The organism is Pseudomonas sp. B14(2017), assembly GCF_002113255.1.
Taxonomy (GTDB): Bacteria; Pseudomonadota; Gammaproteobacteria; order Pseudomonadales; family Pseudomonadaceae; genus Aquipseudomonas; species Aquipseudomonas putida_Z.
On sequence record NZ_NEJY01000023.1, the window covers coordinates 1 to 56,673 of the forward strand.

47 protein-coding genes, 6 tRNA genes, 1 rRNA gene and 2 pseudogenes (1 of these 56 only partly in view) are annotated in these 56,673 nt (G+C 61.3%); 35 read left to right on the forward strand and 21 right to left on the reverse strand.

What is annotated here, in order from left to right; all coding sequences use genetic code 11:
- The first annotated feature begins 181 nt into the window (after positions 1 to 181).
- From rrf to CAG34_RS22545, 4 genes are all read left to right on the forward strand, one after another.
- Positions 182 to 297, forward strand: a 5S ribosomal RNA gene (rrf, locus tag CAG34_RS22530).
- Positions 298 to 639: 342 nt separating this feature from the next.
- Positions 640 to 1,299: a paraquat-inducible protein A gene (locus CAG34_RS22535; RefSeq protein ID WP_025337591.1), complete on the forward strand. Its 660-nt coding sequence runs from the start codon at positions 640 to 642 to the stop codon at positions 1,297 to 1,299.
- The gene (locus CAG34_RS22540; protein WP_015268842.1) at positions 1,286 to 1,909 is read left to right on the forward strand and encodes a paraquat-inducible protein A; all 624 of its coding nucleotides are present in this window, start codon (positions 1,286 to 1,288) and stop codon (positions 1,907 to 1,909) included. Before CAG34_RS22535 ends, CAG34_RS22540 begins: the two co-directional genes overlap by 14 nt.
- Entirely contained in the window at positions 1,902 to 4,202 is a 2,301-nt protein-coding gene (locus tag CAG34_RS22545; RefSeq protein WP_015268843.1) for a PqiB family protein, read from the forward strand. The genes CAG34_RS22540 and CAG34_RS22545 overlap by 8 nt, the downstream gene beginning before the upstream one ends.
- A gap of 254 nt (positions 4,203 to 4,456) precedes the next feature.
- On the opposite strand, the gene rpsT is transcribed toward CAG34_RS22545, so the two are convergent.
- Positions 4,457 to 4,735, reverse strand: a complete 279-nt coding sequence (gene rpsT / locus CAG34_RS22550) for a 30S ribosomal protein S20 (protein ID WP_003247625.1) — start codon at positions 4,733 to 4,735, stop codon at positions 4,457 to 4,459.
- Positions 4,736 to 4,985: 250 nt separating this feature from the next.
- Here rpsT and murJ point away from each other — a divergent pair, with 250 nt between their 5' ends.
- The 6 genes from murJ to ispH all read left to right on the forward strand — a co-directional run bounded on the left by murJ (position 4,986) and on the right by ispH (position 12,321).
- Positions 4,986 to 6,524, forward strand: a complete 1,539-nt coding sequence (gene murJ, locus CAG34_RS22555) for a murein biosynthesis integral membrane protein MurJ (RefSeq protein ID WP_085592498.1) — start codon at positions 4,986 to 4,988, stop codon at positions 6,522 to 6,524.
- Positions 6,525 to 6,642: 118 nt separating this feature from the next.
- Positions 6,643 to 7,593 (forward strand): bifunctional riboflavin kinase/FAD synthetase, encoded by a 951-nt coding sequence (gene ribF / locus CAG34_RS22560; RefSeq protein WP_025337594.1) that lies wholly within the window; start codon positions 6,643 to 6,645, stop codon positions 7,591 to 7,593.
- Complete coding sequence (gene ileS / locus CAG34_RS22565) at positions 7,590 to 10,421, forward strand: isoleucine--tRNA ligase (RefSeq protein ID WP_085592500.1); 2,832 nt, start codon at positions 7,590 to 7,592, stop codon at positions 10,419 to 10,421. The genes ribF and ileS overlap by 4 nt, the downstream gene beginning before the upstream one ends.
- Positions 10,414 to 10,929 (forward strand): signal peptidase II, encoded by a 516-nt coding sequence (lspA, locus tag CAG34_RS22570; protein ID WP_025337596.1) that lies wholly within the window; start codon positions 10,414 to 10,416, stop codon positions 10,927 to 10,929. Before ileS ends, lspA begins: the two co-directional genes overlap by 8 nt.
- Positions 10,922 to 11,359: an FKBP-type peptidyl-prolyl cis-trans isomerase gene (gene fkpB, locus CAG34_RS22575; protein ID WP_003258215.1), complete on the forward strand. Its 438-nt coding sequence runs from the start codon at positions 10,922 to 10,924 to the stop codon at positions 11,357 to 11,359. Before lspA ends, fkpB begins: the two co-directional genes overlap by 8 nt.
- A 14-nt stretch (positions 11,360 to 11,373) precedes the next feature.
- On the forward strand, positions 11,374 to 12,321 hold the full coding sequence (ispH, locus tag CAG34_RS22580) for a 4-hydroxy-3-methylbut-2-enyl diphosphate reductase (RefSeq protein ID WP_025337597.1): 948 nt from the start codon (positions 11,374 to 11,376) through the stop codon (positions 12,319 to 12,321).
- Between the two features lie 133 nt (positions 12,322 to 12,454).
- On the opposite strand, the gene CAG34_RS22585 is transcribed toward ispH, so the two are convergent.
- Positions 12,455 to 12,970 carry a GspH/FimT family protein gene (locus CAG34_RS22585; protein WP_085592502.1) on the reverse strand — a complete coding sequence of 172 codons (516 nt, stop codon included), beginning with the start codon at positions 12,968 to 12,970 and terminating at the stop codon, positions 12,455 to 12,457.
- A gap of 109 nt (positions 12,971 to 13,079) precedes the next feature.
- Here CAG34_RS22585 and CAG34_RS22590 point away from each other — a divergent pair, with 109 nt between their 5' ends.
- The 5 genes from CAG34_RS22590 to thiO are packed head-to-tail and all read left to right on the forward strand — an operon-like array spanning position 13,080 to position 15,907.
- Positions 13,080 to 13,262, forward strand: a complete 183-nt coding sequence (locus tag CAG34_RS22590) for a prepilin-type N-terminal cleavage/methylation domain-containing protein (protein ID WP_085592504.1) — start codon at positions 13,080 to 13,082, stop codon at positions 13,260 to 13,262.
- On the forward strand, positions 13,259 to 13,903 hold the full coding sequence (locus tag CAG34_RS22595) for a PilW family protein (protein ID WP_085592506.1): 645 nt from the start codon (positions 13,259 to 13,261) through the stop codon (positions 13,901 to 13,903). Before CAG34_RS22590 ends, CAG34_RS22595 begins: the two co-directional genes overlap by 4 nt.
- Positions 13,900 to 14,364, forward strand: a complete 465-nt coding sequence (locus tag CAG34_RS22600; RefSeq protein ID WP_085592508.1) for a hypothetical protein — start codon at positions 13,900 to 13,902, stop codon at positions 14,362 to 14,364. The genes CAG34_RS22595 and CAG34_RS22600 overlap by 4 nt, the downstream gene beginning before the upstream one ends.
- Position 14,365: 1 nt before the next feature.
- Positions 14,366 to 14,755, forward strand: a complete 390-nt coding sequence (locus tag CAG34_RS22605) for a type IV pilin protein (RefSeq protein ID WP_013970758.1) — start codon at positions 14,366 to 14,368, stop codon at positions 14,753 to 14,755.
- Positions 14,756 to 14,809: 54 nt separating this feature from the next.
- Positions 14,810 to 15,907 carry a glycine oxidase ThiO gene (gene thiO, locus CAG34_RS22610; protein ID WP_085592510.1) on the forward strand — a complete coding sequence of 366 codons (1,098 nt, stop codon included), beginning with the start codon at positions 14,810 to 14,812 and terminating at the stop codon, positions 15,905 to 15,907.
- 516 nt (positions 15,908 to 16,423) lie between these two features.
- On the opposite strand, the gene CAG34_RS22615 is transcribed toward thiO, so the two are convergent.
- The 10 genes from CAG34_RS22615 to CAG34_RS22660 form a co-directional block, all read right to left on the reverse strand.
- Positions 16,424 to 17,833: an amidase gene (locus tag CAG34_RS22615; RefSeq protein ID WP_085592512.1), complete on the reverse strand. Its 1,410-nt coding sequence runs from the start codon at positions 17,831 to 17,833 to the stop codon at positions 16,424 to 16,426.
- Between the two features lies 1 nt (position 17,834).
- A complete protein-coding gene (locus CAG34_RS22620; protein WP_085592515.1) occupies positions 17,835 to 19,112 on the reverse strand; it encodes a Zn-dependent hydrolase in 1,278 nt (425 codons plus the stop codon).
- 152 nt (positions 19,113 to 19,264) lie between these two features.
- The gene (locus CAG34_RS22625) at positions 19,265 to 19,960 is read right to left on the reverse strand and encodes an ABC transporter ATP-binding protein (RefSeq protein WP_047934069.1); all 696 of its coding nucleotides are present in this window, start codon (positions 19,958 to 19,960) and stop codon (positions 19,265 to 19,267) included.
- Positions 19,960 to 20,712 carry an ABC transporter ATP-binding protein gene (locus CAG34_RS22630; RefSeq protein ID WP_039614950.1) on the reverse strand — a complete coding sequence of 251 codons (753 nt, stop codon included), beginning with the start codon at positions 20,710 to 20,712 and terminating at the stop codon, positions 19,960 to 19,962. Before CAG34_RS22630 ends, CAG34_RS22625 begins: the two co-directional genes overlap by 1 nt.
- A complete protein-coding gene (locus CAG34_RS22635) occupies positions 20,712 to 21,731 on the reverse strand; it encodes a branched-chain amino acid ABC transporter permease (protein WP_039614951.1) in 1,020 nt (339 codons plus the stop codon). Before CAG34_RS22635 ends, CAG34_RS22630 begins: the two co-directional genes overlap by 1 nt.
- A gap of 1 nt (position 21,732) precedes the next feature.
- Positions 21,733 to 22,593 carry a branched-chain amino acid ABC transporter permease gene (locus tag CAG34_RS22640; protein ID WP_039614952.1) on the reverse strand — a complete coding sequence of 287 codons (861 nt, stop codon included), beginning with the start codon at positions 22,591 to 22,593 and terminating at the stop codon, positions 21,733 to 21,735.
- Between the two features lie 65 nt (positions 22,594 to 22,658).
- Positions 22,659 to 23,861 carry an ABC transporter substrate-binding protein gene (locus CAG34_RS22645; RefSeq protein ID WP_085592517.1) on the reverse strand — a complete coding sequence of 401 codons (1,203 nt, stop codon included), beginning with the start codon at positions 23,859 to 23,861 and terminating at the stop codon, positions 22,659 to 22,661.
- Positions 23,862 to 23,951: 90 nt separating this feature from the next.
- Positions 23,952 to 24,716 (reverse strand): FadR/GntR family transcriptional regulator, encoded by a 765-nt coding sequence (locus tag CAG34_RS22650; protein ID WP_047934916.1) that lies wholly within the window; start codon positions 24,714 to 24,716, stop codon positions 23,952 to 23,954.
- A 226-nt stretch (positions 24,717 to 24,942) separates the two neighbouring features.
- The gene (locus CAG34_RS22655; RefSeq protein WP_085592519.1) at positions 24,943 to 25,173 is read right to left on the reverse strand and encodes a PP0621 family protein; all 231 of its coding nucleotides are present in this window, start codon (positions 25,171 to 25,173) and stop codon (positions 24,943 to 24,945) included.
- 94 nt (positions 25,174 to 25,267) lie between these two features.
- Complete coding sequence (locus tag CAG34_RS22660; protein ID WP_025337604.1) at positions 25,268 to 26,287, reverse strand: outer membrane protein assembly factor BamD; 1,020 nt, start codon at positions 26,285 to 26,287, stop codon at positions 25,268 to 25,270.
- 147 nt (positions 26,288 to 26,434) lie between these two features.
- Here CAG34_RS22660 and rluD point away from each other — a divergent pair, with 147 nt between their 5' ends.
- From rluD to CAG34_RS22700, 8 genes are all read left to right on the forward strand, one after another.
- A complete protein-coding gene (gene rluD, locus CAG34_RS22665; RefSeq protein WP_025337605.1) occupies positions 26,435 to 27,397 on the forward strand; it encodes a 23S rRNA pseudouridine(1911/1915/1917) synthase RluD in 963 nt (320 codons plus the stop codon).
- The gene (gene pgeF, locus CAG34_RS22670; protein ID WP_085592521.1) at positions 27,394 to 28,134 is read left to right on the forward strand and encodes a peptidoglycan editing factor PgeF; all 741 of its coding nucleotides are present in this window, start codon (positions 27,394 to 27,396) and stop codon (positions 28,132 to 28,134) included. Before rluD ends, pgeF begins: the two co-directional genes overlap by 4 nt.
- 250 nt (positions 28,135 to 28,384) lie before the next feature.
- Positions 28,385 to 30,949 carry an ATP-dependent chaperone ClpB gene (gene clpB / locus CAG34_RS22675; RefSeq protein WP_025337607.1) on the forward strand — a complete coding sequence of 855 codons (2,565 nt, stop codon included), beginning with the start codon at positions 28,385 to 28,387 and terminating at the stop codon, positions 30,947 to 30,949.
- Between the two features lie 386 nt (positions 30,950 to 31,335).
- Positions 31,336 to 31,411 (forward strand) — tRNA-Asn (locus tag CAG34_RS22680).
- A 4-nt stretch (positions 31,412 to 31,415) separates the two neighbouring features.
- A tRNA-Pro gene (locus CAG34_RS22685) sits at positions 31,416 to 31,492 on the forward strand.
- Between the two features lie 6 nt (positions 31,493 to 31,498).
- Positions 31,499 to 31,574: transfer RNA gene (locus CAG34_RS22690), tRNA-Lys, on the forward strand.
- A gap of 47 nt (positions 31,575 to 31,621) precedes the next feature.
- Positions 31,622 to 31,698, forward strand: a tRNA-Pro gene (locus CAG34_RS22695).
- A 5-nt stretch (positions 31,699 to 31,703) separates the two neighbouring features.
- A tRNA-Lys gene (locus tag CAG34_RS22700) sits at positions 31,704 to 31,779 on the forward strand.
- Between the two features lie 229 nt (positions 31,780 to 32,008).
- Here CAG34_RS22700 and CAG34_RS22705 read toward each other — a convergent pair.
- From CAG34_RS22705 to CAG34_RS22715, 3 genes are all read right to left on the reverse strand, one after another.
- Positions 32,009 to 33,304 (reverse strand): NAD(P)/FAD-dependent oxidoreductase, encoded by a 1,296-nt coding sequence (locus CAG34_RS22705; RefSeq protein WP_025337608.1) that lies wholly within the window; start codon positions 33,302 to 33,304, stop codon positions 32,009 to 32,011.
- 84 nt (positions 33,305 to 33,388) lie between these two features.
- Positions 33,389 to 33,562, reverse strand: coding sequence for a DUF3094 family protein (locus tag CAG34_RS22710; RefSeq protein WP_013970765.1), 174 nt, complete (start codon positions 33,560 to 33,562; stop codon positions 33,389 to 33,391).
- A gap of 133 nt (positions 33,563 to 33,695) precedes the next feature.
- Positions 33,696 to 34,325, reverse strand: a complete 630-nt coding sequence (locus tag CAG34_RS22715; protein WP_013970766.1) for a DUF1780 domain-containing protein — start codon at positions 34,323 to 34,325, stop codon at positions 33,696 to 33,698.
- A 133-nt stretch (positions 34,326 to 34,458) separates the two neighbouring features.
- Between CAG34_RS22715 and CAG34_RS22720 the strand changes: the two genes are divergently transcribed.
- Entirely contained in the window at positions 34,459 to 35,166 is a 708-nt protein-coding gene (locus CAG34_RS22720) for an energy-coupling factor ABC transporter permease (protein WP_085592523.1), read from the forward strand.
- A 135-nt stretch (positions 35,167 to 35,301) separates the two neighbouring features.
- Here the strand turns inward: CAG34_RS22720 and yacG are convergent, their stop codons facing one another.
- Genes yacG through CAG34_RS22740 form a run of 4 tightly spaced genes read right to left on the reverse strand, consistent with a single transcriptional unit; the run spans position 35,302 to position 38,199 of the window.
- The gene (gene yacG / locus CAG34_RS22725; protein ID WP_003260624.1) at positions 35,302 to 35,502 is read right to left on the reverse strand and encodes a DNA gyrase inhibitor YacG; all 201 of its coding nucleotides are present in this window, start codon (positions 35,500 to 35,502) and stop codon (positions 35,302 to 35,304) included.
- Positions 35,499 to 36,122, reverse strand: coding sequence for a dephospho-CoA kinase (gene coaE / locus CAG34_RS22730; protein ID WP_075043664.1), 624 nt, complete (start codon positions 36,120 to 36,122; stop codon positions 35,499 to 35,501). Before coaE ends, yacG begins: the two co-directional genes overlap by 4 nt.
- Positions 36,122 to 36,988, reverse strand: coding sequence for an A24 family peptidase (locus tag CAG34_RS22735; RefSeq protein ID WP_085592525.1), 867 nt, complete (start codon positions 36,986 to 36,988; stop codon positions 36,122 to 36,124). Before CAG34_RS22735 ends, coaE begins: the two co-directional genes overlap by 1 nt.
- Before the next feature lie 2 nt (positions 36,989 to 36,990).
- A complete protein-coding gene (locus CAG34_RS22740; protein ID WP_085592528.1) occupies positions 36,991 to 38,199 on the reverse strand; it encodes a type II secretion system F family protein in 1,209 nt (402 codons plus the stop codon).
- A 216-nt stretch (positions 38,200 to 38,415) separates the two neighbouring features.
- Here CAG34_RS22740 and CAG34_RS22745 point away from each other — a divergent pair, with 216 nt between their 5' ends.
- The 4 genes and pseudogenes from CAG34_RS22745 to CAG34_RS29285 form a co-directional block, all read left to right on the forward strand.
- A complete protein-coding gene (locus tag CAG34_RS22745) occupies positions 38,416 to 38,826 on the forward strand; it encodes a pilin (RefSeq protein WP_085592530.1) in 411 nt (136 codons plus the stop codon).
- Between the two features lie 71 nt (positions 38,827 to 38,897).
- A tRNA-Thr gene (locus CAG34_RS22750) sits at positions 38,898 to 38,973 on the forward strand.
- Between the two features lie 163 nt (positions 38,974 to 39,136).
- Positions 39,137 to 40,463, forward strand: a pseudogene (locus CAG34_RS22755) (tyrosine-type recombinase/integrase).
- Positions 40,464 to 41,356: 893 nt separating this feature from the next.
- Positions 41,357 to 41,527: pseudogene (locus CAG34_RS29285) on the forward strand (integrase); the annotation flags it as partial.
- 329 nt (positions 41,528 to 41,856) lie between these two features.
- On the opposite strand, the gene CAG34_RS22770 reads toward CAG34_RS29285, so the two are convergent.
- On the reverse strand, positions 41,857 to 42,363 hold the full coding sequence (locus CAG34_RS22770; protein ID WP_143516528.1) for a helix-turn-helix transcriptional regulator: 507 nt from the start codon (positions 42,361 to 42,363) through the stop codon (positions 41,857 to 41,859).
- A 468-nt stretch (positions 42,364 to 42,831) separates the two neighbouring features.
- Here CAG34_RS22770 and CAG34_RS22775 point away from each other — a divergent pair, with 468 nt between their 5' ends.
- The 6 genes from CAG34_RS22775 to CAG34_RS28595 all read left to right on the forward strand — a co-directional run bounded on the left by CAG34_RS22775 (position 42,832) and on the right by CAG34_RS28595 (position 54,605).
- The gene (locus tag CAG34_RS22775; protein WP_085592534.1) at positions 42,832 to 43,908 is read left to right on the forward strand and encodes a YafY family protein; all 1,077 of its coding nucleotides are present in this window, start codon (positions 42,832 to 42,834) and stop codon (positions 43,906 to 43,908) included.
- Positions 43,909 to 43,917: 9 nt separating this feature from the next.
- The gene (locus CAG34_RS22780; protein WP_085592536.1) at positions 43,918 to 45,333 is read left to right on the forward strand and encodes a hypothetical protein; all 1,416 of its coding nucleotides are present in this window, start codon (positions 43,918 to 43,920) and stop codon (positions 45,331 to 45,333) included.
- A gap of 10 nt (positions 45,334 to 45,343) precedes the next feature.
- Positions 45,344 to 48,538: a hypothetical protein gene (locus CAG34_RS22785; RefSeq protein WP_085592538.1), complete on the forward strand. Its 3,195-nt coding sequence runs from the start codon at positions 45,344 to 45,346 to the stop codon at positions 48,536 to 48,538.
- A 270-nt stretch (positions 48,539 to 48,808) separates the two neighbouring features.
- Entirely contained in the window at positions 48,809 to 51,769 is a 2,961-nt protein-coding gene (locus CAG34_RS22790; protein WP_085592540.1) for an ATP-binding domain-containing protein, read from the forward strand.
- A 25-nt stretch (positions 51,770 to 51,794) separates the two neighbouring features.
- Positions 51,795 to 53,651, forward strand: a complete 1,857-nt coding sequence (locus tag CAG34_RS22795; RefSeq protein ID WP_085592542.1) for a DUF262 domain-containing protein — start codon at positions 51,795 to 51,797, stop codon at positions 53,649 to 53,651.
- A 699-nt stretch (positions 53,652 to 54,350) separates the two neighbouring features.
- Positions 54,351 to 54,605, forward strand: a complete 255-nt coding sequence (locus tag CAG34_RS28595; protein ID WP_143516529.1) for a hypothetical protein — start codon at positions 54,351 to 54,353, stop codon at positions 54,603 to 54,605.
- 463 nt (positions 54,606 to 55,068) lie between these two features.
- Here CAG34_RS28595 and CAG34_RS22800 read toward each other — a convergent pair whose 3' ends face one another.
- A complete protein-coding gene (locus CAG34_RS22800) occupies positions 55,069 to 55,839 on the reverse strand; it encodes an NYN domain-containing protein (RefSeq protein WP_085592544.1) in 771 nt (256 codons plus the stop codon).
- 633 nt (positions 55,840 to 56,472) lie between these two features.
- Between CAG34_RS22800 and CAG34_RS22805 the strand changes: the two genes are divergently transcribed.
- Positions 56,473 to 56,673: the 5' portion of a hypothetical protein gene (locus CAG34_RS22805; RefSeq protein WP_015268870.1), read on the forward strand. It continues 27 nt past the right edge of the window; only the first 201 of its 228 coding nucleotides appear in the window; its start codon is at positions 56,473 to 56,475; its stop codon lies off the right edge, out of view.

Below are 56,673 nucleotides of genomic sequence, written 5' to 3' on the forward strand. Positions count from 1 at the left end.
AGGCGTTGAGCTAACCAATACTAATTGCCCGTGAGGCTTGACCATATAACACCCAAGCAATTTGCGCACGAAAGCCAAATTGTGGTGGTGAAGACGAAAGAACCGAAAATTCGCAACATCACAAATATCGCATATCCGAATTCGCTGGGCTGTCCATCTGGACATTCTGGCAACAGAATTTCTTGACGACCATAGAGCATTGGAACCACCTGATCCCATCCCGAACTCAGCAGTGAAACGATGCATCGCCGATGGTAGTGTGGGGTTTCCCCATGTGAGAGTAGGTCATCGTCAAGATTCATTTCGCAAAACCCCTATCTGCACATGCAGGTAGGGGTTTTGTCTTTCTGGCCCTAAAACCCCCAAGCCTCACCTAAATCCTCCGACCTTGTGCGAATCCCCCGGCCTTGTGCGATCCCTGTAGGAGCGGCCTTGTGTCGCGATCGGGCGCGCAGCGGCCGCAATCCAGGCGCCGCGGTTTACCTGTGAGACCCGGGATACAGGCTTTACGGCCGCTTCGCGCCCGATCGCGACACAAGGCCGCTCCTACAAAGGTCGCGCAGGCCCGCTGTTATGTTGCCTCCCACAATTCGAGCCAGAACACTAGAATAGGCCCACGCACCTATTCAGAAGCGCTATATGCCCAATCCTGTCGAACCTGAAACCTTGGCTCAGTTGCCGCTGGACCAGCTTGTCGCCTGCCATGAATGCGACCTGCTGCTGCGCAAGCCCGTGCTCCAGCATGATGAGAAGGCCCAATGCCCGCGCTGCGGCTACGAGCTCTACGCCCATCGGCACAATGTGGTCAACCGCAGCCTGGCCTTGGTACTCACCGCCTTGCTGCTGTTTGTGCCTGCCAATTTCCTGCCGATCATGCAACTGCACCTGCTTGGCCAGACATCGGACGATACCGTCTGGAGCGGCGTGCTGGGCCTGTACAACTCGGAAATGCGCGGCGTGGCCGTGGTGGTGTTCCTGTGCAGCATGGCCATCCCTCTGGCAAAACTGCTCTGTCAGCTGGTCGTGCTGCTGAGCATCCGCCTGAACGTGGGGCGTAGTTTCGGCCTGCTGTTCTACCGCATCTATCACCACTTGCGTGACTGGGGCATGCTCGAGGTCTATTTCATGGGCGTGCTGGTGGCCATCGTCAAGCTGGTGGACCTGGCCGAGCTGACCGTGGGCCTGGGGCTGTTCTGCTTCATCAGCCTGTTATTGATCCAGGTGTGGCTCGAGGTGGTGATGTCACCGCACCAGATCTGGAGTGCGCTATCAGGGGAGGACCTGCATGCGGGCGATTGATGCAGGCATTCTTGTCTGCAATGAGTGTCACGAGCTGAACAGGCAACAGCCAGACAGCACTTCACAAACCTGTACACGCTGCGGTGCCATCGTGCATGCCCGTCGGCCGAACAGCATCGCGCGCACCTGGGCGCTGCTGATTGCCGCGTCGATCCTGTACATCCCGGCCAACATGCTGCCGATCATGACCGTGAGCACCCTGGGCCAAGGCAGCCCCGACACGATCATGTCCGGGGTCATCACCTTGCTCAAGCATGGCATGGTGCCCATTGCTGCCGTGGTGTTCATTGCCAGTATCCTAGTGCCCACGTTCAAGCTGGTGGGCATCGGCTTGCTGTTGTACTCCGTTCAGCGCCGGCAGCCGCTTTCGGCACGGCAACGGATATTGATGTACCGCTTCATCGAATTCATTGGGCGCTGGTCCATGCTCGATATCTTCGTCATCGCCATTCTGGTGGCGGTGGTGAATTTCGGCCGAATAGCCAGTGTCGAAGCCAACCTGGGCGCTGTCGCCTTTGCAACTGTGGTGATTCTGACAATGCTTGCCGCTTTAACTTTCGATCCCCGACTGATTTGGGATAACACGGAGTCGGATGACGACCATGAGTGACCTGCCAACGGCTAAAACCCGCCCAGCCTCGAACTGGTCGGCCATATGGATCCTGCCTTTGATCGCCTTGATGATCGGTGGCTGGCTTGCGTGGCAGGCTTACCGTGATGCCGGTGTGGAAATTGAGGTTCGCTTCGAGTCGGGCGAGGGTATCGTCGCCAACAAGACCGAGGTGATCTACAAGGGCATGCCGGTTGGCAAGGTCAAAAGCCTGGTGCTCGACGCCAAGGGCGAGAACCAGGGGGTGATCGCCACCATCGAGATGAACAAGGCTGCCGAGCCTCACCTGACCAAAGGTACGCGTTTCTGGCTGGTGAAGCCGAGCGTCAGCCTGGCGGGTATTTCCGGCCTTGAAACCCTAGTGTCAGGCAACTACATCGCCGTCAGCCCGGGGGAGGGGGAGCGCACCAAGCGTTTTACCGCCTTGAAGGTGGCACCGCCGCTTTCGGACACCGAGCCGGGCCTGCACCTTACCCTCAAGGCCGAGCGGCTAGGGTCGCTCAACCGTGACAGCCCGGTGTTCTACAAGCAGATCCAGGTTGGCCGGGTCAAAAGCTACCGCCTGTCCGAGGACCAGAGCACCGTCGAGATCAAAGTCTTCATCGAGCCGGCCTATGCCAGCCTGGTGCGCAAGCACACGCGTTTCTGGAATGCCAGTGGCGTCAGCATCGATGCCTCGCTCTCGGGCGTGAAAGTGCGTAGCGAATCGCTGTCGAGCATTGTTGCCGGTGGTATCGCCTTTGCCACGCCGGAACACCGCAAGGACAGCCCTCCCACCGACTCGAACCTTCCGTTCCGTCTGTATGAGGACTTCGATGCGGCCCAGGCCGGCATCCGGGTAAAGGTGAAATTGAGCGATTACGAGGGCCTGCAGGCGGGCCGTACACCAGTCATGTACAAAGGCATCCAGGTGGGCTCGCTGAAAGCCCTGACGATGGCTGACAACCTGGCCAGTGCATCGGCCGAGCTTACGCTGGACCCGTTGGCCGAGGATTATCTGGTCGAGGGGACGCAGTTCTGGGTGGTCAAACCATCGATTTCCCTGGCGGGTATCACCGGCCTGGAGGCGCTGGTCAAGGGTAACTACATCGCCATTCGCCCTGGCGAGAAGGGTGCGCGGCCAGAGCGTGAGTTCGAAGCCCGCGCCAAGGCACCGCCGCTCGACCTCAAGGCACCAGGCTTGCACATGGTGCTGTTCGCCGACACTCTGGGTTCGCTGGAAGTCGGTAGCCCGGTCATGTACCGCCAGGTGAAGGTGGGTAGCGTGCAAAGCTACCAGTTCGCCCGCAACAGCAATCGCATCCTGATCGGTGTGCATATCGAGAAGGAATACGAAAAGCTGGTCAACGGTTCGTCGCGCTTCTGGAATGTCAGTGGTATCACTCTGACGGGCGGCCTGTCGGGCATCAAGATCAAGAGTGAATCACTGCAGACCCTGATGGCTGGTGGTATCGCGTTCGATACGCCACGGCCTGATGTGCCGCTCAAACGACACATCCCACGCTTCCGCCTGCATGACAGCCAGGAGGCGGTCAACCGCGCAGGAACGTTGATCACCATTCGTGTGGACCGTGCCGACGGCCTCAAGCCAGGCACGGCGATTCGCTTCCGCGGCCTGGATGTGGGCAGCATCGAGAGCGTCGACCTGACCGATGACCTGCAGGCGGTGCTTCTGCGGGCGCGCATTACCGAAGCGGCTGACCGTATCGCCCGCGTCGGTACGCAGTTCTGGGTGGTCAAGCCGGCCTTTGGCCTGGTGCGTACGCAGAACCTCGACACCTTGGTGGGCGGGCAGTACCTGGAAGTGCAGCCGGCTGCCAAGGACCGTGGCCCACAGCGCGATTTCATCGCCTTGGCCGACGCCCCGCAGGTGGCAGGGCCTGAAGTCGGCCTGCCGTTGACGCTGAGCGCTCCGCGCCGTGGCTCGATCAAGCCGGGCGTGCCGGTGACCTACCGTGAGGTTGCGGTGGGCAAGGTGACGGGCTTCGAGCTGGGCCAGAGCGCTGACCGTGTGTTGATCCATATCTTGATCGAACCGCGCTATGCGGCCCTGGTGCGTAGCGGTAGTCGCTTCTGGAACAGCAGCGGCTTCGGTTTCGACTGGGGTCTGGTCAAGGGGGTTACGGTGCGTACCGAGTCGGTGGAGACCATGATCGACGGCGGTATCGCCTTTGCCACGCCGGATGGCGAGCAGATGGGCAACCCGGCACGGCCGCAGCAGACGTTCGCCTTGTTCGACAAGGCCGAGGATGAATGGCTGCAGTGGGCGCCGAAGATTCAGATAGCGAAGTAGCACACTGGGCAAACACGGCCCTGCTTTTTGTAGGAGCGGCCTTGTGTCGCGATCGGGCTGCGCAGCAGCCCCTCGGTTTCAGCGTCGATGCTGATATTGCTGGGGCTGCTGCGCAGCCCGATCGCGACACAAGGCCGCTCCTACAAAAGCGGATCGGCGATGTTGCAAAGGTCGCAGCAGCGAGGCGGCGATGTGCACAAATCGCAGGCAACAAAAAACCGACCCTAGGGTCGGTTTTTCGACTAGCAAGTCGCTTAGGCAGCTGCAGCTTCTTTCAGCGCCTTGATGTGGCCATTCAGACGGCCTTTGTGACGAGCAGCCTTGTTCTTGTGGATGATGCCCTTGTCGGCCATACGGTCGATTACAGGCACAGCCAGAACGTAAGCGGCTTGCGCTTTTTCGGCGTCTTTTGCGTCGATGGCCTTGACTACATTCTTGATGTAGGTGCGGACCATGGAACGCAGGCTGGCGTTGTGGCTGCGACGCTTCTCAGCCTGTTTTGCACGTTTCTTGGCGGAAGGTGTGTTGGCCACCGTCGAGCTCCTCGAAAGACTTTAGGTAAATAGCAAACAAAATAGGCCGCGAATCATGCCGATCAGTCGAACGGATGTCAAGGCCACCTGCAAGGTTCCGCCGAGCGGTGCGCCAACAAGAGGGAAATATTCCTTTCTGCTGCGCGACCTGTAAACTCGGGAATTTTTGGCTCCCCTGCGAAGGCGCGGGAGTATCGCACATTCGGACGCTGTCTGGCAGCGTCCTCTGCCCTTGGCGTGAATCTTTTCGATGAACCTGCTCAAATCCCTGGCTGCGGTAAGCTCGATCACCATGATTTCGCGGGTGCTGGGCTTTGTCCGCGACACCATCCTGGCGCGTGTTTTCGGTGCCGGCATCGCCACCGATGCCTTCTTCATCGCCTTCAAGCTGCCCAACCTGCTGCGGCGCATCTTCGCCGAGGGTGCGTTTTCCCAGGCCTTCGTGCCGATCCTGGCCGAATACAAGACCCAGCAAGGCGAGGAGGCGACCCGCACCTTCGTTGCCTATGTCAGTGGCCTGCTGACCCTGGTTCTGGCGCTGGTGACCGCCATTGGCATACTGGCGGCACCGTGGGTGGTGTGGGCGACCGCACCAGGCTTTGTCGACAGTGCCGAAAAATACGAGCTGACCACCGCCCTGTTGCGGGTGACTTTTCCTTATATATTGCTGATCTCGCTGTCGTCCCTGGCCGGGGCGATCCTCAATACCTGGAACCGTTTCTCGGTACCGGCCTTTACCCCGACCCTGCTGAACGTGGCGATGATCGCCTTCGCCGTGCTGCTCACGCCGTATTTCGACCCGCCGATCATGGCCCTGGCCTGGGGCGTTCTGGCGGGCGGCCTGGCGCAGTTGCTGTACCAGCTGCCAGCGCTGAAGAAGATCGGCATGCTCGTGCTGCCACGCCTGAACCTGCGTGATGCCGGTGTGTGGCGGGTGCTCAAGCAGATGCTGCCGGCGATCCTCGGGGTGTCGGTGAGCCAGATCTCGCTGATCATCAACACCATCTTCGCCTCCTTCCTGGTGGCCGGTTCGGTGTCGTGGATGTATTACGCCGACCGCCTCATGGAGCTGCCTTCCGGCGTGCTGGGGGTGGCCCTGGGCACCATATTGCTGCCGACGCTGGCCAAGACCTACGCCAACAAGGACCGCGAGGAATACTCGCGGATCCTCGACTGGGGCCTGCGCCTGTGCTTCATGCTGGTGCTGCCATGCACCCTGGCCCTGGCCATCCTCGCCGAGCCATTGACCGTGGCGCTGTTCCAGTACGGCAAGTTCACCGCCGTCGACGCGGCCATGACCCAGAAGGCGCTGATCGCCTATTCCGTGGGCTTGCTGGCGATCATTCTGGTCAAGGTACTGGCACCGGGCTTCTATGCGCAGCAGAATATCCGTACACCGGTGAAGATCGCGGTATTCACCCTGGTCTGCACCCAACTGTTCAACCTGGCCCTGATCGGCCCGCTCGCGCATGCCGGCCTGGCCCTGGCGATCAGCCTGGGGGCCTGCCTGAACGCCGGCCTGCTGTTCTGGAAGCTGCGCAGCCAACAGCTGTTCCAGCCGCAGCCAGGCTGGGCGATGTTCCTGCTCAAGCTGGTGCTGGCAGTGGGGCTGATGTCGGCGGTGTTGCTGGCCGGCATGCATTACCTGCCGGCCTGGGAGCAGGGCAACATGCTCGAGCGCTTGGTGCGCCTGGGGGCTCTGGTACTGGCGGGCATCGTGACCTATTTCGGCTGCCTGTACCTGTGCGGCTTCCGGCCTCGGCATTTCGCCCGCAAGGCCTTGCACTAAGGCATCGGGCGGGTCAGGCGTCGGTTTTTCGCATTCCACGCCGCCCTTGGGCGCTGCTGCCTGTCACCAGCGCCCGGGTGTGGTTATAATCGGCCACTTTATGAGCAAGAAGCGCGTTATGCAGCTGGTTCGAGGTCTTCACAACCTGCGCCCCGAGCACCGGGGCTGTGTCGCCACCATAGGCAACTTCGACGGGGTTCACCGCGGCCACCAGGCGATCCTGGCGCGCCTGCGCGAGCGCGGCCAGGCCTTGGGCCTGCCGACCTGCGTGGTGATCTTCGAACCGCAACCACGCGAGTACTTCGCCCCCGACACCGCGCCGGCCCGCCTGGCCCGCCTGCGTGACAAGATCGAGCTGCTGGCGGCCGAGGGTATCGACCGGGTGCTGTGCCTGGCATTCAACCAGCGCCTGAGCAAGCTCAGTGCCGATGCCTTCGTCAAGGCCATCCTGGTCGACGGCCTGGGTGTACGCCACCTCGAAGTGGGCGATGACTTCCGCTTCGGCTGCGACCGCGCCGGCGACTTCGCCTTCCTGGTCGAGGCCGGCAAGCAGTACGGCTTCACCGTCGAGGCTGCCAACACGGTGATCCAGGACGGCCTGCGGGTCAGCAGCACCGAAGTGCGCAAGGCCCTGTCCGAAGGCAACTTCGAGCTGGCCGAGCACCTGTTGGGCCGCCCGTACCGCATCAGCGGCCGCGTGTTGCATGGCCAGAAGCTGGCCCGCCAGCTCGGCACACCTACCGCCAACATCCAGCTCAAGCGCCGCCGCGTGCCGCTGTCCGGGGTCTACCTGGCCAGCATCGAAATCGACGGCAAGGCCTGGCCGGGTGTCGGCAATATCGGCGTGCGCCCCACCGTTGCCGGTGACGGGCGCCCGCACCTGGAGATTCATCTGCTGGACTATGCCGGCGACCTTTACGGCCGGCGCCTGACGGTGGAGTTCCACCACAAGCTGCGTGAAGAGCAGCGATTCGCCTCCCTGGAGGCGCTGAAGTCGGCGATCGATGCGGATATCGCCGCCGCACGTGCACATTGGCACGCTCAACCGTTAACGAAGAGCCTGAAATGACCGACTACAAAGCCACGCTTAACCTTCCGGACACCGCCTTCCCCATGAAGGCCGGCCTGCCTCAGCGCGAACCGCAGATCCTGCAGCGCTGGGACAGCATTGGCCTGTACCAGAAGCTGCGCGAAATTGGCAAGGATCGTCCCAAGTTCGTCCTGCACGACGGCCCGCCCTATGCCAACGGCAAGATTCACATCGGTCATGCGCTGAACAAGATCCTCAAGGACATGATCGTCCGTTCCAAGACCCTGTCCGGCTTCGATGCGCCGTATGTGCCGGGCTGGGACTGCCATGGCCTGCCGATCGAGCACAAGGTCGAGGTCACCCACGGCAAGCACCTGTCCGCCGACCGCACCCGCGAGCTGTGCCGCGAGTACGCCGCCGAGCAGATTGAAGGGCAGAAGACCGAGTTCATCCGCCTGGGCGTGCTGGGTGACTGGGACAACCCGTACAAGACCATGAACTTTGCCAACGAGGCCGGCGAAATCCGCGCCCTGGCCGAGATGGTCAAGCAAGGTTTCGTGTTCAAGGGCCTGAAGCCGGTGAACTGGTGCTTCGATTGCGGTTCGGCCCTGGCCGAGGCCGAAGTCGAGTACGCCGACAAGAAATCGCAGACCATCGACGTTGCCTTCCCGGTTGCCGACGAGGCCAAGCTGGCTGCTGCCTTCGGCCTGGCTTCGCTGGCCAAGCCGGCCGCCATCGTGATCTGGACCACCACCCCGTGGACCATCCCGGCCAACCAGGCGCTGAACATCCACCCGGAGTTCAAGTACGCCCTGGTCGACACCGGCGAGCGTCTGCTGGTACTGGCCGAAGAGCTGGTGGAGTCGTGCCTCAAACGCTACAGCCTGGAAGGCTCGGTCATCGCCACCGCCCAGGGTTCGGCGCTGGAACTGATCAACTTCCGCCACCCGTTCTACGACCGCCTGTCGCCAGTCTACCTGGCCGACTACGTCGAACTGGGCGCCGGTACCGGGGTGGTGCACTCCTCGCCAGCCTACGGTGAAGACGACTTCGTCACCTGCAAGCGCTACGGCATGGTCAACGACGACATCCTCACCCCGGTGCAGAGCAACGGCGTGTACGTCGACTCGCTGCCATTCTTCGGCGGCCAGTTCATCTGGAAGGCCAACCCGGCCATCGTCGAGAAGCTGAGCGAAGTCGGTGCGCTGATGCACACCGAAACCATCAGCCACAGCTACATGCACTGCTGGCGCCACAAGACCCCGCTGATCTACCGCGCCACCGCGCAGTGGTTCGTGGGTATGGACAAGCAGCCGACCACCGGCGAGCCGCTGCGTGAGCGTGCACTGAAAGCCATTGAGGACACCAAGTTCGTGCCGGCCTGGGGCCAGGCGCGCCTGCATTCGATGATCGCCAACCGCCCGGACTGGTGCATCTCGCGTCAGCGCAACTGGGGTGTGCCGATCCCGTTCTTCCTGCACAAGCAGACCGGCGAGCTGCACCCACGCACCGTCGAGCTGATGGAAGCAGTGGCCAAGCGCGTCGAACAGGAAGGCATCGAGGCCTGGTTCAAGCTGGACGCCGCCGAACTGCTGGGCGCTGAAGCCGAGCAGTACGACAAGATCACCGATACCCTGGACGTGTGGTTCGACTCGGGTACCACCCACTGGCACGTGCTGCGTGGCTCGCATGACATCGGCCACGCCACCGGCCCGCGTGCCGACCTGTACCTGGAAGGTTCCGACCAGCACCGCGGCTGGTTCCACTCGTCGTTGCTGACCGGTTGCGCCATCGACGGCCACGCGCCGTACCGCGAGCTGCTGACCCACGGCTTCACCGTGGACGAGAACGGCCGCAAGATGTCCAAGTCGCTGGGCAACACCATCGAGCCGGAGAAGGTCAACAACACCCTGGGGGCCGATATCCTGCGCCTGTGGGTTGCCGCTACCGACTATTCCGGTGAAATGGCCGTTTCCGAGCAGATTTTGCAGCGCAGCGCCGACGCCTACCGCCGTATCCGCAACACTGCACGCTTCCTGCTCTCCAACCTGTCCGGCTTCGACCCGGCCCGCGACCTGCTGGCCCCGGAAGACATGCTGGCGCTGGACCGCTGGGCCGTAGACCGCACCCTGCTGCTGCAACGCGAGCTGGAAGAGCACTACAGCGAGTACCGTTTCTGGAACGTCTACTCCAAGGTGCACAACTTCTGCGTGCAGGAGCTGGGTGGCTTCTACCTCGACATCATCAAGGACCGCCAGTACACCACCGGCGCCAACAGTGTCGCCCGCCGTTCCTGCCAGACCGCGTTGTACCACATCAGCGAGGCGCTGGTGCGCTGGATCGCGCCGATCCTGGCGTTTACCGCCGACGAAATCTGGCAGTACCTGCCAGGCGAGCGCAACGAGTCGGTAATGCTCAACGGCTGGTACCAGGGCCTGAGCGAACTGCCGGAAGGCACCGAACTGGACCGCGCCTACTGGGACCGCGTGATGGCCGTCAAGGCATCGGTCAACAAGGAGCTGGAAAACCAGCGTACCGCCAAGGTCATCGGCGGCAACCTGCAGGCCGAAGTCACCCTGTACGCCGACGAAGGCCTGAGCGCCGACCTGGGCAAGCTGGGCGACGAACTGCGCTTCGTGCTGATCACCTCGGCTGCCAGCGTGGTGCCGTTCGTGCAGGCGCCAGCCGAAGCCGTGGCCACCGAAGTCGAAGGCCTCAAGCTGCAAGTGGTCAAGTCCGGTCACGCCAAGTGCGGCCGTTGCTGGCACTTCCGCGCTGACGTCGGCAGCCACCCGGAGCACCCGGAAATCTGCGGCCGTTGCGTCGACAACCTGAGCGGTTCCGGCGAGGTGCGCCACTATGCCTAACCCTGCAGCGGGGCGCTTCGGGCGCCTTGCATGGCTTTGGCTGAGCCTGGTGGTACTGGTCCTCGACCAGGCCACCAAGCTGTATTTCAACAATGCCCTGACCATGTACCAGCAGGTTGTCGTCATCCCTGACTACTTCAGCTGGACCCTGGCCTACAACACTGGCGCGGCTTTCAGCTTCCTGGCGGAAAGCTCCGGCTGGCAGCGCTGGCTGTTCGCCCTGATCGCCGTGGTGGTCAGTGCCGTGCTGGTGGTGTGGCTCAAGCGCCTGGGGCGCAACGAGACCTGGCTGGCCGTGGCGCTGGCGCTGGTGCTGGGTGGCGCGATCGGCAACCTGTACGACCGCGTCGTGCTCGGCCATGTGGTCGACTTCATCCTGGTGCACTGGCAGAACCGCCATTACTTCCCGGCCTTCAACCTGGCCGACAGCGCCATTACCGTTGGTGCGGTGATGCTGGCGCTGGATATGTTCAAGAGCAAGAAGTCCGAGGATCCGGTCCATGACTGACACCCGTATCGGCCAGAACACCGAAGTCACCCTGCACTTCGCGCTGCACCTGGAAAACGGCGACACCGTCGACAGCACGTTCGACAAGGCCCCGGCCACCTTCAAGGTTGGCGATGGCAACCTGCTGCCAGGTTTCGAGAACGCCCTGTTCGGCTTCAAGGGCGGTGACAAGCGTACCGTCGTGGTGGCCCCGGAGAACGCCTTCGGCCAGCCCAACCCGCAGAACGTACAAGTCATGCCGCGGTCCCAGTTCGAGGGCATGGAGTTGTCCGAAGGGCTGTTGATCATCTTCAACGACGCCGCCAACACCGAGCTGCCCGGTGTGGTCAAAGCGTTCGATGACGACCAGGTGACCATCGACTTCAATCACCCATTGGCTGGCAAGACCCTGACCTTCGAGGTGGAGATCCTCGAGGTGAAGGCCCTGTAAGCCTGGAGCCGAGCATGCAAATCAAACTCGCCAACCCTCGCGGCTTCTGCGCGGGGGTCGACCGGGCGATCGAGATCGTCAACCGCGCGCTGGAAGTCTTCGGCCCGCCGATCTATGTGCGTCACGAAGTGGTGCACAACAAGTTCGTGGTGGAAGACCTGCGCAACCGCGGCGCCATCTTCGTCGAAGAGCTGGACCAGGTACCGGACGATGTCATCGTCATCTTCAGTGCCCACGGTGTTTCCCAGGCCGTGCGCCAGGAAGCCGCTGGCCGTGGCCTGAAAGTGTTCGATGCCACCTGCCCGCTGGTGACCAAGGTGCACATCGAAGTGGCCAAGTACAGCCGCGACGGCCGTGAGTGCATCCTCATCGGCCACGAAGGGCACCCGGAAGTCGAAGGCACCATGGGCCAGTACGACGCCAGCAACGGTGGCGCCATCTACCTCGTCGAAGACGAGGAGGATGTTGCCAACCTGCAGGTGAAGGACCCGGACCACCTGGCGTTCGTCACCCAGACCACGCTGTCGATGGACGACACCAGCCGCGTCATCGACGCCCTGCGTGCGCGCTTCCCGAACATTGGCGGCCCGCGCAAGGACGACATCTGCTACGCAACCCAGAACCGCCAGGACGCGGTCAAGCAACTGGCGGACGAGTGCGACGTGGTACTGGTAGTCGGCAGCCCGAACAGCTCCAACTCCAACCGCCTGCGCGAGCTGGCCGAGCGCATGGGCACCCCGGCCTACCTGATCGACGGTGCCGAGGACCTACAGCGTGGCTGGTTCGAGCAGACGGCACGGGTCGGCATCACCGCCGGTGCTTCGGCCCCCGAAGTGCTGGTGCGTGGTGTGATCGAGCAGCTCAAGGCCTGGGGCGCCAGCGGTGCTGAAGAGCTGGATGGGCGGGAAGAGAACATCACCTTCTCCATGCCCAAGGAGTTGCGGGTTCGGTCGCTGATCTGACCGCAGTTTGCGCGATCCCCATGTAGGAGCGGCCTTGTGTCGCGAACGGGCTGCAAAGCAGCCCCAGGATTTCAGCGTTAGAGCTGATATTGCCGGGGCCGCTTTGCGGCCCGTTCGCGACACAAGGCCGCTCCTACATTGACCGCGCTGATCTGCTAGTGGTGTCTTTGCATCGGGATTTTTTTGGTTCTCCCATATCTACCCTGACCCTGCCAGTCGATGCCATCACCACTTGATACTGGCTAGTTGCGGTCAAGCGCTCGCAAATCTCCATCGTTGAACCTAACCAATTACTGGTTGCCCCAAGCGGAACCCCTTGCGCACTGAATTTCAGCTGCTCACCTCGATTGCTCGTGATCTTCAGCGGCCGTGAAAGACGCTGCTCACGCAGCACCTGATGGTTATGCTCCAGCATCACCCGCCAACCATTCCCCCAATTACCTTCCAACGCCTGCACCAGCACCGGCTGGCTTTGCAACATGGCATGGCTGCGCGCGCTGCGCAGCGCCTGCGCCAGGTCTCGTGCAGCTGCCGCCCTGTGTAGGTCGTCGCTCAATCTGGCGTAGGCCGGCATGCCGAGCTGTGTCAGCAATGCGGCCACCGCCAGGGCCGACAACATTTGTATCAGTGTTACACCTCGTTGCTTCACCGTGCATTCCTCCCTGGAAGTGCTTGGCTGTAGCTTCACGGTCGTTGGACCGGCGGTCCAGTCGCCCGGGTTCAATGCATTTGCAGGAAAAGTCGCAGGAGGTGCAGGGATGCACGCAAGACAACGGGGCATGACGCTTCTGGAAGTGTTGTTGGCGGTGGGTGTGGTGGCCGTGGGTATGTTCGCAGCGGCAGGCCTGCAACTGCAGGCATTGCAGGCTGCGGAGGACGCGCGCCGCGATGGGCAGGCGGCAATGGCGGCGCACAGTGAGCATGAAAGGGGGCGGCCATGAGCGGCGCCCAGCGTGGTTTCGGCTTGCTTGAGCTGATGCTGGCGCTGACCATCGGGTTGCTGCTGTTGGCGGTGGCCAGCCAGCTATTTACCTCGGCCCACCATACCTGGCGGCTGCAAAGCACGGCAGTACGCATGCAGGATGAAGCTCGCCTGGCATTGCTGCGAATGGCCCAGGATATCCGCATGACCGGGATGTTCGGCTGCTTGCGACTGCAGCCAAAGCACTTCGGCAGTACGAGCGCAGAGCACGCATTCGCCCGGCCGATGGAAGTCGAAGCATCCACCCTTAGCCTGGTCGTGGCGGAGTTACCTGGGCAATCCGGTGGGCCGCAGTGGTTCCTGCACACGAACTGTACGAGCGAAGTGTCTGTGGATGACGAGTTGAAGGAGGGCTACCCACAGGTTTACCCCATCAGCAGATATGTCTACCAACTCCGGGGCAATACGCTGAGATTCAAACGCAACAACAGCAACTTCCAGCCGCTGGTTGAAAATGTGCGGTCAATGCGTTTGCAGCGTGTGCAAATGGCACAGGGTGAGGGGGTGGATATTGCCCTGACGCTTTACGAACCCACGCTCGAACTTGAACAGCACCATGAACTGAGCGTCGCAATCCGCAACCCGGTGCCGGCCTCATGAGTCGTCAGCGTGGCATCGTCCTGTTGTTGGCCTTGGTCCTGAGCATGCTGCTGGGGCTGCTTGCGGCGTCGGCCCTGCGAGATGCGCTGGCGCAAACGCAGATGACCGGCTATCTGAGCGAAGGCCTGCTGGCGCTGGAGCAGGCCGAGGCCACGCTGCTGGCTGGGGCAGGCGAGCTCGAGCGTGCTCCCCCCGACCCTTGCGAGGCGTGCCCGCCACCCGCTCGACCGCATGACCTGAGCGGGCAGTGGCAGCGCACGCCAACCGGCTATTTCCATTTGCAGAATCTGGGTACCAGCGAACACGCGGCGCATATGCCGGAAGGGCAGCAGGTCACCCTGTACCGCGTCACCGCCGTCAGCCTGCAAACCCAGTCACGGCATGTGCTGGAAGCGGTCTATGCCATGGGCGAGGACACGACCCGGCGCATTGCCTGGCGCCAGAGATTGCGAGGAGACTGACATGCAGCAAGGCTTGAGCCTGATCGAGTTGTTGATTGTGTTGGCCGTGACCGGCATTCTGGCAGCCATTGCCTACCCCAGTTACAGCGACCAGCTACGGCGAGCCGCGCGCAGCGAAGTGGTTGGCCTGCTGCATGATGCCGCCCTGCGCCTGGAGCGCCACCGCGTACGCACTGGCCAATACGCCGAGGGCGACCCGGCCTTGCCCGACGGTACCCGCTATTACAGCCTGCAGGCCCAGCGCGACAGCGACACCTTCACGCTGCGCGCCCGGCGGCTGCCGAGCGGGCTGATGGCGCAGGACCGCTGTGGCGATTTCCAGCTCGACCAGGCCGGCGTGCAGCGCAATCCGGGTGCCGTCGAAGACAGCGTGCACTGCTGGGGAAGCTGAAGGTTGAATGATGCCCGGTGCATCGCGGATTTACTTCAGGTGTTGGATCGACAGATGAGCAAGCAAGTAGTGGTGGTCGGTGGCGGGGTGATCGGCCTGCTGACGGCATTCAACCTGGCGGCGAAGGTCGGGCAGGTGGTGGTGTGTGATCAGGGTGAAGTCGGCCGCGAGTCGTCCTGGGCCGGCGGTGGCATCGTTTCGCCGCTGTACCCGTGGCGCTACAGCCCGGCCGTGACCGCCTTGGCACACTGGTCACAAGACTTTTATCCACAGCTGGGCGAGCGCTTGTTCGCCAGCACCGGCGTCGACCCCGAAGTGCACACCACCGGCCTGTACTGGCTCGACCTGGACGACGAGGCCGAAGCGCTGGCCTGGGCCGAGCGTGAGCAGCGGCCGCTGAGTGCCGTGGATATCTCGGCGGCCTATGACGCGGTGCCGGTGCTGGGCCCGGGCTTCAAGCGTGCCATCTACATGGCCGGCGTGGCCAACGTGCGCAACCCTCGCCTGGTGAAGTCGCTCAAGGCGGCGTTGCTGGCGTTGCCCAACGTGACCTTGCGTGAGCACTGCCAGATTACCGGCTTCGCCGAGCAAGGCGGTCGCGTGACCGGTGTGCAGACGGCAGACGGCGTGCTGGCGGCGGATGAGATGGTGCTCAGTGCCGGCGCCTGGAGTGGCGACCTGCTGCGTACGCTCGGCCTGGAATTGCCGGTGGAGCCGGTGAAGGGCCAGATGATTCTGTTCAAATGTGCCGAAGACTTCCTGCCGAGCATGGTGCTGGCCAAGGGGCGCTATGCGATCCCGCGGCGCGACGGGCATATTCTGGTGGGTAGCACGCTGGAGCATGCCGGGTACGACAAGACCCCGACCAAGGAGGCGTTGGAGAGCCTGAAGGCCTCGGCGGTGGAATTGTTGCCTGAGCTCGAGGGGGCCACGGTGGTGGCGCACTGGGCCGGGCTGCGGCCAGGGTCGCCGGAAGGTATTCCGTATATCGGGCCGGTGCCGGGGCATTCGGGGTTGTGGTTGAACTGCGGGCATTACCGCAACGGGCTGGTGCTGGCGCCGGCTTCGTGCCAGCTGTTTACCGACCTGTTGACTGGGGCAGAGCCGATCATTGACCCGGCGCCGTATGCGCCAGCCGGGCGGTTGAGCTGAGGTCGCCGGGGCCGCTTTGCGGCCCTTTCGCCGGCAAGCCAGCTCCCACAGGTCCACCTACAGCCTCGGGACCTGTGCTTTGCCTGTGGGAGCCGGCTTGCCGGCGATGAGGCCAGCAAGGCCAATAAATATTCCAGCCGGCGGGGCCAATAGAGTACTCAACCGGTAGGTTGAGCTGAGATTGCCGGGGCCGCTTTGCGGCCCTTTCGCCGGCAAGCCAGCTCCCACAGGTCCACCTACAGCCTCGGGACCTGTGCTTTACCTGTGGGAGCCGGCTTGCCGGCGATGAGGCCAGCAAGGCCAATAAATATTCCAGCCGGCGGGGCCAATAGAGTACTCAGCCGGTAGGTTGAGCTGAGATTGCCGGGGCCGCTTTGCGGCCCTTTCGCTGGCAAGCCAGCTCCCACAGGTCCACCTACAGCCTCGGGACCTGTGCTTTGCCTGTGGGAGCCGGCTCGCCGGCGATGAGGTCAGCAAGGCCAATAAATATTCCAGCCGGCGGGTCCAATAGAGCACTCAACCGGTAATCGGTGCCTGCAAGTGCCGGCTAGGGTAATGCTGCTCATAGACCTTGCACACCCGCAGTACCTGCTCATCGGCAAAGCGCCCGGCCACCACCTGCAGCCCCACCGGCAACCCCTCGCGGGTGAACCCGCACGGCACCGAAGCCGCCGGCTGCTGGGTCAGGTTGAAGGGATAGCTGAACGGCGTCCATTCCATCCACTGCGTCATCCCCGACTCCGGCGGCACATTGTGCCCTGCCTCGAATGCCACCAGCGGTAGCATCGGCGATACCAGCAGGTCATGACGCTGGTGGAAGGCATTCATCTTCGCGATCAACTCTGCGCGTGCCTCCAGGGCCTGGGTGTAGTCACCCAGACTGATTCGCGCTCCCTGTTCGGCAATCCAGCGCAGCCCTGGGTCAAGCTGCGCCCGCTGTTCATCGCTGAACGCACTGGCCAACCGCGCCGCGCCGGCAAACCACAGGGTATTGAACGTCTCCAGCGGGTCGCCGAACCCCGGGTCGACTTCCTCAACCTGTGCGCCCAGCCGTGCCAGGCGCTGCACGGCTTGGGCCACCAGTGCCTGGATCTGCGGGTCGACCTGCACGTAACCGAAGTTGGCACTGTAGGCGATGCGCAGGCCGCTCAGGTCCTGCTCCTGGCCCAGCCACGGCGCCTGCCTGGGTGCGCCGGCCAACCCGTCACGGGCATCGGGGCGGGCGACGCAGTCGAGCATCAGTACCGAATCGTCGACGGTGCGCGTCATCGGCCCCAGGTGCGACAGCACGGTCATGGCACTGGCCGGCCATTGCGGTACGTAGCCGAAGGTCGGCTTGATGCCGAAGGTGCCGGTAAAGGCGCAAGGGATGCGAATCGAGCCGCCGGCATCGCTGCCCTGGTGCAGCACGCCCAGGTTCAGCGCGGCTGCCGCCGCGGCGCCACCAGACGAGCCGCCGGCGGTCAGCCGGGTATCCCAGGGGTTGCGGGTGATGCCGTACAGCGGGTTGTCGGTCACCCCCTTCCAACCGAACTCCGGCGTGGTGGTCTTGCCCACCAACACAGCGCCGGCTTCGCGCATGAAGGCCGTGAAGGGCGCATCGACTTCCCACGGGCCGGCTCCCGAGGTGGTGCGCGAGCCCTTGCGTGTGGGCATGCCCCGGGTCAGGGTCAGGTCCTTGATCGAGGCGGGTACGCCATCCAGCCGGCCGCAGGGCTCGCCACGCTGCCAGCGCTGTTCGCTGGCGCGGGCGGCGGCGCGGGCACCTTCGCCGTCGACATGGCAATAGGCGTTGACCGCCGGGTTGTGCAGGTCGATGCGCGCTAGCACATCGTCGATCACCTCGACCGGTGACAGTTGGCGGCGCTGGTACAACTCAAGCAGTTCGACGGCGGTGAACTCGCCAATCGCGGTTTTCTGGGTCATCTCAACGGGCTCCCGGGTTGGCGGCCTGGAACATGGCGCGCAGCAGCACGTCGCAGCCATCGGCCAGGTCCTGTGGCGCGGCATTTTCGATTTCGTTGTGGCTGATGCCGCCCTCGCAAGGCACAAAAATCATCCCGGCCGGGCCCAGTTCGGCGAGGAAGATCGCGTCGTGGCCGGCGCCGCTGACGATATCCATGTGGCTCAGGCCCAGCTCCCGCGCGCCTTGGCGCACGGCGTCCACGCACTGCTCGGCGAAGTACAGCGGCGGGAAGTCGGCGGTTGGCGTCAGCTCGAAACTCAACCCGTGTCTTGCCGTGCTGGTTTCAATGGCCGCGCGTACTTCGCTGACCATGGCGGCGAGGTGCTCGGGGTCGAGGTGGCGCAGGTCGATGGTCATCTGCACCTGGCCGGGGATGACATTGCGCGAGCCCGGGTGCAGGTTCAGGCAGCCGACGGTGCCGCAGGCATGCGGCTGGTGGGCGTGCGCCACGCGGTTGACCGCAGCCACCACCTCGGCGGCACCGACCAGGGCATCCTTGCGCAGGTGCATCGGGGTCGGGCCGGCATGGGCCTCGACGCCGGTCAGTACCAGGTCGAACCATTTCTGCCCCAGGCAGCCCTGGACCACGCCAATGGTGGTGCGCTGGTCTTCCAGCACCGGGCCTTGTTCGATATGTGCTTCGAAGTAGGCACCGACGGCATGCCCGGTGGGCACGCGTGGGCCGGCATAACCGATGCGCTGGAGTTCCGCGCCTACCGACAGGCCCTGGTCGTCGACCTTGGCCAGGGTCTCCTGCAGGCCGAACTTACCGGCGAACACGCCCGAGCCCATCATGCACGGCGGGAAGCGCGAGCCTTCCTCGTTGGTCCATACCACCACTTCCAGCGGGGCCTCGGTGGTCAGGTCCAGGTCGTTCAGGGTGCGCAGTACCTCGAGGCCGGCCATGACCCCGTAGCAGCCGTCGAACTTGCCGCCGGTGGGTTGGGTGTCGATGTGGCTGCCGGTCATCACTGGCGGCAGGGCCGGGTTGCGCCCGGGGCGGCGGGCGAAGATGTTACCGATGGCGTCGATGCTGACCGTGCAGCCGGCGTCTTCGCACCAGCGCACGAACAGGTCGCGGGCCTGGCGGTCGAGGTCGGTCAGGGCCAGGCGGCATACGCCACCCTTGGCGGTGGCGCCGAGCCGGGCCAGGTCCATCAGCGATTGCCAGAGGCGATCGCGGTTGACCAGCGGGCCCTGGTCGAGCAGGTGCTGCGAGGGATCGATGCGGGTGTTCATGGTTCATCTCTCCTGAAATGACTGGGTTGCTTGTGCCGGCCTCTTCGCGGGCTTGCCCGCTCCCACAGGGATCTCACCTCTCTCAGGCCGGTGGAGTACCTGTGGGAGCGGGCAAGCCCGCGAAGAGGCCGGTACAGAAAAACGGATCTGGGTCAGGCACTAAGGGCCAGGTAACGGTTCTTGATGCTCGGATCCTCGCGGAACTGCGCCGCACTGCCCTGGTAGGCGACGCGGCCCTGTTCCAGCACGTAGTGGCGGTCAGCGAGGGCGTCGCAGACCATCAGGTTCTGTTCCACCAGCAGGATCGACAGGCCTTCGTCCTTGATCCGCCGCAGAATCCTCACCAGTTCGTCGACGATCACCGGGGCCAGGCCTTCGGTGGGCTCGTCGAGGATCAGCAGCTTGGGGCCGTTGAGCAGGGCGCGGGCGATGGCCAGCATCTGCTGCTCGCCGCCGGACAGGGCGAAACCGCCGTTGCGGCGCCGTTCCTTCAGCCGCGGGAACATGCTGTACACGTCTTCCAGCTGCCAGCGGCTGTCCTTGCGAACGGCAATCCTCAGGTTCTCCTCCACGCTGAGCTGGCGAAAGATGCCGCGGTGCTCTGGCACCAGGGCAATGCCGAGCCGGGCGATATCGAAGATTTCGCGGCCGACCAGCTGCTGGCCGTTGAAGCTGATCTGCCCCTGCCGTGGGCGGACGATGCCGAGGATGCTGCGCAGGGTGGTGGTCTTGCCGGCGCCGTTGCGCCCCAGCAGGGTCACCAGTTCGCCAGCCTCGACCTTGAGCGAGACGCCTTCGAGCACATGGCTCTTGTCGTAGTAGGAGTGGATCGAATCGACATTGAGCATCAGGCGGCCTCTCCAAGGTAGGCGGTGCGGACACGCTCGTCGTTGCGCACCTGTTCAGGGGTACCCTCGACCAGGATCTGGCCGTGGCTCATCACCGTGATGCGCTGGCTGATCGACATGACGATGCTCATGTTGTGCTCGATCAGCAGCACGGTGTGGTCGCGGCCGAGGTCGCTGATCAAGTCGGTCATCACCGGGATGTCGTCGATGCCCATGCCCGAAGTGGGTTCGTCGAGCATCAGCAGGGTGGGTTTGGCGCAGATCGACATGCCCACCTCCAGCACCCGTTGCTGGCCGTGCGACAGCTCGCCGGCCAGGGTCTCGGCGCGGGCGGCAAGCTTCAGGCGCTCCAGCACCTGGTCGGCGGTGTCCCAGTGGCTGCGCTTGTGCTCGACGCTGCGCCAGAAGTTCAGCGCACCCAGGCCATCGCGGCCCTGGGCGGCCAGGCGCAGGTTCTCGCGCACCGACAGGTTCTGGAACAGGCTGGTGAGCTGGAACGAACGGGCCATGCCCAGCGCCACGCGCCCGTGGGACGGCTTGCGGATGATGTCCTGGCCGTTGAACAGGATCTTGCCCGCGGTGGCCTGGCGCTCGCCGGTCAGGCAGTGGAACAGGCTGGTCTTGCCGGCGCCGTTGGGGCCGATGATGGTGTGGATGGAGCCGGCGCGAACCTTGAGGTCGACACCCGCAACCGCCTTGAACGGCCCGTAGGCCAGCTCCAGCTGGCGGGTTTCCAGGAGGTAGTCGCTCATCACAGAGTCTCCTTGGTCTTGGCCTGGGGTTTGTCATTGGCATTGCGGTTAGCCAGCAGGCGCTTGCCCAGTTCGGCCAGGCCGCCCCACAGGCCGCCACGCATGAACACCACCACCAGGATCAGGATCACCCCCAGCAGCATCAGCCAGCGCGGCCACAGCTCCGACAGCACGTCGCCCAGCAGCACGATGGCGCCGGCCCCCAGCAGCGAGCCGAACAGCGAGCCGGTGCCACCCACGATGGTCATGATCAGGATGTTCTCGCTCATCATCAGGTCGATGTTCGACAGCGGCGCAAAGTGCAGCAGCATGGCGTACAGCGCCCCGGCGATACCGGTGATGGCGCCCGACAGCATGAACACCAGGATCTTGAAGTGGCGGGTGTCGTAGCCGATGGCTGCGGCGCGGGTCTCGTTTTCGCGGATGGCCAGCAGGGTGCTGCCGAATGGCGAGCGGATCACCCGCAGCGCGCCGGCAAAGATCAGCAGGAACAGCACCGCGACGAACACATAGAAGTGCCGTGGGTCGGCCAGGTCGACCAGCACATGGCCGGCGATTTCGATGTTGGGCCGGGGCACATCGAGCAGGCCGTTGTCACCGCCGGTCCAGCCGCTGAGGGTGTAGGCCAGGAAGTAGGCCATCTGGCTGAAGGCCAGGGTCAGCATGACGAAGTAGATACCCGTGCGGCGGATCGCCAGGGCGCCTACCAGCAGCGCCAGGAAGGCACCGAACACTGCTGCGCCCAGCAGCGCGGCGAACATGCCCCACTGCAGGTGGATCATCAGCAGCGCCGCGCCATAGGCGCCTACGCCAAAGAAGATGCCCTGGCCGAACGACAGCAGGCCGGTGTAGCCGAGCAGCAGGTTGCAGGCCAGCGCCGCCAGGGCAAAGATCAGGATCTCGGTGGCCAGGGTGGCCGATGGCAGCAGCAGCGGCAGCGCCACCAGGCTGGCGACCACCAGCAACAGTAGGGCCGGGGCGCGGCCCTTGGCGACTGGCAATGGGTTTTTCTCGCTCATCTCAGGCTCTCCCGAACAGGCCATAGGGACGGACCAGGATCACTGCGGCCATGGCGCCGTAGATCATCAGGCTGGCGCCTTGCGGCCAGAGGCTGGTCATCATGCTTTGCACCACACCCACCAGCAGGCCGCCGACCAGGGCGCCGCCGAACGAGCCCATGCCGCCGATCACCACCACCACGAAGGCGATGCCGAGGATTTCCGGGCCGACGAAGGGCTGGGCGCCACGCAGCGGTGCGAACAGCACGCCCGCCACGCCGGCCAGGCCCACGCCCAGGGCGAAGGTCAGGGAGAACAGGCGGAAGATGTTGGTGCCCAGCAGCGACACGGTTTCGGTGCTTTCGCTGCCGGCCCGCACCAGGGCGCCGAAGCGGGTGCGCTCCAGCAGCAGCCACAGGCCAAGGCCGATCAGCGCGGCGAAACCGATCAGGAACAGCCGGTAGTAGGGGTAGATGAAGTCACCGACGATCAGCACCCCGCGCAGCTCCGGCGGCACGGCGATGTTCTTGCCCACCGGGCCCCAGATCAGTACCGAGGCTTCCTGGATGATCAGCGCAATACCGAGGGTGACGAGGATCTGGAAGGTGTGCGGCAGGTGGTAGATGCGTTTGATCAGCAGACGCTCGACCGCCCAGGCCAGCGCCGCCACCACCAGCGGTGCGATCAGCAGGGCCAGCCAGAAGTTGCCGGTAATGGCCACGGCGGTGTAGCACAGGTAGGCGCCCAGCAAGAAGAACGCGCCGTGGGCGAAGTTGACGAAGTTGAGCAGGCCGAAAATGATCGTCAGGCCCACGGCGATGAGGAAGTAGATCATCCCCAGGCCCAGGCCGTTGAGCAGTTGGAACAGGTACAAATCGAGCATGAGCGTGCCCTCGACAGCGCGCGATGCGGCTGCCTGTACGAGTGTTTGTGACTGACGCCGCGGCCTCAGGCCAGGGCGCAACCGGTGTGGTCGACTTCGACGAACGAGCGGCCCGAGCTGATGACTTCGGCCAGGTCGTCCTCATCGCGCATCTGCCCCTGGGGCTTGCCGCGCAGCAGGTAGTAATCCTTGAGCACCTGGTGGTCGCCCGGGCGGATCAGTTCTTCGCCGGTCGGGCCCTGGAAGCGCATGCCCTGCAATGCCGCGGACACGGCGGCGCCATCCAGGCTGCCGGCCTTGATGATGGCTTCGAGCATGACCTTGGTGCCGATGTAGTCGGCCGCCAGCGGGTAGTTGGGGTTGATGCCATAAGCCTTGCGGGTGGCAGCGACCAGCTGCTGGTTCAGTGGGGTATCGACCTGGTGCCAGTACTGCGCGCCCAAGTACACGCCTTCGAGCACGTCGCTGCCCAGCTCCTGGAACTGATCGAGGCCGGCGGACCACACAATCAGCACTTTCATGCGCTCCTTGATGCCGAAGTTCACTGCCTGGCGCAGGGCGTTGGACGCCTGGCTGCCGAAGTTGAGCAGCACCAGCACGTCGGGCTTGGCGGCGATGGCGTTGGTCAGGTAGCCGGAAAACTCCTGCTCCTGCAGCGAGTGGTAGCTGTTGCCGATGTGTTCCACACCGAGCTCGGCGAACACCTTGCGGGCGTTGTCCAGCAGGGCATCGCCGAACACGTATTGCGGGGTGATGGTGTACCAGCGCTTGGCCTGTGGCAGCTGGCGGATCATTGGCACCAGCGTTTCGCGGATGGCGCCGTAGGTGGGCACCGACCAGCGGAAGGTCGAGGCATTGCAGTCCTTGCCGGTGATTTCGTCAGCGCCGACCGGGGTCATGAACACGCCGCCGGCCTTGTGGATTTCCTTCGACACCGCCAGTGCCGAGGACGACAGGGTGCAGCCCTGGAAGAAGCGGGCGCCATCCTGGCCGATGGCTTCCTGCACCTTGCGCACCGCCTTGCCGGCGTTGCCTTCGGTGTCGATGACCTTGTACTTGAGCGGGTGGCCGAGCAGTTGCGGGTATTCGGCGATGGCCAGGCGTGAGCCCATGTCGGCGTACTTGCCGTAGCTGGCGAAGGCGCCAGACATGGATTTGAGCCCATAGAAGGTCAATGGTTGCTCGGCGAATGCCCGGTGCGCCCCCAGGGGGAGGCTACCTAAGGCACCCAGGGCAAGGCCTGCCTTGAGCAGGGTACGTCTTTGCATGAGTAACTCCTTGGTTGTGGTTATTAGGCAGGAGTGGCAATGACAAAGCGGGTACGGCCGGGCCTGTGTGCAGGCCTCTTTCCAGGCGGATCAGTGGTGGTGTTCGAACTCCAGCAGGAAGTTGCGGGCAACCTCGCCTTCCAGCGCGGTCATGTGGTGTTCGGCGTCGCACATGTGTTCGTGCATCAGCCGGCGTACGGCGGGCTCGTCGCTGGCGCGCAGGGCGGTCAGCAATTGCTTGTGGTAGGCGATGTTGGCAGCGGCGAACTGCTGGCGCTTGGGCAGGTAGGCCTTTTTCAGCACCACCAGGTCGCGCAGCAGGTCGTTGAGGAACACCGCCATGAAACGCAGCAACGGGTTGGGGCAGCGGTCGGCCAGCAGGGTGTGGAATTCCAGCTCCGCCAGGCGCTGTTCGCGCTGGCCTTCTTCGCTGTCTTCCGGGGCGCTGCAGAAGTCGATGTTGGCCTGCAGCGCGGCGTAGTCGGCTTCGCTCAGCTTGCCCATTACCGATACCGCCAGCTCCACCTCGATGACCTTGCGCAACTGGTACACCTGTTCGCCGTCCAGGTGCTGGAAGTGCAGGTAGTTGCGCAGCGCGCGGCTGGCAGGTTCGGTGCCGACTTCATTGAGGTAGGCGCCGCCGCTCGGGCCGGTGCGGGTGCTGACCAGGCCCTCGACTTCCAGGGCCTTGAGCGCTTCGCGGGCGGTTCCCTTGGAGCACTCGAAATGCTCCATCAGCTCACGTTCGGTGGGCAGGCGGTCGCCGGGGTGCAGCGCTTCGGTGACGATCGAGCGCTTGACCGATTCGACGATCACATCGGACAGCTTCTGGCGCTTGCGTTTGGGTTTGAGCATTTCGCTATTTTTCATATTTATGCGGATAAATAGGATTTAGCGAGTTTTGCCGGGGTGGGTCAATGCTGGCGGCGGGGGAGGGGTCGCAAATGGTGCGAAAGGGTCGGGGAGGGATAAGTGATGTTGGGATTCACCGCACAACCTGTGGGAGCGGGTTCACCCGCGAATGCTGCAGTGAAGCTACCGACGCATTCGCGGGTGAACCCGCTCCCACAGGGTACTGTGTTCAGTTCTGGCGGTCTGGGCCCTGTTGCAGGTGCGCCTGGCTGCAATACCACTCGTTGCCCTGCTGCAGCGCCCGGTCATTGGGCAGGTGCACGCCGCAATGGGCGCAGCGCACCATCTTCAGCGGCGCATCCAGCTTGGCCTCGGGGTGCGACTGTTGGCTGGCTTTGAACTTGCGCCACAGCCAGAACGCTGCGGCGATCAGGGCGATCCAGAAAAGTAGGCGAACCATGGTGTCCAGCTTGTCGGTTGAAGAAGCCGACAGTCTAGGACGCGGCCAATAAAAAAGGGAGGCCCAAGGCCTCCCTTTCATGTACCGCTGCGTATCAGTCGAACAGACCAAAGGTCATGTAGCTGAACCAGGAGCGGTCTTTCTCGGCTTCCTTCGGCCCTTCCGGCACGATCGGGTCACCGTTCTCGTCAGTCGGCAGCAACTCACGTGGCATCTCGTCACGTGCGTCCTGGAACTGCTTGACCACGTCCTGGTTGGCGCGGGTTTCACCCGGCGGCAGCGGGGTTTCGGTTTCGATCAGGCCCAGGGTCGCCTTGGACAGCCAGCCGCGGCCGTCAGACTCGGTCTGCTTTGGCTGGAACTCGCCATCTGCCAGGCTCGGGTGGTCCGGGTAGTTGAGCTTGAGGGTTTCCAGGCTGGTGGCGGCCAGTTCGTCCAGGTGCATCTTCTGGTACGCCTCGACCATCACCGCCAGGCCGTCGCCGACCGATGGGGTTTCCTGGAAGTTCTCCACCACGTAGCGGCCACGGTTGGCGGCGGCTACATAGGCCTGGCGGCTCAGGTAGTAGTCGGCCACGTGGATTTCGTACGAGGCCAGCAGGTTGCGCAGGTAGATCATGCGCTGCTTGGCGTCGGGCGCGTAGCGGCTGTTGGGGAAGCGGCTGGTCAGCTGGGCGAACTCGTTGTACGAGTCGCGGGCAGCACCCGGGTCACGCTTGGTCATGTCCAGCGGCAGGAAGCGCGCCACCAGGCCACGGTCCTGGTCGAACGAGGTCAGGCCCTTGAGGTAGTAGGCATAGTCGACGTTCGGGTGCTGCGGGTGCAGGCGGATGAAGCGCTCGGCAGCCGACTTGGCAGCCTCGGGCTCGGAGTTCTTGTAGTTGGCGTAGATCAGCTCGAGCTGCGCCTGGTCGGCATAGCGGCCGAACGGGTAGCGCGACTCCAGGGCCTTGAGCTTGTTCACGGCGCTGGTGTAGCTGGAGTTGTCCAGGTCAGCTTGCGCCTGCTGATACAGCTCGGCCTCGCTGAGGTTCTCGTCAATCACTTCTTTATTGGAGGAACAGGCCGCGGTGAGCCCGAGGATGGCGATCAGCAGCAGGTGTTTCACTTGCATGGCGGCTTGCGTCCCTTTGACGGCCGCTGTCTTGGGCGGTGCCGTCCTGTTATGATGAGCGCCCCGGCCAACCCCGGGACAAAAGAAGTCGTATTTAACCACAAGCTCGCAGCCGAAACCAAAGGCTGTGCGCCCGCCGAATCGAGCATGTCCGAGATCATTCAACTTAGCGCAGAGGTCCCGTCCGAACTGGGCGGTCAACGCCTCGACCAGGTCGCCGCCCAATTGTTCGCCGAGTACTCGCGTTCCCGGCTGACTTCGTGGATCAAAGAAGGCCGCCTGACGGTCGATGGTGCCGTGGTGCGCCCTCGAGACCTCGTCTATGGTGGCTCGCAACTTGTCCTGGAGGCCGAGCAAGAGGCCCAGGGCGAGTGGGTCGCCGAAGATATCGAGCTGGATATCGTCTACGAAGACGACCATATCATGGTGATCAACAAGCCTGCCGGGCTGGTTGTGCACCCGGCCGCCGGGCATGCCAGCGGGACTTTGCTCAATGCACTGCTGCACCACGTGCCTGACATCGTCAACGTACCGCGTGCCGGTATCGTCCACCGCCTGGACAAGGACACCACCGGCCTGATGGTGGTGGCCAAGACCTTGCAGGCGCAGACCCGGCTGGTCGAGCAGATGCAGGCGCGCAAGGTCAGCCGCATCTACGAGTGCATCGTGATTGGCGTGGTCACTGCCGGCGGCAAGATCGATGCCCCGATCGGCCGCCACGGCGGCATGCGCCAGCGCATGGCGGTCACCGACGGCGGCAAGCCGGCGGTCAGCCACTACCGTGTGCTCAAGCGCTTCCGCTCGCACACCCACGTGCGGGTCAAGCTGGAAACCGGCCGTACCCACCAGATTCGCGTGCACATGGCTCACGTTGGCTTCCCGTTGGTCGGCGACCAGACCTACGGCGGGCGCTTCCGCATTCCGCCGGCAGCCAGCCCGACCATGGTCGAGGCGGTGAAAACCTTCCCGCGCCAGGCACTGCATGCGCGCTTCCTGGCATTGGCCCACCCGATTACCGGTGAAGTCATGAAGTGGGAATCGCCGCTGCCGGATGACTTCGTCTGGTTGCTGTCGCTGCTGAACCAGGACCGCGAGAGCTTTGTCGGATGAGTGGCCTGACGCAGTCGCTGCTGTTCCCCGACTGGCCAGCCCCGGCCTCGGTGCGCGCCTGTGTCACCACCCGCCAGGGCGGCGTCAGCCTGCCGCCCTATGAAACCTTCAACCTTGGCGACCATGTAGGGGACGACCCTGCCGCGGTGGCCGAGAACCGTCGTCGCCTGAGCGACGAATTCGCCATCCAGCCGGCCTGGCTCAAGCAGGTGCATGGGCTGGTGGTGGCGGATGCCGACCCGGCCGTGGTGGCCGAGGCCGACGCCAGCTGGACCGACCAGCCTGGCATTGCCTGCACCGTGATGACTGCCGATTGCCTGCCTGCGCTGTTCTGCGACCGGGCCGGTACCCGCGTGGCCGCGGCGCATGCTGGCTGGCGCGGGCTTGCCGGTGGTGTGCTGGAGGCCACCTTGGATCGCCTGGCACTGCCGCCCGAAGAGGTGCTGGTGTGGTTGGGGCCGGCGATTGGCCCGCAGGCGTTCGAAGTGGGGCTGGAGGTGCGTGATGCCTTTACGGCGGTGCACCCGGAAGCGGCCAGGGCCTTTGTCGATGGTGCCCGGCCGGGCAAGTTGATGGCCGACATTTATGAGCTGGCGCGTATTCGATTGGCGGCGCGTGGGGTGACTGCTGTTTACGGCGGTGGCTTGTGCACAGTCAGCGATGAGCGGTTCTTCTCCTATCGCCGTACCCCGCAGGGTGGGCGCTTTGCTTCCCTGGTGTGGCTGGAACCTCGCTAGCCTGCGCCGGCCTCTTCGCGGGTGAACCCGCTCCCACAGGATAATCACAGGCCCTGAGAGCGGTGCAGTACTTGTGGGAGCGGGTTCACCCGCGAATGGCCCAGCACTAATCCAACAGGTTGACCCCGGTCAACCCCGCTACGCTTGAATCTTCCAGAATCAGCCTTATCTATAAGGTCATCTCAGGCAGGTTTCTTCATAAACAGGCGCTGTCCATCGCTCCGACCTGCCCTTTAAAGGAAGGTACCCCATGCGAATAGACCGTTTGACCAGCAAGCTGCAGCTTGCAATATCCGATGCCCAATCCCTGGCCGTTGGCATGGACCACCCTGCCATCGAGCCCGTGCACCTGTTGCAGGCACTGCTCGAGCAGCAGGGCGGTTCGATCAAGCCGCTGCTGATGCAGGTAGGCTTCGACATCAACAGCCTGCGCCAGGCGCTGGTGAAAGAACTCGACCAGCTGCCGAAAATCCAGAACCCCACCGGCGACGTGAACATGTCGCAGGACCTGGCGCGCCTGCTCAACCAGGCCGACCGCCTGGCCCAGCAGAAGGGTGACCAGTTCATTTCCAGCGAGCTGGTGCTGCTGGCCGCCATGGACGAGAACAGCAAGCTCGGCAAGCTGTTGTTGAGCCAGGGCGTGACCAAGAAGGCCCTGGAAAATGCCATCAACAACCTGCGCGGCGGCGCGGCCGTCAACGACGCCAACGCCGAGGAATCGCGCCAGGCGCTGGACAAGTACACCGTCGACCTGACCAAGCGTGCCGAAGAAGGCAAGCTGGACCCGGTGATCGGCCGTGACGACGAAATCCGCCGTACCGTGCAGGTGCTGCAACGCCGTACCAAGAACAACCCGGTGCTGATCGGTGAGCCTGGCGTAGGCAAGACCGCCATCGCCGAAGGCCTGGCCCAGCGCATCATCAATGGTGAAGTGCCCGACGGCCTCAAGGGCAAGCGCCTGCTGGCGCTGGACATGGGCGCGCTGATTGCCGGTGCCAAGTACCGCGGCGAGTTCGAAGAGCGCCTCAAAGGCCTGCTGAACGAGCTGTCCAAGCAGGAAGGCCAGATCATCCTGTTCATTGACGAACTGCACACCATGGTCGGCGCCGGCAAAGGCGAGGGCGCCATGGACGCCGGCAACATGCTCAAGCCGGCCCTGGCCCGTGGCGAGCTGCACTGCGTTGGCGCCACCACGCTGAACGAGTACCGCCAGTTCATCGAGAAGGACGCGGCCCTGGAGCGCCGCTTCCAGAAGGTGCTGGTCGAGGAGCCGAGCGAGGAAGACACCATCGCCATCCTGCGTGGCCTGAAGGAGCGCTATGAAGTGCACCACAAGGTGGCCATCACCGACGGCGCCATCATTGCTGCGGCCAAGCTCAGCCATCGTTACATCACCGACCGCCAGCTGCCGGACAAGGCCATCGACCTGATCGACGAAGCGGCCAGCCGCATCCGCATGGAGATCGACTCCAAGCCGGAAGTGCTTGACCGCCTCGATCGTCGCCTGATCCAGCTGAAGGTGGAATCGCAGGCGCTGAAGAAGGAAGAAGACGAAGCGGCAAAAAAACGCCTGGAGAAGCTGACCGAGGAAATTGACCGGTTGGAGCGTGAATACGCCGACCTGGAAGAAATCTGGGCTTCCGAGAAGGCCGAGGTGCAGGGCTCGGCGCAGATCCAGCAAAAGATCGAGCAGGCCCGCCAGGAGCTGGAGACCGCCCGTCGCAAAGGCGACCTGAGCCGCATGGCCGAGCTGCAGTACGGGGTGATCCCGGACCTGGAGCGCAGCCTGCAGATGGTCGACCAGCACGGCAAGACCGAGAACCAGTTGCTGCGCAACAAGGTCACCGAGGAAGAAATTGCCGAAGTGGTGTCGAAGTGGACCGGTATCCCGGTGGCCAAGATGCTCGAAGGCGAGCGTGAAAAGCTGCTGAAGATGGAAGAGCTGCTGCACCAGCGCGTGATCGGCCAGGGCGAGGCGGTAACCGCGGTGGCCAACGCCGTGCGCCGTTCGCGTGCCGGGCTGTCCGACCCGAACCGGCCGAGTGGCTCGTTCCTGTTCCTCGGCCCGACCGGGGTGGGCAAGACCGAGCTGTGCAAGGCGCTGGCCGAGTTCCTGTTCGACACCGAAGAGGCGATGGTGCGCATCGACATGTCCGAGTTCATGGAGAAGCATTCCGTGGCTCGCCTGATCGGTGCCCCACCAGGCTATGTAGGGTATGAAGAGGGCGGTTACCTGACCGAGGCGGTACGGCGCAAGCCATACTCGGTGGTGCTGCTGGACGAGGTGGAGAAGGCCCACCCGGATGTGTTCAACGTGCTGCTGCAGGTGCTGGAAGACGGCCGCCTGACCGACAGCCACGGGCGCACCGTGGACTTCCGCAACACCGTGATCGTGATGACCTCCAACCTGGGCTCGGCGCAGATCCAGGAACTGGTGGGTGACCGCGAGGCACAGCGTGCGGCGGTGATGGATGCGGTGGGTTCGCACTTCCGTCCTGAATTCATCAACCGTATCGACGAAGTGGTGGTGTTCGAGCCACTGGGCCGCGAGCAGATTGCCGGCATTACCGAAATCCAGCTGGGCCGCCTGCGCAGCCGCCTGCTGGAGCGCGAACTGTCGCTGAGCTTGAGCCCGGAGGCGTTGGACAAGCTGATTGCCGTGGGTTACGACCCGGTGTATGGCGCACGGCCGCTGAAGCGGGCCATTCAGCGCTGGATCGAAAACCCGTTGGCGCAGTTGATCCTGGCAGGCAAGTTCATGCCTGGGACGGCGATTACCGCCAAGGTGGAAGGCGACGAAATCGTCTTCGGCTGATCTGTTTCACCATGAGCCCCGCATCTGCGGGGCTTTTTTTTGCCTGTGGGAGCGGGCATGCCCGCGAAGAGGCCCTCACAGCCCCAGCAAATCCGGGCCTTTCCGGCTTCCCGGATAACTAGCTGAAATTTTTGAAATTTTTGCTTGCATCTAAAATCGAGTGCCCCTAATATACGCCGCGTTGTCAGGCACTAAGCGAATCACCAGCAACATCGGTGACCGCAAAACAACTTACAAATCAGTAAGTTGAATGAAAAAAAGTGGTTGACAAGCAAAACGAAGAATGTAGAATAGCCGGCCTCAGCAGCGACAACGCGAAAGCGGATAGCCAAAGAGACCGAAGCTAACACAAGCTTCGAAGCTGTAAAGATGTGCCGAAGTTCAGTTCCGCGATAGCTCAGTCGGTAGAGCAAATGACTGTTAATCATTGGGTCCCTGGTTCGAGTCCAGGTCGCGGAGCCAATCTCGGGGTGTAGCGCAGTCCGGTAGCGCGCCTGCTTTGGGAGCAGGATGTCAGGAGTTCGAATCCCCTCACCCCGACCATTTTCCGGGTCGTTAGCTCAGTTGGTAGAGCAGTTGGCTTTTAACCAATTGGTCGTAGGTTCGAATCCTACACGACCCACCATGTAAAAAGGGCATCTCAAGCGAGATGCCCTTTTTCTTTAAGTATCACGGGGTGTAGCGCAGTCCGGTAGCGCGCCTGCTTTGGGAGCAGGATGTCAGGAGTTCGAATCCCCTCACCCCGACCATTTCCGGGTCGTTAGCTCAGTTGGTAGAGCAGTTGGCTTTTAACCAATTGGTCGTAGGTTCGAATCCTACACGACCCACCATGAAAAAAAGGGCATCTCGCATGAGATGCCTTTTTTTTGCCTCGAATTTATCCAACCAAAAATGCCCCCTTCGGTGCATCTCGGCGATCGTCTTGCAAGAGGGCTACCGGCCCTATCGCCGGCAAGCCAGCTCCCACCAGGAGCTCCACAGACCTCGAGTCTTGTGCAGTCCCTGTGGGAGCTGGCTTGCCGGCGATGAGGCCAGTACAGGCAACCGCTATTGCATGTGTCAGTGCAATTTCAGGCGCGGCTCGGTACCCCGGCCAATCTTGCTACCCAGCATCATCAACGCCGTACGGAAGAACCCGTACAACGCCATCTGGTGCATCCGGTACAGCGACACGTAGAACATCCGCGCCAGCCAGCCCTCCAGCTTCACGCTGCCCATCAGGTTACCCATCAGGTTGCCCACCGCCGAGAAGCGCGACAGCGACACCAGCGAACCGTAGTCCTTGTACTCATAGGTCGGCAGCGCCTTGTTCTCCAGCCGCGCCTTCAAACTCTGCGCCAGCATCGAAGCTTGCTGGTGCGCCGCCTGGGCACGTGGCGGCACGTTGCGGTCGCTACCCGGTTGCGGGCAGGCGGCGCAGTCACCGAAGGCAAAGATATTGTCGTCACGCGTGGTCTGCAGGGTAGGGCGCACCACCAGCTGGTTGATGCGGTTGGTTTCCAGGCCATCGATGTCCTTGAGGAAACCCGGCGCACGGATACCGGCCGCCCACACCTTCAGGCTGGCCTGGATCACTTCACCGTCCTTGGTTTTCAGGCCATCCTCGGTCACTTCACTGACGGCGGCATTGGTCATCACCTTCACCCCGAGCTTTTCCAGGGTCTTGTGCACCGGCACGCTGATGCGCTCTGGCAGTGCCGGCAACACGCGCGGGCCTGCTTCGATAATGGTGATGTGCATGTCTTTGGGCTGGATGCGGTCCAGGCCATAGGCCGCCAGTTCGTGGGCCGCGTGATGCAGCTCGGCGGCCAGTTCCACACCGGTGGCACCGGCGCCGACGATGGCCACGCTGATCTTCTCGCTCGCCACATCACCGGCATGGGCACGCAGGTAGTGGTTGAGCAACTGCTGGTGGAAACGCTCGGCCTGCTTGCGGGTGTCGAGGAACAGGCAGTGCTGCGCCGCGCCCAGGGTGCCGAAGTCGTTGGTGTTGGAACCCACGGCAATGACCAGGGTATCGTAGCCCAGGGTGCGCGCAGGCAGCAGCTCGCGGCCCTCTTCGTCGAGGGTGGCGGCCAGTTGAATCTGTTTGCCTTCACGGTCCAGGCCGCTCATGCGCCCCAGCTGGAAGTTGAAGTGGTTCCACTTGGCCTGGGCCACGTAGTTCAGTTCGTCTTCCGAGGAGTTCAGCGAGCCGGCGGCCACTTCGTGCAGCAGGGGCTTCCAGATGTGCGTGAGGTTGGCGTCGACCAGGGTGATCTCGGCCTGCTTGCGCTTGCCCAGGCTTTTACCCAGGCGGGTCGCCAGTTCCAGGCCGCCGGCGCCGCCGCCGACAATCACGATGCGATGAGTCATGGGGATATCTCATAAGGTTTACGGAATTCGTGGCCCCGGGGGCCGGCCGCAAACTGCACGGGGGGAGGGCGAGCGCGAAGCAGCTCATAGCACCAGTCCACTGAGCAGGCGGCTGATGAGACCCAACCCGATGGTCACGGCCACCACCAGCACAAGGAGCAGCCACGGCCGGAAAGGCCTGCGCTCGACTTGGTGCTGGGGGGCTCGCAGATACTCATCGACACGACGCTGATCTTCCGGATTCAGGCGGCTGGTCATGGTAGGGCCTCGTCAGGTAGACGTTTGTGACTGCGTAAACGCTACAGTGTTCACGCAAGCGCTTGAAACAAATGATAATGCTTTCTATCTCTGGCGCCGAGTGTACGCCATCGCAAACATTCGCTGCACTGGATCAAAGACTGATGCCCACGTCGAACACAATGCTGCGGCCCAGGTTGCCGCGCAGGAAGTCCGGCGCGTCGGGGTGGGCGAACAGCACCCGGGCAAAGGTCGGCCCGACCAGCGACAGCGAGCGCCAGCCTTGGCGCAGGTATTCGGTGGGCGGCGGGAAGTGAGTGTTGAGGTCGAGCACTTCGCGCTTGAGGCTGGCGAAGGCAATGATGTCCAGCTCGTTCAGCTCCAGCCCGCGTTCCCGGTAGTTGTGCGCCTTCTTGCGCAAGGTCGGCGCCAGCCGCCCCAGCAGCTCGGTGGCACTGATGCGCCGCGGGCGCGCCTCGCGGCGTACCAGCTGCGCCAGGGAGAATGCACTGCGCCGGCGCTGCAGTTCTTCGCGCCATTCATCGTTGAGCCGGCGGCCCTCGTCGAGCACGAAAAACACCTCGAATGCAGCGTCACGGAACAGCACATCTGGCGGTTCTTGCCCGGCCGGGGTGAAGTCCTCGCTGCGATAGGGGATGTTCAGCCCCTGCAACAGGCGTTGGCACACCCAACGCTCCCGCTCCCACTTGCGGGCGTTGGAGAGAAAGGCATTGGCTTGTTCCGCCTGGATGGTAAGCAGGCGCAGGTAGTCTGAGTCATCCATGCAGACAAGCTTAGCCGCTAATCGATGACGATAAGATGCTGTTTGTGCGCAGGAATCAGCCCGGTACCGGCGCACTGTTGCGCTACCCCTGCCAGATGAAACCGAGAATGGGTGTAGACTCGGCTTTATCCACATGGCTGCAAGGGGCATTCCTCAGGTGATCAGCGCGCAGGTGTTGTCCGGCACCACCCTTACGCTTGGCTGGCTGGGATATGTGCCGTTGCTGATCTGGGCGGTCAGCCAGGTGCGCTGGGTTGAGCTGTTCACTGACCGGCGCCGCCAGCATCTGCTGTTTGGCACGGTGTTCTGCCTGTTTGCCTTGTGGTTGGTGCGGCGCGATTTCGATACCGGGGTGTCGTACCACTTCATTGGCATGACGGCGGTCACGCTGTTGCTGGACTGGCCACTGGCGGTGCTGGGCGGATTCATGGCCCAGCTCGGCTTGCTGGCGCTGGGGCGCCAGGACCTGGCGGCGCTTGGGGTGAATGGCTTGTTGCTGGTTGGCCTGCCGGTGCTGATAGCCGAGGCGTGCGCGATAGGGGTCGAGCGCGCCCAGCCGCGGAACCTGTTTGTGTATATCTTCTGTTCGGGGTTCTTCCCGGCGGCACTGACCGTGCTGGCCTGCCTGTCGACCGCGTTGGGGCTGTTGTGGCTGGACGGGCGCTTCGCCATGCCGGAGTGGCTCAGCGATTTTGTCGGCTACCTGTGGCTGATGATGTTCCCCGAAGCGTTTATCAACGGCACGGTGATCAGTGCGCTGGTGGTGTTTTGCCCGGAGTGGCTGGAAACCTTCAACCGCACGCGGTATCTGCAGGCGCCGTGGAAAGAGGATGATCGGTGATTTTGTGGCGGCTGTATTGGCCCTTTCGCGGGTAAACCCGCTCCCACAGGTATTGCACCAGCCTTAAGAACCCTGAGGTCCTTGTGGGAGCGGGTTCACCCGCGAAAGGGCCCTGAAGGACACCTTGCTATCGGATCAATGCCGCGGCTCCAAATCCCCCGAGTACAGCTCATCCTCGGACTCTTCCGCCCCCGGAATCTTGTGCTCCTCCGCCGCCCAGGCGCCCAAGTCGATCAGCTTGCAACGGTCCGAACAGAATGGCCGGAACGGGCTTTTCTCGTTCCATTCCACAGGTGCGCCACAGGTCGGGCAATCGACGGTCAATGGCTGGCTCATGGCTGGCCTCCTCGTAAAGTCAGGTAAAAGTGGTGCAGGCGGTCAATCTGCTGATGCAGCGCGGCCAGGTCGCCGTCATTGACCACCACATCATCGGCATGGCGCAGGCGCTCCTCGCGGGCCAGCTGGGCCTTGAGAATGGCCTGCACCTGCTCGGCGCTGGTGTTGTCACGCGCCAGGGTACGCGCCACCTGCAGCTCCTGCGGCGCATCGATCACCAGCACCCGCTGGGTCTTCTGGTACTGGCCCGACTCGATCAGCAGCGGCGACACATACACCGCATACGGCGACTCCGCCTTGGCCAGGTAGCTGAAAATCTCCTGCCCGATCAGCGGGTGCAGCAATTGCTCCAGCCATTTGCGCTGCGCCGGGTCGGCGAAGATCAGCTGGCGCAGGGCGGCGCGATCGAGTTGGCCGTCGGCCTGCAGCACGCCGGCGCCAAAGCGCTCGACGATGCTGGCCAGGGCCGGGCGGCCAGGCTCGACAACCCAACGCGCCGCCTGGTCGGCATCGACCAGGTGCACGCCAAGCTCGACGAAACGCTCGGCAGCGGCGCTCTTGCCGCTACCAATGCCGCCGGTCAGGCCGAGAATCCAGGGGGTAAAGGCCGCAGTGGTCATCAGAATCCAAGCAGTTGTGTGTATGAAGCGTATATTTCATCACCCCAGAGCACGGCAATCCACCCCGCAATCGCCAGATAGGGGCCGAACGGGATCGCCGTACCCATGGCATGCCGGCGCAGACGCAGCAGGCACAGCCCAGCCAGCGCCCCAACCACCGACGACAGCAGCAAGGTCAACGGCAACACCTGCCAGCCACCCCAGGCCCCGATCAGCGCCATCAGCTTGAAGTCGCCATAGCCCATGCCTTCCTTGCCAGTGACCAGCTTGAACAGCCAATACACCGTCCAAAGGCTGAGGTACCCGGCCACCGCGCCCCACAGCGCGCTGGTCAGCGGGATGTAGAGGCCGAAGGCGTTGACGATCAGCCCCAGCCACAGCATCGGCAGCACCAGCGCATCCGGCAGCAACTGATGCTCGGCATCGATCAGGCTCAGGGCCAGCAGGCACCAGGTCAGCGGCAGTGCCAGCAAGGCCTCGGGCGAAGCACCAAAGCGCCAGGCCACCACCAGCGACAGCAGCGCGCAGGCTAACTCCACCAATGGGTAGCGCGGGCTGATGCGGGTTTTGCAGGCTGAACAACGCCCGCGCAAGGCCAGGTAGCTGATGATCGGAATGTTTTCCCACGCACGAATCCGGTGCGCGCAATGCGGGCAGCGCGACGCGGGTAGCCACAGGTCGAAACGCTCGTGCGGCGTGATCGGCAATTCCAGCATTTCCTGCGCCTCACGCTGCCATTGCCGCTCCAGCATGATCGGCAGGCGGTACACCAGCACATTGAGAAAACTGCCCACCACCAGGCCGAGCACCGTGGCCAGGGTGAGAAAGTACGCTGGCTGCTCAGCCAGCAAAGTCCATAAAGTCATGTTCAGATCAAGCTACCCAACTGGAAGATCGGCAGGTACATCGCCACCACCAGGCCGCCCACCAGCAGGCCCAGGACCAGCACGATGGCCGGCTCCAGCAGGCTGGTCAACTGGTCCAGCGCCTGGCTGACCTGTTCCTCGTAATGGCTGGCGGCTTTTTCCAGCATCTGGTCCAGCGTGCCACTGGATTCCCCGATGGCCGTCAGTTGCACCAGCAGCGGCGGAAACAGCGGCTCAGCGACCATCGCCTGGTGCAGCCCCTGCCCATTGGCCATGCCCTGACGCAGCCGCAACACCGCCTGTTCATGCAGGTCGCCGCCACTGACCCTGGCCACCGTGCCCAGCGCATCCAGCAACGGCACCCCGGCGGAGTAGGACGTTGCCAGGCTGCGCGCAAAGCGCGCCAGCGCCGCCTGCCCCAGCAGCGTGCCGAACACCGGCAAGCCCAGCACCCGGCGAGATATCCACAGGCGCGCTGGCGCGTGCTGCCGGTAGAGCTGGCGCATGGCAAAACCTAGCACCACGCCCATCACCAGCAACAGCGGCGCAAACCGGCTCAGCCCTGTGGACAAGTCGATCACCCATTGGGTAAATGCCGGCAACGCCACGCCCATGCCAGAGAACATGCTCTCGAATTTCGGAATCACCTCCAGCAACAGGATCGCCGACACCCCCAGCCCCGTCAGCAACAGCAGCAACGGGTAGATCATCGCCTTGCGCACCTTCTTGTGCAGCACCCGACGCTGCTCCAGCATGCCCGCCAGCTGTTCCAGCTGCCGGTCGAGCGTGCCGGACTGCTCACCCACCCGCACCAGGTTGCAGTACAACGCATCGAACCACCCCGGGTGGCGCTGCAACGCATCCGCCAGCCCCAGGCCCGAGGCCACATCCTGTTTCAATCTATCCAGCAATGCCGCCTGCGCCGCATCACAGCCACTGCGCCCCATCACCTCGAACGCCTGCAGCAGCGGCACCCCGGCCTTGAGCAAGGTCGCCAGTTGCCGGCTGAACCCCGCAGGGTCGGCCTTTGCCCGCCGTTTCGGCAAACTGAACGTCAGCCCACCGGCAGGCCGCAAACTGGCTACCTTGATGCCCTGGCGGATAAGCCCGGCACGCACATAAGCCGGGCTGCGCCCAGACGTTTGCCCACTGACCGGCGCGCCGTTGGCGTCGGTGCCGTGCCAGGTGTAGAGGAGTGTGGATTGGGTCATGCGAAGGTCCTTTTTCTGCCCGTGCGACAAGCCTGGAAACAGCTTGCCGCGTCCATGCAAGGGCGCGCGTCCGTGATGCTCACTAGAGTAGTTCAGCGAAGACGACGCCCAAGCGGGCAGGGGTGACAAAAGGTGTCTGTTCAGGCCTACTGCGCCGCTGCCAGCCGGGGTCGAGCCTGACCTCAACGAGTACGCGTATCAAAAAGGAAAACGTTCATGAAAGGGCAACGCGGTATCACCCTGATCGAACTGATGATCGTCGTCGCGATCATCGGCATTCTGGCGACCATCGCCTTACCGATGTACACCAACCACCAGTCACGCTCCAAGGCCGCGGCCGGGTTGCTGGAGATCAGCGCGCTGAAGACCGCGATGGACCTGCGGTTGAATGACGGGAAGGATGTTGCGGATGTGGCCGCGCTGGGTGGCCAGCCGGCGACGGCGCACTGTGCGATCACGGCTAGTGGCAAGGCGGCGGATGGTAGCGGGAGCATCGTTTGCACGCTGGTGGATGCGCCGGCCAATGCGCTGGGCAAGGCATTGACCCTGACGCGTTCGGCTAGTGGGTGGGCGTGTACGACCGACCTCGAGGAAGACCTAGCGCCGAAGGGGTGCAAGGCGCCTTGAGGGTGGGGCAATAAACTAGCGGAAACAGGGGTTTGCGTAACGGGTGCGAGCAGTGGTACGTTGCGCTACACGCCGGTGTAGCTCAGTCGGTAGAGCAGCGCACTCGTAACGCGAAGGTCGCAGGTTCGATTCCTGTCTCCGGCACCACATCCAGCTCACTGCATTCCGCTGAATGCTTTGGAAACCCTCTAAACCGGCCTTCTGGCCGGTTTCTCGTTTCCACGACCCTCCGTCGGGAACCAACAAAATCCCCAATAACCGGGGGTATTTTTGGGGTACAGCGTCTTTCCTGCATGGAGAACGTACCCCTATGCCACGCCTAGCCATTCCGCTCAGCGACCTCAAATGCCACGGCCAAGCCGCGTGATCGCGCTTACAAACTGTTCGACGGCGGGGGCATGTACCTGTACGTCGCGCCCTGTGGCTCGAAGACTTGGCGGCTGCGGTATTTCAAACCCAACGGCAAGGAAGGCACGCTGATCATAGGCAAGTACCCCATCGTTTCATTGGCCGTTGCGAGGACCAAGCGCGATGAGGCCAAGGCGCTGTTGCTCGACAACCTTGATCCGATGGAAGAGAAGCAGAAGGCCAAGATTGCAGCTCAGCGGGCAAGTCTTCTGTTTGAAACCGTCGCTCTGGAGTGGCATGTCGAAATGTCCCGTCGCTGGACTGAGGGCCACGCCAAGACGGTGCTGAGCAGGTTGCGTACCCATGTGTTTCCACTGATTGGCCAGAGGCCTATCGCTGAACTCGACACCCATGATCTCCTTGAGGTCACCCAGCGGATCAAGGATCGCGGCACCATGGATGTAGCGCTGCGTGTGCATAACTATCCATCCACGATCATGCGGGGTGCGAAGCGGGCGCGGCAGATCACTCAAAATCCGGCGCTCGATCTGGCAGGCTCGATTCAAGCGCCGCGTACCGTACACCGTCCTGCGCTCTCGCTGAACCGCCTTCCTGAATTGTTGAGCCGAATCGACAACTACACCGGTCGCGAGCTGACCCGGCTCGCAGTGCTGCTTACGCTGCATGTGTTCGTGCGTTCGAGCGAACTGCGCTTCGCCCGGTGGGATGAGTTCGACCTACAACGGGCGATGTGGGAGATCCCCGATACCCGCAAGCCGATTGAAGGCGTCCGCTATTCCACACGCGGGACCAAGATGAGTGGGGACATTCAGATAGTGCCGCTGTCGCCTCAAGTCATCGAGATCCTTGAACAGCTGCGCAGCTTGAACCGCTTCTCTGAACTCGTGTTGCCTGGTGACCACAGATACTGGAAACCCTTGTCGGAGAATACGGTTAACCAGGTGCTGCGCAATATGGGCTACGACACCACCAAGGACGTGTGCGGGCATGGTTTCCGGACCATGGCTTGTAGTGCCTTGCTCGAATCAGGGCTGTGGACGGACGCGGCGATTGAGCGGCAGATGAGCCATCAGGAGCGTAACCGCGTGCGCGCCGCGTATATCCACAAGGCTCAATTTCTGGAGCAGCGCCGATTGATCATGGCGTGGTGGAGTAACTACATCGATGCCAACAGATCGGCCCATGTTACTCCGCATGATTTTGCCCATCCGGTAGGCGACAACGTCACAGCCTTGCCAAATGGTCATGGCGCATTCAATCGCGGGTGAGCCTGCAAGATCGGCGCTGGCTACGCTTTCACGCGGGTCCATCCAAACAGGGCTGCAAAGCCGCCCTGTTTGGATGGACCTTGCTTTACAAAGCTAAAAGCCACGACGTTGTCCGGGGTTTACCACGGAATTCCACCCATGGATAACCGCTTTTCACGTCCTCAAGGGCGCTTAATTTCGGCCCTTGACCGGGTTTATCCACAGGCGTAGAACTGGCCGTGCAAAGGCTGTCGATGACAGCACCCCAGGTGACCCGAGCCTTAAAGGTCACGCCGCTCCCGCGGTGGTTCAGCCCAAGTACGATTCGCATCCGGCAGCTCGTACGGTCACTACCCATGTGATGGATGCTCTTACACATATAGCGCTCGTGCGCCAGACACACCGTACCTCGCTGCCCTGCAGCAACCTATCCGCTTGGCCGACTATTGCGCCAACCTGTGCCCGTCTCTTTCTGTGGAAAGAGACGGGCACTTCTACCACTGCTGCAGCCCTTATCGCATATGGCTTTGCGGCATTCCCCCTCGTGACAATCGGCGTGACAAACGCCGATGTCACCAGCAACAGCCTTGTAGATGATGGTGCCGCAGACCAGGGAATGGACTGCACCTGACTGACAGTCAGGCATGCCCCGGTCATCGCATTGCTGCTTGCACCAGGCTCAGGATCTTCAGGCACTGGTCTCGTCAGCCAGTGCTGCCTCCACCCGCCCACCGGTAACGGTGCTCAGGAGGCCAGATCATGAGATGCCCTTGCTCCCGGACGTAAGGAGCCGCCAGTCCCGCGTAGAGGACATTCCCCACAGGTCGCAGGGACCTTGATCCCTGATAACACTCAACATTCTTGGCGGGATGACGTGGGGCGAGGATCGGAGAACGGCAGATGAGGTGACCGATATGGCATTGGAGGGTAGACGCGATGGCCGTAATTTCGGCTATGGCAGGCAATTGAGCTACGCAGGGCCGCAGGCGTTGAAAGACATGTTCGGTGGCGGTCATTTCGGTACGGTCAAAGCGCACTGTGATCGGTGGCAAGCATTCGTCAAATGGTGCCGCTCCGAACAGGGGCACTGAATTGCCCCTGGTTTCGTAGAGACCCCCAAGCCAGGTTTAGACATGGGACTTTTTGTATACGAGTACTCGTCCGGCCATGCGTGCGAACACCAACCCGTATTGTTCAAGATTCCGCCGTACGTGTCGGCCAAAGTCATGACGCGTCTTACGTTGCAACGGTGCCCAGGCTGGTTCCCCGATAATCTGCCGAATCGTGAACTCCTGTCCCGGTGGAACTACCGCGATGTTTTGCTTGAGTACTCGCGAAACCTCATCCCACTCGGCGATCTGGATATTCATGGGTTGCCCTTAAGTTGTAATTGTATGTTGATGAGTGCAGTAATTTAGCCGCGAATGATGATTTCGATACGTTCGATGTCCACTCCAAAGGTGATTGCCAAGCCAGCTTTCGCTTCTGCGATGCTCAAACCGCTGACACCATAGGGGAAACTTGACGTTTTGGCGTTGGTCGTTGACTCGGACGGTTCCTGCTGTACCCCGGCACTCATGGTGAATTCGGGATAAAGAATCTCGTTCAGCTTTTTCCATGTGTCGGCACGGGGGCTCGCAAATTCCCCGCAGTCAGATTCTTCATAGCGACGGGGCATCACGCCATGAATATTGGCCTTTCGGGCCAGCTCGGCGCGGCTCAATCCAAGAAGTTCGCGCCTAGCTTTCAGAGCAGCAGGAAAGTCGGGAGAAGTGGGCGAAGGAAGCATGGGGAGCACCTGGGGGTGAGGGGTAATAGCTAAAGTGTATTTTAGGTTGCCCTTGATTTCAAGGGTAATATAGTTTGGGTTTCGTTTTCGCCGCTCTCGGTCCTCAGCAATGCTTTGGACGAGCTTGGTCAATGGCCATCATGTTTTAGTACCGTGATTACAATTCTTCCTCTCCCGAGTCGATCGATTCGGTTACCTGTAGTCAGGCTGACCGTAGTGCCATCCATCAGTGCCTCCTCAAAGCGACTGAGCTGTTTGTCAGCGAGAGTCGGCTATGACCTTGGACACCTCTATGCGACGACACGATTTGTCGCCCCCCCATAACAAGATGCAAAAACCACTAGGAGCTCACTGTCATGAAGAACCTACTTGCCGCCATCGGTTGTGTTGTAGTGCTGAAGAAGGCCTGTGAGCTATACCGCGAATACCAAGACTTGAAGCGTTACAAGGAAGCCCACGCGCCCGAAGGCCCCTGAACGGGTTGCGTACCCATTTGACTTTAGTCATGTGCGATGCTGGTGAAGTGGCATTAAGCCAGCATTTTTATTAGCATCGTGACCAATCTGGCATCAGCGACTGATGCACAACAAGGAAGCCTCCATGTCTCAAGCGAAGGATACGCTGCTCAGGCTGTTCGCCCTGCTGCGCCTGATTCCTACCGAGCCACAGCGTATCGCCAGCACCACACTGCTCGAAAAGCTGCATGACAAGGGTTTTTCCGTCACGCTGCGCTCCATTCAGCGCGACCTTAATCGGCTGTCCCTGCCGTTCTCATTGCTATGCGACGAGAGCGAATCACCCTTCCGCTGGAGCTTCACGCGCGATGCACCGCTGAAGCTGCAGGACATGGACGCGCCCACCGCGCTCGCCCTCTGCCTGTCCGAAAGCCATCTGACAACCCTGCTGCCACAGACCGTGCTCGACCAGCTCAGTCCGCAATTCCGCCGAGCGCGGAATTTCCTCGGTGATGTGGGCCACAACGGTTTGGCGGACTGGGCGCGTCGCGTCCGTGCGATCCCCAACGGCAAAACCTTGATGCCAGCGTCAATCGCTCCCGAGGTTTGGCGAACGGTCTCCGGCAGCCTGTTGGAACGTCGCCAGATCGAGGTCGCTTACCGCAGCCGCAGCAAAGGTGAGGTGAAGCAACTGGCTCTGCACCCGGTTGGGCTGGTTTCCCGACATGCCATTAGCTACCTGCTCGCATCGGTGGACGGCTACGATGACTTGCGCCAGTTCGCCCTGCACCGGATCCAGTCAATCCGCATGCTGGAAACCGAGAGCAAGGAGCAACCTGACTTCAACATCGACGATTACATCGCCAGGGGCCGCTTCAGCCAACGCCAGGGCGACGAGTGCGTTGAACTGGTTGCGGACATACATCCGCAAATCGCCGAGTTGCTGAGCGAGACACCGCTCAGTGACAAGCAGTCCCTGCACGACCTCCCTGGCCAAGCCTGGAAACGCCTATGCGCCTATGTTCCTCTGGAGAGCGAGACCCTCTGGTGGATCTTCGGCCTCAACGAGAACATCCGCGTCCATGCCCCCCAAGTCTGGGTCGACGAGATCCGTCAGCGCCTGAAATCAATGCAGCAGTTCTATCTGGCCGAGGACGCCCTTGTCGGTGCCGCCTCTCCCCACTCCAGCGTCGGCACTGCCGTCGTTCAGCACAACGCCTGAGGCCTTCTCATGGACAAGCAGGACAGCAAACTTATCAGCCATTCGGTCAGCCTGTGCCCGATCTGGCCCACTCAGGCCTCAGAAAAGATCGGCCGTATGGTCGGCGAAATCAGCCAGGCCAACGACATCATGGCCAAGATCGCTTCCACCGCTCAGAACAAAGCGATCAAGGGCGGGTTCGCGGCGGAAACCTGGCATGCCGAGTCGTTCAACCTGGACGCGATCCTCAAGGACAAGGATGTCCGGGCCTTCACCGATAACTTCGCCAAGACACCGCTGGCGAAGAACGACATGACCCACGACATCGTCATCATGAAGGGCGATACCCAACTGCAGGGCGCACAGCTGAAATATTTCAAGAATGCCGACTCCACGCAGAAGGCGTTTCGCTCCAGCAAGGATGGGGTTCACCGTTACGAGAATGCCGACGTGTTCCTCGGGCCGTCCGACCAGATTGAAGGCATCAAGCTGTCCGCGCACAAGGACATGCTGAAGAATCGCGACACTCGCCCCGAGGTCGCCCGGGCCGCCGAGAAAGTGCATGACAAGGCCGCTGGACGCCTCGACGTCGAGGACGTTCAGTCCACCGGGTTGAGCAAGCGCGATGCCGAGCACGTCGGCGCGGGATCGTCTTCCGGTAAGGCGCTGCACGAGAACATGCAGACGGGCTACCTGAACAAAGCGACGCTCCAGCAAAGTATGCGTGCGGCTGGGTCGGCGGCCATCGTCACCACGGTCATCGCCGGCAGCATCAACACCTTCCAGTACATCCGCCAGGTCAGGGATGGCGAAATCAGCGCCGAACGCGCCACCGTGCTGATCCTTCAGAATACGGCCATCGCCGCTGGCGACAGCGCTTTGAAGGCCGGGGTGGCCTCGGCAAGCGTCAGCATCGCTGCCCGCTCGATGCCCGGCTTGTTCGCCGGCTCAGTGTTCAAGCGCACCTTCGCCAATGGCGGTATTGCCGGGGCGGCCGTCTGCGCGGTGGACGTGGTGCAGAACCTGGTGTTGTTCGCCGCCGGCAAGATCACCGGCGAAGAACTTGAAACCCGCACCGGCAAGGGGTTGCTGCTGACCGGCGCCGGCGTGAGCGGTGCTTCGGTGGGCGCAGCGATTGGCGCCTTGGGCGGCCCTGCGGGTGCGTTGGTGGGCAGCCTCGTCGGTGGCCTGATCACGACGCTGGCGATGAACATTGCCCTGGACAACCACATCGAGAAGAGCTTCCAGCTGACCTTGGTCGCCACGGAACGCGTGCTCAGCAACGGCGTCGCCGTTCATGAAGCCCTGGAATACCTGCAGGTTTCGCAACAGTTCTACGGTGACTTCCACAAGGGCCTGTATCTGTCGGAGAAGCACTTCGCCGCTCAGGTCAAGACTCTGGAAGCGCAAAGCGAACGACTCAGCAACAAGATCAACAATCTTTAAGGCCGGAACCATGAGCGAGACAACGACAGCGCTGCAAGAGCAAATTTTCCATGAGCCGCTGGAGGGGCCCGAACTTGAGGCTGTGACCACAATGGTCAACCGCCACAAAGCCAATGCTGCCCTGACCCAGCAACTGGCTCTGGATGCCTCGCGCATGATTACCAGCAGCCAGGAGCGACTGAACAAACAGTCGGGCGCCGGCTTCTTCAAGCGTTTCGCCAATAGCCTGACCGGCAAGACCAGCGAAAACCAGTTGCTTAACCAAGCCGACACCCTGCAAATGCAGAAGTACGCCTGGCACTACCTCAAGCAGCTGCAACAGCAGAACCTGATCAACGCGCAGAGCATCGCGGTCATCCGCAACAACCTGGGTACGATGAACGATTACATCATCGAGACCCGTGACTTCCTGGAAACCGCCATCGACCGCATCAACAGCCGGTTGAAGACCGTCGAGAACAGCGCCAGTTTCCACAGCTGGTCACTGAACATCGAGGCCAACAAGCGCCGCTTCAAATCCATTCCAGGCAACCTGCTGATCCTGCACCTGACCTATGACTTCCTGCGCGCCCATCGCGACATCGAACTGACCGAGCGCGATGTCAACCATCTCGTGGTTACTCTGGAAAAACTCGGAGTCAACTGTGATGACGAAGTCGAGATGCTGGGGTTCATCATCGAACTGATCGACCAGATCGAGGTCTTTGGCATTGATCGCTACCGCAGCATGATCGAGTTGGCGGTCGATGAAGACCACGTGCTGGACTCGCACTTCATCCAGAAAAACATCTCGGGGCTTGGCTTCAACGCGCTGTACTTCCTCTCGGAGCAGTACGAAAAGCTCATCGACCTCACCGACGATGAGCTGTGCAACAGCGATCTGGCCCGAGAAAAAATCATTTCGCGCTTCTTCGGCAATGAATTTGGCGGGCTCTATACCAATTATGGTGTGCGTGACCTGATCGGCGAAGTCATTGGCGGCAGCCTGGTAGCGCTGGATATCTATAAGGAACAAAACGGTTTTAACGTCAGCGCTGATGCGTCTTTGGATGAGGAACAGCCCGAAACCCTGTCGCTGACCTCCGACCTGCCGGACATCAAGGCCCATAGTTTCCTCGACAAAGCCGATGACGAAGCGCGCCGCACCTACCTGCGCCTATTCGCGCTGTGCTTCGACAATGCGGCCTCGCTGGACGGCACGGGCCAGGAATTCCTGAGCCAGTTGGCCGAACACAGTGGCTGCCCGGAGGTGGTGTCGCAGGTTCTCGGCATCGCCGACAATCCGTTGAAGGAGCGTGAGCACCTGTCAGCGTTGCAAGCGCTGCTCAATGACGATGACAAGGCCTATACATGGCTCATCGACGCCTTCTTCCTCCTGACCCTATGCCGCAAGAAGGTTGAGAACCCGCGTATGCTGCGGATTTTGCTCGCCCTCAAGCCTGGCAACTTCAAGGAAAACCTGCCGCATGTACAGGCGCTGCTCAATGAGGGCGACGAAGCGCAACTGGTGAAGGCGGCGGCAAGCCTGGCCAAGCTGACCCAGGGTTGGAAGAACGTCGTGCGCTATCGCACGTTGCGCTTCGAGCAGTCCTGGATCGCCACGGAGAAGCAGCTCTATGCCGCCTGCATGGATGCCTCCAACATGACCATGGACCTTATGACCGCCACCAGCAAAGCCACAGACTGGTCATCGTTCATGGGTTCGTTCGATGATGGCTTCCTTGGCAAAATGGCAACGGCTGCCGGTAGTGCAGCCTATACCATCGGCCGCAAGTCGGTACTGTCCAGTCTCAACGATATGCGCCGCAAGGCGCAGGACTTCATCGCCGCGAACAGCCCGGCACTGAGTACCGCCAACCGCGTGATCGCCCAGTGGGGCCTGCCACGTATCGAGTTCGAGAACGAGATCTCCTGGTCCGACTACGACCTGGACAACGCGGCGGAGAACGATGACTGGTACCACCAGTTGAACGACTGCGAGCGCCAGATCGACCGGACGCTGACGGCATTTTCCAATGCCTGCTCCGATGCGGATGATCAGCTCGGCTACTTCCGCAAGGGCGATTTCGACAGTTCGGTGGTACTGGCCCGCGTGCGCAAGCGTGAAGAGCAGGAACAGCAGAAGTTGCGCGAGGCGTTGGAAAAACAATCCGTCACCTTTGAACACGACGGTAAGCGACACTTGTTTGCCATCGACTGGCACGACATGGAAAATCCGCCCTGCGACCCAGAAGAGATTCGCCATATCAAGACCGATGGCAAGGTGTGGCTGATTGTGGACAACGACGAACAGTTCTACCGCAGCGAGGACGGCGAGAACTGGCAGGCGGTCAAGCCCAATGTCGACGATGAACGCATCTGGATTCGCCGCCTCGACGTGATTGACGGCACCTGGGTACTGATGGTGGGCTCCGAGGGGTTCTACTACTCCCGTGACGCCCTGAACTGGGAGCGTTCACAGTACCCGGACGTGCGCGACAACTACGTGTTTTCCGCCACTGAAGACCTGGTCTTTTTCAATGGCCAGTGGCTGTGGCGCTTTACCGAGCGCACCGAGTTCGAATACACCGACAAAGGTTTCCTGTTCGACTCGACCAAGACCTCCACCTACTACAAACCGGTGTTCTTCTGCGCCAAGGAACCGAGCGCAGCCTGGGAGCGCTGGGAGAGCCGCCTGAACCTCTCCGAGGGCGAGGAAGTGGAGTACTTGCGTGCCATTCCAGGCACCGCTTGCCTGTTGGCCTTCTGCAAGTACTGCAGCTTCTACACCATGGTGAAGAAGAAGACCAACAGCAGTTCGTCGGTGATGTACAACGTGCAGGGCAAGGGCTGGCGCAACTGCACCTGGCCTGATGACGACCTCACCTTCCACGATCCGGTCGTCACCGCGATGGGCGGCACACTCATGTGCTTCTCTTGGGGCAACCTGCTGACTTCGCAGAAGGGCTACGAATGGAAGCGCCATTCGGACGGGCTCGGTGTCGATACCGGCTACCACCTCGATGACTTGAGTTTATTCCCGTCGCGCAACAATCACCAACGCATCCACGTCAGCCACGACGGGCAGACGTTCAAGGAAATCATGCTGGAGGAGGGTACTTGGAAGTACTTCGCAGCCAACGACCAGGGCGCCCTGTGCCTCTACGCGCCGGACTCCCACGAGACCTACCTGCGCGTCGGTACCTTCGTCCGACAGGTTGTGTGATGAACCCGGCCCGCCCCTAGGGTGTGGCCAGGCGCAAGGCTGCAAAAGCCGGTTCGCCAGCGGTAGGCTCGCTCAGTCCCATCGCTGACGGGCCAGCACCATAGGTCCGTGTGGGCCTGTAACCGACATCATTAGACACGGACCCTCAGTGCTGCAAACTATTGCCCTCAGAAGCCGCCATCGAATACCGCAAACCCTTCTTCAATTCGGATTGGGAAGATAATCATCTTGGGTGTAGACGTTTTCTGCTAAGGATAAGGAATGACAGGTATGGCAACGCAGATTGGTGAAGCATTCTTGCGCAAGGTTGCCCATGAAGAGCTGGAGGTTCTTGAGGGCATTATTGATTACGCCGAGCGGATGATCCGTGAGGGGGATTTGGCTTACCGGAATCTTAAGCGCAACGCCTACGGCAAGGCGCTGGTAATCGAACGAGAGAACGAGGGGGTTGCTACATTCCGTCTGGGTATGGACTCGCTGGTATACCCCAAAGCCAGCTCGGGCTATACCACTCCCCACTCACCGGTGGGCCGCCTTTGCGCTGTGGCAGGGATGGGCTTTGAGAGCATCTCTAAGGCCTGGGGTGAATACCGGGTCACTGAGGCTCGCCAGTTTCGTCGCCATGATTTTGAAGAGCTGGAGCGTCATGCGCGCAACTTTCTGGCGGTGGGGGTAGAGAATGCGAACGGCCAAGGAACGGTCATGGATCTGCGAGCCTTTTTGACAAAGGCTAACTCGACAGACCACCAAATTGCCGGCAAGCAAACCACTGAACCGAGTAAAAAGTCTGCAAGGTCCAATAGCGTAGAGCAGCCTGTCGCCATTGTGCCGCCCATTGGCAAGGAGCTGCTCGTGCCTGCCGAGCGAGCATTTAACGATGCCGGGCCTCCAAACACACCGGTGACAGAGGTTTTTACGCACCTGCCAGACGACGGACAGCCAGCGGACGAGCCACTAGAGCTGACGCCGTCCGTCCCTGCCACGCCTCAGCTGCAGATTCTCGATGATGACGAGGAAGAAGATTCGACACTGTCGATTGCTGATCTCGATGATGTGGAAGATGACGTTGGCGGTGAGCTAATTGAGCGCATGAGCCTGGATGAGCACTTTTTTCTTAATCGAACCCCGAATCAGGACAAGATCATTTCCCGTGCACCGGTTGGGCCAATGTGGGTCGAGGGCGTTGCGGGCTCAGGCAAGACCTCGGCTGCCCTTGGGAGGACCAAGATGCTCTGTGACTTCAACTCGAATGAAGTGACGGATCGTGAGACGTTCCGGTCCATTCTCGGCGACGACTTCGACTACTGGGAGGGCGAGTTTGCTGGCAAGTTTTCTCAGGACGGCAGCGTCGGCTTTGTGCGCACTGGCGAGCTGATCCAGTACCTCAAGGAAACCTGCAGCCGTCTAGGTATGCCCGGTTTGCCGGTGCTTGAGTATCACGAATTGCGCTTCAAGCTGCGCAACTATCGCAATCTGGAGTCTTCGGGGGCTTCTGGTAAGCGCTTCAAACGCAGTAGCGACGAGGGGCATTCTCTGACCACGACGCTGGCCTGGCTCAATGCCGCCCGGCTTGCGCTAGCGCGGGTGATTGCCGCCGACTTGCAGAGCGCGCTAGTTGAGGTCGACAGCGAGCATCTGCGACGGTTTACTGGCCAGCAGCGTAGTCAGTTTGCCGCTGCCCGCCAAGCGCTTGTAGCAAGTGTTGATGAACTGGTGCAAGAGCTGCTCTCGCCTTTGACTGCGGAACGAGCCTTGTATCGGTTGGCGGCCAGATTGTTGGAGAAGATTCAGGCGCTGGCTCAGCGCATTCTTGGTCCGGCAACCAAGAGTATTCATCTGGGGGAGCAAATGGCCTATGGCGAGGGCATTCCGGAACTGGCGCAAAGGCTGGCAGAGTTGCCCGTCGATTTGTTCCAGCAACCCAATCAGGTTTTGGTGCTGTACAGGGCCGGGGCCGAGGGGGCTGAGGCATTGCCCTGTGTATCGAGCAGTCGATACCAATACCTCTCAGCAGATAACCACCCCCTATCCTTCAATGATGCTGTGCAGGCCTCACTGGCGGGCTCGAGCGTCCGCGCTCTGCTGCCATCGATAGTAACTGCTGAAGGGTATGAGGCAAAATTCATGCCGGTCAATGAGCTGTTCATTGCGCTTGGTACGCCCAGGTCCTTGCTCTATCTGGATGGTGAGGGACTGAAGTGGTTGAAGGTCAGCAGTGGGATTGGTAGTCAGGTGCTACCTGGCGAGGACGAGCAGGCGCGAACTTCGGTACGCAAGATATTCCTGCAGACAGCGTTGGATTATCTGGCCAAGCCGCTGAAGAACTTCGCCGGGCTGTATGCGAAAGCGCTGTATGAACATGCCGACATCTTCCCTGATGCGGCCACTGCATGGCAGGTACTGGAGCGTCTTGAAGAGCAACGCTTGTGCGAGACCGATATCGACTTGCTGCTATGCCTGGCTCACGACCTGAGTGCCGGAGTAACAGCCACGCTCCCCACCAGCCTGCGCGAGGCCCCTTTCTATCAGAGCGTATTTGTCGATGAAGTGCAGGACTTTAGCGAGCAGCAGATCTATTTGATGACCTCCCAGGCTGATCCGCGTTATAGCGCGATCACGGTGGTGGGAGACCGTTCGCAGCAGTTGCTGCACAATGAAGAAATACACATTGCGGATTGCTTCCCGATTGGCAAACGCCCAGAGTTTGTGGCGTTGGATGAGAATTTGCGGCAGAAAGGGCAGCCGGATCTAGCCGCGCTGAGTACGGTACTGCGGCAGTTGTTCGAGCGCGGAGCCGATACGGATGTACAGCATCTAGACGCTGACGTTCTGCATGATCAGGTTAGCGAGCAAGGTGCTTACATGATGCGTTGCTTTGCCGAACGTGAAGAAGAGTTCAGGTATCTGTGCGAGGTAATCGCCGCTATCCCTGAAAATCAGTCGGTTGCTGTAGTGTTGCCTGATCAGGTAACCGCTCGGTCCCTGCATGCTTTATGTGAGCAGGAGCTGGAGGGCAGTTTCCGCAAGATGAGCGTATCAGAACAGATCGATCTGTCGAAAAAGTACTTGGTGCACTTCACGTCGGTGCTGCATGTAAAGGGGCTGGAGTTCGATGTTGTGCTGTTGCCAATGATCGACCAGTACGATCTTGGTCAGCCGGTATTCCGCAACCGGTTGTATGTAGGTTGTACGCGAGCGAGACAGCAGTTGCTGATGAGTCGGCTGCGCTAGTAGATAACTAAGGATTGAGTGAACGATGGAAGCCAACAGCCGTCCTCTGCTAAGAATATTCGAACCCACGGTCTGCTACCAGATTCCGCTGTTCCAGCGGCCCTATGTCTGGAAGCGTGAGGATAACTGGCAACCGCTATGGGAGGACTTCGAGCGCCTGCTCGGTGTGGTGCTGGCTGGTGAGAGGTTGCGCCCGCACTTCCTCGGTGCCGTTGTGCTTGAGCAACTGCGCAATGACACCGGTTCTGTGCAGGGCCGCCAGGTCATTGATGGGCAGCAGCGTTTCACCACCTTGCAGCTGCTGCTGATCGCCGCTCGCGACTTGTGCCGCAGCCGGGGTAGCGAGCGCTTTGCCGGGCGCTTTGAGTCAATGGTCTCTAACAGCGACACGATGGTCGATGACCCGTCAGAGGTGCCGAAACTGTTGCCAACCAATGCCGATCGTCACGCCTTTGCCTTGGTACATGGCGCGGGCAGTCCGGATGCGTTATTGCAGCTGGCGAGTAAGAAGGGAGTGGACTTCAGCCACGATCAGGGCATCGTAGGAGCCTACCTGTACTTCTATGGGCAGTTCGAGGAGTGGTTGCGGCCGGAGGCTGCAGAAGCCGAAGAGTCGCCGGAGAAACAGCTGGATGCCCTTTGGGCTGTAGTTCGCAATGGCTTGCAGTTGGTGGTGATCGATCTCGGCGAAGACGACGAATCGCAAGTGATCTTTGAGACGCTCAATGCACGTGGCACGCAGTTGCTGCCGGCGGACTTGATCAAGAACTTTCTATTCCGGCGTGCTCAAAGCGAAGGCTGTGATATCGATACGCTGTACGAAGAGCATTGGGCAGAGTTCGATGGAGAGTTTTGGCGCCAAGAGGTCAAGCAGGGACGGGAAAACCGTCCGCGCATTGACATCTTCATCCGCCATTTTCTAACCCTGGCGATGCGCCGCGATATTCGTGTTGGTCACATCTTCAACGAATATAAGAATTACGTGCAGTACACGGCCGACTGGAGCTCTTGCTTCATAGACCAGGCCTACACAGCCAGTGAGCATATGGCGCTGCTCAAGACCTATGCCGAGCATTTTCGGCAGTTCTCTTCGCCTGCGACAGGATCTCGTCTAGCTCGTTTTCTGGCGCGCCTCGTGGTGATCGATACTTCGACGGTTTATCCGCTGCTACTGCTATGTAGTCAGCGACTGCGGCCGCAGCAGCAAACCGAGTTCGAGGCGATCCTGACGGTAATTGAGTCTTATCTGTTCCGTCGGATGATCTGTAGCCTGACCACCAAAAATTACAACCGACTATTCCTTGATCTGATTCGTCATCTCGAGCGTGAAAAGCACATCACCGCTCAGGTGGTTGGCGCGTTCCTTCTCTCCAGCGAAGGGGAAAGTGTGCGCTTCCCGAAAGATGGCGAGCTGGGCAAGGCGTTACTCGATTACCCACTGTACCAGTGGTGGCCGCAATACCGTGTGCGGGCGGTGCTCAAAGCCTTAGAGGGGGCACTGGCGCATGCTAAAAGCGAGGCTGTCAGCTTGCCGAAGGGGTTGACCATCGAGCACATTCTGCCTGTGAAGTGGCAGGAGCACTGGCCACTGCCCGCAGAGGTGCAGAATGATCCCCAAGCTAAGGTGGAATTCAGCCAGCGTCGTGATCGAATCAAGCATACGCTGGGCAATCTGACACTGGTGACCAGCAGCCTGAACCCTGCACTGTCCAACTGCGCTTGGCTAGCCAAGAAGCCGGAACTCTTGAAGTGGAGCAAGCTGAACCTCAGCCGTGCCTTGCATGACCATGAAGAATGGTCGGAGCCGGAAATTCTCGCTAGGGGAGCGTCGCTGGCCAAGTCTGCGATTCAGATCTGGCCATATCCGGATGTTGACCAGTAGCAACTGGAGTGGAAGCATCTTAAGCAACGTGCGTTCGGAGTTACGTTAGTGAGGGCAGCTGCTAGCCGAATGCTGCCTCTCGCGAACGACAGCAACCGGCGCAAAAGCAGGCGCTCAAAGCATCTAAGAAAGCAGGGACGGCTCACTTCCCTCTCATTGCCTAGATATCCGGCCCAGTGATTTCGATACTTTCCGACGCGGAAGCTGACTCGTTGTCTAACCCCAGACTGCAAGCTAGTCTGAGATCAGGCCAGCATGCTGGCAACTATAGTTAAGCCTCACAGGGGAATATTCATGCAAGGGGAAGAATTGAGAGCCCTGCTAGATGCAGATCCGCATGCCGTCCGCTTAAAACAGGACAATAACGAATACCTGGTGAGCTACCGCTTTGACACAGGCGCCGAGGTGGCGTTTGACCCTCGTACCACCACGAAGTGCTCTGTTTTCGTCAGCAAACTCCCCGAGCGTATGAAGGCCCGCCTCGGCAAAATCACGCGCTATCCACCTGAAAGCCCCTCGACTGCACTTGCCCGGGTCTCTCCTCAACTCGCAGGCGAACGACAACTATTTAAGATAGACCTACCCTCGTCTGATTCCGCTCGTGACCTACTGACGTGGATCAGGTGGGCCTGAGACCTAACAATTCATTCAGGTCGACGCCGCTTACCGCGGCCGGTATATGTCTTTGGAGTGAATGAAATGAAGTCTTTCTTAGCTTGTTGTTATGCAGCCTTCTTTACTACTGTATCGCTCCCAGCATTTGCTGGAGATACAGCAAGTAAATTTCAGAGAATGGTTGGCTGGACGATAGCTGCGGTTACTCAGGTGGAAGATGAATTTGAAGGCTGCGATTTCGACAAGGTAATTAAATTCATGAGCGGAATAGCGCTTACTTGCTCAGCCTATGGATGTTTATATGCGTTCATGCCCTTTTCCGTCATTTTCACGAAATAGGGAAAATATGAAGGTCGAAACGTCCATAGCGTGAAGGTGCTTATTGGTGATGATTTTTATGATATGCAGCCAGTACTCGAGTAAACTGGGATTTAACTGATTGCTCTAATATACATTGGCCGCAAAAAGTGGCCTCCACCGGATAGCCTTCGCTGCGCTTCGGCAGCCGTTTAGCAAATCGTTAGATTTCTCGGCAGGCCGACTTGAAGGGCAGCTATTGGCCGTTAGCTGTCCTCCGCGAAGGGCAGCTATGGGTCGTTTCTGCCGTTCCTTACGTACCATTTGAAGTGGGTGGGAGGAGCCTCCGCAATTCCCGATTCGATTCCACTGAAATCCATAACTAGCTGATTTTTTATAGATACCCTATGAGGTACACCAAAAAATCCACCAAATTCCAGTGCCGCGAAAACTGTGCCCTCACGACCAATAACCGTCCGTCTGTCTCCGTAGCCGAAGCACGAATTCATGATACGGATACTTCAGTTTGGGAGTGCGTTGCCGGGGTCGATTTCCGAGCAGCTTTGATGTACATCGCCGTTCCACCTTGCCGCATATCGATCTCGAACAGCTCTGAGGTTCGGATGAGATCGCTAAGCGTCCGATGCCCGTAGTTCACGGCTGAAAACGAGCTGTTGTTGCGGATAAAATTACCGACCTGGCTGAGGCGCGACCAACCTGTGTCATCTGCGGTCTTCTCAGCAGCCGTTCTCAGCAAGCGCACTAGCGCCGTGTCACTGCGTAGCTCGTTTCGGGTGCGTTTACTGCATTTCGCTTCGCCTTCAACAACTTTCTCCTGATCATCGCCAAGCAGGTTCTCTGTGTAGATAAACTGCGAGCAGGCATCTACAAAAGGCTTCGGCGTCTTCTTCTCCCCAAAGCCGTAGACCGGCAAGCCGCTTTCCAGCAGCCGAAGCACCAACGGTGTGAAATCGCTGTCGCTTGTCATGAGTGCAAAGGCATCGACGTTTTTGCTGTATAGCAAATCCATTGCATCAATGATCATCGCTGAGTCAGTGGCATTCTTGCCCTTGGTGAAAGCGAATTGCTGCATGGGGCGGATGGCGAACGGGTGGATCTTCTCGACCCAGCCAGCGAGGAGAGGAGAACTCCAGTTCCCGTGTGCATGCCTGATGTTGACCATGCCGTACTTGGCCAACTCATCGAGCACGCCCCCTATGGATGCATGGCTCACATTGTCGCAGTCAATCAGCAGTGCTATCCGTTTCGACTCCACGGTGTACCCCGGTCAGTCCCTGTGTAACCAAACTCTAGCTCAACTGCCCTGGCAGCACTTTCAATGTTCATATCGTGCACCTCATCTCACCTTGGGGATTTCAGCTGAGCCTAGTTCGCTGCATTCGAAGTTTGAATGGGGATTTTGATGCAGCTGATCGGATGTGGATTTATGGTTGCGTTCAACGCTGTTCGCACATAATTCAGAGACGTTTCCTACAGCTTTGACGCTTGCTTGGCCGAGATACATGAGGCTAAATTTCCTCCGTCGCGGAAAATTCCGTGACCGGGCGTAGGAACCCGTTGGTAAACTTGGCGCACGCACTAGGCGCCCCTGCACCACAGCTGGCGCTTTTTTTGTGCCTGCCGTGCTGTGTCATGGCGGCTGTGTGTGGGCAGGCTTCGGCCTGGCCGGGTTTCCAAGTTTCCCGGTATTCCTACCCCATACACAGCTGCCACCCAATCCCGTAGGAAGGATCGTGGCAGCTCCAACTAAAACTTGGAGTGTCATGCATGCTTATCTCAAGTCCATCCAGGATCCTCGCATTCGTTCTCCACCGTCGTTCCTCGACGGCCCTCAGCGATCTCACCTCCAGTCAATCTCGCTCCGTCTCTGCAGCCAGGGAGGTGCACCATGACTGACCAAGAACGCCTATCCACCATCCAAAGCTACGCCTGGACCCTCGAACTGCTAGGCGAAGCCCTGGTTCAGCACGACGAAATGCTGGAGTGCGAACACAACCCGCACCTGAGCTTTCGCAACACTGCCGGTATCCATCAGGCGATCCGGATCATCAGCCGTTTGGCCAGTGAGCAGTGTGGGAAGGTGATGGAG

What these genes read in the sequence shown, in the direction of transcription:
- CAG34_RS22635 (WP_039614951.1), bottom strand. Translation starts at nt 21,731, where the DNA reads ATGAGCGAGAAAAACCCATTGCCAGTCGCCAAGGGCCGCGCCCCGGCC.
- ribF (WP_025337594.1), top strand. Translation starts at nt 6,643, where the DNA reads ATGCAGCTGGTTCGAGGTCTTCACAACCTGCGCCCCGAGCACCGGGGC.
- CAG34_RS22745 (WP_085592530.1), top strand. Translation starts at nt 38,416, where the DNA reads ATGAAAGGGCAACGCGGTATCACCCTGATCGAACTGATGATCGTCGTC.
- CAG34_RS22710 (WP_013970765.1), bottom strand. Translation starts at nt 33,562, where the DNA reads ATGACCAGCCGCCTGAATCCGGAAGATCAGCGTCGTGTCGATGAGTAT.
- CAG34_RS28595 (WP_143516529.1), top strand. Translation starts at nt 54,351, where the DNA reads ATGAAGTCTTTCTTAGCTTGTTGTTATGCAGCCTTCTTTACTACTGTA.
- CAG34_RS22545 (WP_015268843.1), top strand. Translation starts at nt 1,902, where the DNA reads ATGAGTGACCTGCCAACGGCTAAAACCCGCCCAGCCTCGAACTGGTCG.
- CAG34_RS22615 (WP_085592512.1), bottom strand. Translation starts at nt 17,833, where the DNA reads ATGACCCAGAAAACCGCGATTGGCGAGTTCACCGCCGTCGAACTGCTT.
- lspA (WP_025337596.1), top strand. Translation starts at nt 10,414, where the DNA reads ATGCCTAACCCTGCAGCGGGGCGCTTCGGGCGCCTTGCATGGCTTTGG.
- CAG34_RS22775 (WP_085592534.1), top strand. Translation starts at nt 42,832, where the DNA reads ATGTCTCAAGCGAAGGATACGCTGCTCAGGCTGTTCGCCCTGCTGCGC.
- CAG34_RS22645 (WP_085592517.1), bottom strand. Translation starts at nt 23,861, where the DNA reads ATGCAAAGACGTACCCTGCTCAAGGCAGGCCTTGCCCTGGGTGCCTTA.
- pgeF (WP_085592521.1), top strand. Translation starts at nt 27,394, where the DNA reads ATGAGTGGCCTGACGCAGTCGCTGCTGTTCCCCGACTGGCCAGCCCCG.
- yacG (WP_003260624.1), bottom strand. Translation starts at nt 35,502, where the DNA reads ATGAGCCAGCCATTGACCGTCGATTGCCCGACCTGTGGCGCACCTGTG.
- CAG34_RS22605 (WP_013970758.1), top strand. Translation starts at nt 14,366, where the DNA reads ATGCAGCAAGGCTTGAGCCTGATCGAGTTGTTGATTGTGTTGGCCGTG.
- rluD (WP_025337605.1), top strand. Translation starts at nt 26,435, where the DNA reads ATGTCCGAGATCATTCAACTTAGCGCAGAGGTCCCGTCCGAACTGGGC.
- CAG34_RS22640 (WP_039614952.1), bottom strand. Translation starts at nt 22,593, where the DNA reads ATGCTCGATTTGTACCTGTTCCAACTGCTCAACGGCCTGGGCCTGGGG.
- CAG34_RS22620 (WP_085592515.1), bottom strand. Translation starts at nt 19,112, where the DNA reads ATGAACACCCGCATCGATCCCTCGCAGCACCTGCTCGACCAGGGCCCG.
- fkpB (WP_003258215.1), top strand. Translation starts at nt 10,922, where the DNA reads ATGACTGACACCCGTATCGGCCAGAACACCGAAGTCACCCTGCACTTC.
- CAG34_RS22655 (WP_085592519.1), bottom strand. Translation starts at nt 25,173, where the DNA reads ATGGTTCGCCTACTTTTCTGGATCGCCCTGATCGCCGCAGCGTTCTGG.
- ileS (WP_085592500.1), top strand. Translation starts at nt 7,590, where the DNA reads ATGACCGACTACAAAGCCACGCTTAACCTTCCGGACACCGCCTTCCCC.
- clpB (WP_025337607.1), top strand. Translation starts at nt 28,385, where the DNA reads ATGCGAATAGACCGTTTGACCAGCAAGCTGCAGCTTGCAATATCCGAT.
- coaE (WP_075043664.1), bottom strand. Translation starts at nt 36,122, where the DNA reads ATGACCACTGCGGCCTTTACCCCCTGGATTCTCGGCCTGACCGGCGGC.
- murJ (WP_085592498.1), top strand. Translation starts at nt 4,986, where the DNA reads ATGAACCTGCTCAAATCCCTGGCTGCGGTAAGCTCGATCACCATGATT.
- CAG34_RS22705 (WP_025337608.1), bottom strand. Translation starts at nt 33,304, where the DNA reads ATGACTCATCGCATCGTGATTGTCGGCGGCGGCGCCGGCGGCCTGGAA.
- CAG34_RS22735 (WP_085592525.1), bottom strand. Translation starts at nt 36,988, where the DNA reads ATGACTTTATGGACTTTGCTGGCTGAGCAGCCAGCGTACTTTCTCACC.
- CAG34_RS22625 (WP_047934069.1), bottom strand. Translation starts at nt 19,960, where the DNA reads ATGCTCAATGTCGATTCGATCCACTCCTACTACGACAAGAGCCATGTG.
- CAG34_RS22720 (WP_085592523.1), top strand. Translation starts at nt 34,459, where the DNA reads ATGGCTGCAAGGGGCATTCCTCAGGTGATCAGCGCGCAGGTGTTGTCC.
- CAG34_RS22790 (WP_085592540.1), top strand. Translation starts at nt 48,809, where the DNA reads ATGGCAACGCAGATTGGTGAAGCATTCTTGCGCAAGGTTGCCCATGAA.
- CAG34_RS22715 (WP_013970766.1), bottom strand. Translation starts at nt 34,325, where the DNA reads ATGGATGACTCAGACTACCTGCGCCTGCTTACCATCCAGGCGGAACAA.
- thiO (WP_085592510.1), top strand. Translation starts at nt 14,810, where the DNA reads ATGAGCAAGCAAGTAGTGGTGGTCGGTGGCGGGGTGATCGGCCTGCTG.
- CAG34_RS22780 (WP_085592536.1), top strand. Translation starts at nt 43,918, where the DNA reads ATGGACAAGCAGGACAGCAAACTTATCAGCCATTCGGTCAGCCTGTGC.
- CAG34_RS22600 (WP_085592508.1), top strand. Translation starts at nt 13,900, where the DNA reads ATGAGTCGTCAGCGTGGCATCGTCCTGTTGTTGGCCTTGGTCCTGAGC.
- CAG34_RS22740 (WP_085592528.1), bottom strand. Translation starts at nt 38,199, where the DNA reads ATGACCCAATCCACACTCCTCTACACCTGGCACGGCACCGACGCCAAC.
- ispH (WP_025337597.1), top strand. Translation starts at nt 11,374, where the DNA reads ATGCAAATCAAACTCGCCAACCCTCGCGGCTTCTGCGCGGGGGTCGAC.
- CAG34_RS22650 (WP_047934916.1), bottom strand. Translation starts at nt 24,716, where the DNA reads ATGCTCAAACCCAAACGCAAGCGCCAGAAGCTGTCCGATGTGATCGTC.
- CAG34_RS22595 (WP_085592506.1), top strand. Translation starts at nt 13,259, where the DNA reads ATGAGCGGCGCCCAGCGTGGTTTCGGCTTGCTTGAGCTGATGCTGGCG.
- CAG34_RS22590 (WP_085592504.1), top strand. Translation starts at nt 13,080, where the DNA reads ATGCACGCAAGACAACGGGGCATGACGCTTCTGGAAGTGTTGTTGGCG.
- CAG34_RS22795 (WP_085592542.1), top strand. Translation starts at nt 51,795, where the DNA reads ATGGAAGCCAACAGCCGTCCTCTGCTAAGAATATTCGAACCCACGGTC.
- CAG34_RS22660 (WP_025337604.1), bottom strand. Translation starts at nt 26,287, where the DNA reads ATGCAAGTGAAACACCTGCTGCTGATCGCCATCCTCGGGCTCACCGCG.
- CAG34_RS22535 (WP_025337591.1), top strand. Translation starts at nt 640, where the DNA reads ATGCCCAATCCTGTCGAACCTGAAACCTTGGCTCAGTTGCCGCTGGAC.
- CAG34_RS22785 (WP_085592538.1), top strand. Translation starts at nt 45,344, where the DNA reads ATGAGCGAGACAACGACAGCGCTGCAAGAGCAAATTTTCCATGAGCCG.
- CAG34_RS22540 (WP_015268842.1), top strand. Translation starts at nt 1,286, where the DNA reads ATGCGGGCGATTGATGCAGGCATTCTTGTCTGCAATGAGTGTCACGAG.
- CAG34_RS22630 (WP_039614950.1), bottom strand. Translation starts at nt 20,712, where the DNA reads ATGAGCGACTACCTCCTGGAAACCCGCCAGCTGGAGCTGGCCTACGGG.